This window comes from Pseudoalteromonas sp. SWYJ118 (genome assembly GCF_015864505.1).
GTDB lineage: Bacteria > Pseudomonadota > Gammaproteobacteria > Enterobacterales > Alteromonadaceae > Pseudoalteromonas > Pseudoalteromonas arctica.
Window position 1 is genome coordinate 1 of sequence record NZ_JADYXC010000025.1, and the last position, 57,022, is coordinate 57,022.

At 38.8% G+C, this 57,022-nt stretch carries 43 protein-coding genes and 5 tRNA genes; 31 read left to right on the forward strand and 17 right to left on the reverse strand.

The features are described 5' to 3' along the window. The first annotated feature begins 25 nt into the window (after nucleotides 1-25). The 3 genes from I6F48_RS18080 (at nucleotide 26) to I6F48_RS18090 (ending at nucleotide 3,767) form a co-directional block, all read left to right on the forward strand. Nucleotides 26-101 (forward strand) — tRNA-Glu (locus tag I6F48_RS18080). Nucleotides 102-383: 282 nt separating this feature from the next. Continuing rightward, nucleotides 384-3,251 carry a M16 family metallopeptidase gene (locus tag I6F48_RS18085; RefSeq protein ID WP_197119995.1) on the forward strand — a complete coding sequence of 956 codons (2,868 nt, stop codon included), beginning with the start codon at nucleotides 384-386 and terminating at the stop codon, nucleotides 3,249-3,251. A gap of 249 nt (nucleotides 3,252-3,500) precedes the next feature. Next, the gene (locus I6F48_RS18090; RefSeq protein ID WP_002962957.1) at nucleotides 3,501-3,767 is read left to right on the forward strand and encodes a DksA/TraR family C4-type zinc finger protein; all 267 of its coding nucleotides are present in this window, start codon (nucleotides 3,501-3,503) and stop codon (nucleotides 3,765-3,767) included. 55 nt (nucleotides 3,768-3,822) lie between these two features. Here the strand turns inward: I6F48_RS18090 and gloA are convergent, their stop codons facing one another. Continuing rightward, nucleotides 3,823-4,224 carry a lactoylglutathione lyase gene (gene gloA / locus I6F48_RS18095; RefSeq protein WP_197119996.1) on the reverse strand — a complete coding sequence of 134 codons (402 nt, stop codon included), beginning with the start codon at nucleotides 4,222-4,224 and terminating at the stop codon, nucleotides 3,823-3,825. A gap of 646 nt (nucleotides 4,225-4,870) precedes the next feature. Between gloA and I6F48_RS18100 the strand changes: the two genes are divergently transcribed. The 12 genes from I6F48_RS18100 (at nucleotide 4,871) to I6F48_RS18155 (ending at nucleotide 26,182) form a co-directional block, all read left to right on the forward strand. Then, nucleotides 4,871-5,749: an NAD(P)-dependent oxidoreductase gene (locus I6F48_RS18100; protein ID WP_008170302.1), complete on the forward strand. Its 879-nt coding sequence runs from the start codon at nucleotides 4,871-4,873 to the stop codon at nucleotides 5,747-5,749. 148 nt (nucleotides 5,750-5,897) lie between these two features. After that, on the forward strand, nucleotides 5,898-8,156 hold the full coding sequence (locus I6F48_RS18105; protein WP_197119997.1) for a polysaccharide lyase 6 family protein: 2,259 nt from the start codon (nucleotides 5,898-5,900) through the stop codon (nucleotides 8,154-8,156). Between the two features lie 5 nt (nucleotides 8,157-8,161). After that, on the forward strand, nucleotides 8,162-10,372 hold the full coding sequence (locus I6F48_RS18110; protein ID WP_024591531.1) for a heparinase II/III domain-containing protein: 2,211 nt from the start codon (nucleotides 8,162-8,164) through the stop codon (nucleotides 10,370-10,372). A gap of 5 nt (nucleotides 10,373-10,377) precedes the next feature. Beyond that, nucleotides 10,378-10,722, forward strand: coding sequence for a cupin domain-containing protein (locus I6F48_RS18115; RefSeq protein WP_002962963.1), 345 nt, complete (start codon nucleotides 10,378-10,380; stop codon nucleotides 10,720-10,722). Nucleotides 10,723-10,724: 2 nt separating this feature from the next. Then, a complete protein-coding gene (locus tag I6F48_RS18120) occupies nucleotides 10,725-12,032 on the forward strand; it encodes an MFS transporter (RefSeq protein ID WP_007585328.1) in 1,308 nt (435 codons plus the stop codon). Between the two features lie 74 nt (nucleotides 12,033-12,106). After that, complete coding sequence (locus tag I6F48_RS18125; RefSeq protein ID WP_197119998.1) at nucleotides 12,107-13,039, forward strand: sugar kinase; 933 nt, start codon at nucleotides 12,107-12,109, stop codon at nucleotides 13,037-13,039. A gap of 428 nt (nucleotides 13,040-13,467) precedes the next feature. Beyond that, on the forward strand, nucleotides 13,468-14,085 hold the full coding sequence (gene eda, locus I6F48_RS18130; RefSeq protein ID WP_007585331.1) for a bifunctional 4-hydroxy-2-oxoglutarate aldolase/2-dehydro-3-deoxy-phosphogluconate aldolase: 618 nt from the start codon (nucleotides 13,468-13,470) through the stop codon (nucleotides 14,083-14,085). A gap of 14 nt (nucleotides 14,086-14,099) precedes the next feature. After that, on the forward strand, nucleotides 14,100-15,182 hold the full coding sequence (gene fbaA, locus I6F48_RS18135; RefSeq protein ID WP_007585332.1) for a class II fructose-bisphosphate aldolase: 1,083 nt from the start codon (nucleotides 14,100-14,102) through the stop codon (nucleotides 15,180-15,182). Further along, nucleotides 15,179-16,141 (forward strand): class 1 fructose-bisphosphatase, encoded by a 963-nt coding sequence (locus I6F48_RS18140; protein ID WP_010555334.1) that lies wholly within the window; start codon nucleotides 15,179-15,181, stop codon nucleotides 16,139-16,141. Before fbaA ends, I6F48_RS18140 begins: the two co-directional genes overlap by 4 nt. A gap of 462 nt (nucleotides 16,142-16,603) precedes the next feature. Then, on the forward strand, nucleotides 16,604-19,336 hold the full coding sequence (locus tag I6F48_RS18145) for a poly(beta-D-mannuronate) lyase (RefSeq protein ID WP_197119999.1): 2,733 nt from the start codon (nucleotides 16,604-16,606) through the stop codon (nucleotides 19,334-19,336). A gap of 325 nt (nucleotides 19,337-19,661) precedes the next feature. Continuing rightward, the gene (locus I6F48_RS18150; RefSeq protein WP_197120000.1) at nucleotides 19,662-22,694 is read left to right on the forward strand and encodes a TonB-dependent receptor; all 3,033 of its coding nucleotides are present in this window, start codon (nucleotides 19,662-19,664) and stop codon (nucleotides 22,692-22,694) included. A gap of 524 nt (nucleotides 22,695-23,218) precedes the next feature. Next, nucleotides 23,219-26,182 carry a TonB-dependent receptor gene (locus I6F48_RS18155; protein ID WP_024591526.1) on the forward strand — a complete coding sequence of 988 codons (2,964 nt, stop codon included), beginning with the start codon at nucleotides 23,219-23,221 and terminating at the stop codon, nucleotides 26,180-26,182. 209 nt (nucleotides 26,183-26,391) lie between these two features. Here I6F48_RS18155 and I6F48_RS18160 read toward each other — a convergent pair whose 3' ends face one another. After that, nucleotides 26,392-28,302 carry an aminotransferase class V-fold PLP-dependent enzyme gene (locus I6F48_RS18160; RefSeq protein WP_197120001.1) on the reverse strand — a complete coding sequence of 637 codons (1,911 nt, stop codon included), beginning with the start codon at nucleotides 28,300-28,302 and terminating at the stop codon, nucleotides 26,392-26,394. A 391-nt stretch (nucleotides 28,303-28,693) separates the two neighbouring features. Here I6F48_RS18160 and I6F48_RS18165 point away from each other — a divergent pair, with 391 nt between their 5' ends. Genes I6F48_RS18165 through I6F48_RS18175 form a run of 3 tightly spaced genes read left to right on the forward strand, consistent with a single transcriptional unit; the run spans nucleotide 28,694 to nucleotide 31,604 of the window. Next, nucleotides 28,694-29,809 carry a DUF262 domain-containing protein gene (locus I6F48_RS18165; RefSeq protein WP_197120002.1) on the forward strand — a complete coding sequence of 372 codons (1,116 nt, stop codon included), beginning with the start codon at nucleotides 28,694-28,696 and terminating at the stop codon, nucleotides 29,807-29,809. Next, on the forward strand, nucleotides 29,802-30,851 hold the full coding sequence (locus I6F48_RS18170) for an AAA family ATPase (protein WP_197120003.1): 1,050 nt from the start codon (nucleotides 29,802-29,804) through the stop codon (nucleotides 30,849-30,851). Before I6F48_RS18165 ends, I6F48_RS18170 begins: the two co-directional genes overlap by 8 nt. A 3-nt stretch (nucleotides 30,852-30,854) precedes the next feature. Further along, the gene (locus I6F48_RS18175; protein WP_197120004.1) at nucleotides 30,855-31,604 is read left to right on the forward strand and encodes a hypothetical protein; all 750 of its coding nucleotides are present in this window, start codon (nucleotides 30,855-30,857) and stop codon (nucleotides 31,602-31,604) included. Between the two features lie 77 nt (nucleotides 31,605-31,681). On the opposite strand, the gene nth is transcribed toward I6F48_RS18175, so the two are convergent. From nth to I6F48_RS18240, 13 genes are all read right to left on the reverse strand, one after another. Beyond that, nucleotides 31,682-32,314, reverse strand: coding sequence for an endonuclease III (gene nth, locus I6F48_RS18180; RefSeq protein ID WP_007379030.1), 633 nt, complete (start codon nucleotides 32,312-32,314; stop codon nucleotides 31,682-31,684). Between the two features lie 49 nt (nucleotides 32,315-32,363). Further along, a complete protein-coding gene (locus I6F48_RS18185) occupies nucleotides 32,364-33,062 on the reverse strand; it encodes an electron transport complex subunit E (RefSeq protein WP_193226042.1) in 699 nt (232 codons plus the stop codon). Further along, nucleotides 33,059-33,700, reverse strand: coding sequence for an electron transport complex subunit RsxG (gene rsxG, locus I6F48_RS18190; protein ID WP_002962266.1), 642 nt, complete (start codon nucleotides 33,698-33,700; stop codon nucleotides 33,059-33,061). Before rsxG ends, I6F48_RS18185 begins: the two co-directional genes overlap by 4 nt. Next, a complete protein-coding gene (gene rsxD, locus I6F48_RS18195; protein ID WP_197120005.1) occupies nucleotides 33,697-34,755 on the reverse strand; it encodes an electron transport complex subunit RsxD in 1,059 nt (352 codons plus the stop codon). Before rsxD ends, rsxG begins: the two co-directional genes overlap by 4 nt. Then, on the reverse strand, nucleotides 34,752-37,454 hold the full coding sequence (gene rsxC, locus I6F48_RS18200) for an electron transport complex subunit RsxC (RefSeq protein WP_197120006.1): 2,703 nt from the start codon (nucleotides 37,452-37,454) through the stop codon (nucleotides 34,752-34,754). The genes rsxD and rsxC overlap by 4 nt, the downstream gene beginning before the upstream one ends. 8 nt (nucleotides 37,455-37,462) lie before the next feature. Continuing rightward, entirely contained in the window at nucleotides 37,463-38,017 is a 555-nt protein-coding gene (gene rsxB / locus I6F48_RS18205; RefSeq protein WP_007585357.1) for an electron transport complex subunit RsxB, read from the reverse strand. A 1-nt stretch (nucleotide 38,018) separates the two neighbouring features. Next, a complete protein-coding gene (gene rsxA, locus I6F48_RS18210; RefSeq protein WP_008172491.1) occupies nucleotides 38,019-38,600 on the reverse strand; it encodes an electron transport complex subunit RsxA in 582 nt (193 codons plus the stop codon). 81 nt (nucleotides 38,601-38,681) lie between these two features. Further along, nucleotides 38,682-39,500 carry a substrate-binding periplasmic protein gene (locus I6F48_RS18215; protein WP_197120007.1) on the reverse strand — a complete coding sequence of 273 codons (819 nt, stop codon included), beginning with the start codon at nucleotides 39,498-39,500 and terminating at the stop codon, nucleotides 38,682-38,684. A 15-nt stretch (nucleotides 39,501-39,515) separates the two neighbouring features. Continuing rightward, nucleotides 39,516-41,459, reverse strand: a complete 1,944-nt coding sequence (locus I6F48_RS18220) for an EAL domain-containing protein (protein WP_024592352.1) — start codon at nucleotides 41,457-41,459, stop codon at nucleotides 39,516-39,518. A 148-nt stretch (nucleotides 41,460-41,607) separates the two neighbouring features. Then, nucleotides 41,608-41,684, reverse strand: a tRNA-Asn gene (locus I6F48_RS18225). Nucleotides 41,685-41,713: 29 nt separating this feature from the next. Beyond that, nucleotides 41,714-41,790 (reverse strand) — tRNA-Asn (locus tag I6F48_RS18230). A gap of 21 nt (nucleotides 41,791-41,811) precedes the next feature. After that, a tRNA-Asn gene (locus I6F48_RS18235) sits at nucleotides 41,812-41,888 on the reverse strand. 21 nt (nucleotides 41,889-41,909) lie between these two features. After that, nucleotides 41,910-41,986 (reverse strand) — tRNA-Asn (locus I6F48_RS18240). Between the two features lie 1,052 nt (nucleotides 41,987-43,038). Between I6F48_RS18240 and I6F48_RS18245 the strand changes: the two genes are divergently transcribed. The 5 genes from I6F48_RS18245 to I6F48_RS18265 all read left to right on the forward strand — a co-directional run bounded on the left by I6F48_RS18245 (nucleotide 43,039) and on the right by I6F48_RS18265 (nucleotide 49,155). After that, entirely contained in the window at nucleotides 43,039-44,418 is a 1,380-nt protein-coding gene (locus tag I6F48_RS18245) for an MATE family efflux transporter (RefSeq protein WP_024591018.1), read from the forward strand. Beyond that, nucleotides 44,415-46,409 (forward strand): excinuclease ABC subunit UvrB, encoded by a 1,995-nt coding sequence (gene uvrB / locus I6F48_RS18250; RefSeq protein ID WP_165728184.1) that lies wholly within the window; start codon nucleotides 44,415-44,417, stop codon nucleotides 46,407-46,409. The genes I6F48_RS18245 and uvrB overlap by 4 nt, the downstream gene beginning before the upstream one ends. A 2-nt stretch (nucleotides 46,410-46,411) precedes the next feature. Beyond that, entirely contained in the window at nucleotides 46,412-47,350 is a 939-nt protein-coding gene (locus I6F48_RS18255; protein ID WP_197120008.1) for a class I SAM-dependent methyltransferase, read from the forward strand. Continuing rightward, a complete protein-coding gene (locus I6F48_RS18260; protein WP_165740059.1) occupies nucleotides 47,351-48,031 on the forward strand; it encodes a tRNA (adenine(22)-N(1))-methyltransferase in 681 nt (226 codons plus the stop codon). Between the two features lie 101 nt (nucleotides 48,032-48,132). Next, complete coding sequence (locus I6F48_RS18265; protein ID WP_165740061.1) at nucleotides 48,133-49,155, forward strand: hypothetical protein; 1,023 nt, start codon at nucleotides 48,133-48,135, stop codon at nucleotides 49,153-49,155. Between the two features lie 4 nt (nucleotides 49,156-49,159). On the opposite strand, the gene I6F48_RS18270 is transcribed toward I6F48_RS18265, so the two are convergent. Continuing rightward, nucleotides 49,160-49,402, reverse strand: coding sequence for a hypothetical protein (locus I6F48_RS18270; RefSeq protein ID WP_007583900.1), 243 nt, complete (start codon nucleotides 49,400-49,402; stop codon nucleotides 49,160-49,162). Between the two features lie 208 nt (nucleotides 49,403-49,610). Between I6F48_RS18270 and I6F48_RS18275 the strand changes: the two genes are divergently transcribed. Beyond that, nucleotides 49,611-50,060 carry a methyltransferase family protein gene (locus I6F48_RS18275; RefSeq protein ID WP_197120009.1) on the forward strand — a complete coding sequence of 150 codons (450 nt, stop codon included), beginning with the start codon at nucleotides 49,611-49,613 and terminating at the stop codon, nucleotides 50,058-50,060. 89 nt (nucleotides 50,061-50,149) lie between these two features. Here the strand turns inward: I6F48_RS18275 and queC are convergent, their stop codons facing one another. Beyond that, entirely contained in the window at nucleotides 50,150-50,806 is a 657-nt protein-coding gene (gene queC / locus I6F48_RS18280) for a 7-cyano-7-deazaguanine synthase QueC (protein WP_007583902.1), read from the reverse strand. A 145-nt stretch (nucleotides 50,807-50,951) separates the two neighbouring features. On the opposite strand from queC, the gene queE reads away from it, so the two are divergent. The 7 genes from queE (at nucleotide 50,952) to I6F48_RS18315 (ending at nucleotide 56,553) form a co-directional block, all read left to right on the forward strand. Continuing rightward, nucleotides 50,952-51,617: a 7-carboxy-7-deazaguanine synthase QueE gene (gene queE, locus I6F48_RS18285; RefSeq protein ID WP_197120016.1), complete on the forward strand. Its 666-nt coding sequence runs from the start codon at nucleotides 50,952-50,954 to the stop codon at nucleotides 51,615-51,617. Nucleotides 51,618-51,889: 272 nt separating this feature from the next. Then, nucleotides 51,890-52,633 carry a class I SAM-dependent DNA methyltransferase gene (locus I6F48_RS18290; protein WP_197120010.1) on the forward strand — a complete coding sequence of 248 codons (744 nt, stop codon included), beginning with the start codon at nucleotides 51,890-51,892 and terminating at the stop codon, nucleotides 52,631-52,633. 362 nt (nucleotides 52,634-52,995) lie between these two features. Next, a complete protein-coding gene (locus tag I6F48_RS18295; RefSeq protein ID WP_197120011.1) occupies nucleotides 52,996-53,922 on the forward strand; it encodes a hypothetical protein in 927 nt (308 codons plus the stop codon). A 306-nt stretch (nucleotides 53,923-54,228) separates the two neighbouring features. Next, nucleotides 54,229-54,978: a hypothetical protein gene (locus tag I6F48_RS18300; RefSeq protein WP_197120012.1), complete on the forward strand. Its 750-nt coding sequence runs from the start codon at nucleotides 54,229-54,231 to the stop codon at nucleotides 54,976-54,978. Next, entirely contained in the window at nucleotides 54,962-55,291 is a 330-nt protein-coding gene (locus tag I6F48_RS18305; RefSeq protein ID WP_197120013.1) for a hypothetical protein, read from the forward strand. Before I6F48_RS18300 ends, I6F48_RS18305 begins: the two co-directional genes overlap by 17 nt. A 9-nt stretch (nucleotides 55,292-55,300) precedes the next feature. Further along, entirely contained in the window at nucleotides 55,301-55,627 is a 327-nt protein-coding gene (locus I6F48_RS18310; protein WP_197120014.1) for a hypothetical protein, read from the forward strand. Between the two features lie 95 nt (nucleotides 55,628-55,722). After that, nucleotides 55,723-56,553 (forward strand): hypothetical protein, encoded by an 831-nt coding sequence (locus I6F48_RS18315; protein ID WP_197120015.1) that lies wholly within the window; start codon nucleotides 55,723-55,725, stop codon nucleotides 56,551-56,553. Nucleotides 56,554-57,022 lie beyond the last annotated feature (469 nt).

The window sequence follows — 57,022 nt, forward strand, 5'->3', positions numbered from 1 at the left end:
AGTTGTCCTAGTGACACATTTATGTGTCCCCATCGTCTAGAGGCCTAGGACACCGCCCTTTCACGGCGGTAACAGGGGTTCGAATCCCCTTGGGGACGCCACTTACTATTTTAAGTATTGTATAAAGCAGTGTTACATAACACTCTATATGCACGATGTTATTAAGAGTATCAATCTCTTAGCTATGTCATTTACTACTTAGATAGGGAAGTGCAGTGTTATTAGAATAAAACCACAAATTAACACCCTCATTTCACACTTCATTTTTATATCAATCTATTTACACTTTGTTACAAAACCAAACCCATAATCGCTCCATATTCCTTGTTGTACTTTTAATTAGTCTTTAAACTCATTGAGTTAATTTAAATATGGACTAAAAAATGAAACTCACAAAAATTGCACTTGCTGTTTTACTTGCATCAGGGTTGGCTGCATGTAATAGCTCAACTCAAGCTGTTGATAAAAATATTGTTACAGAAACATCAATTCCTGGCGTTACACTTATTGAATCAGTGAAATCTAATGCAAGTGAAATCAACATACCGTATAAAAAATATAAACTAGATAACGGTTTAACTGTAATTGTGCATGAAGATCATTCAGATCCCTTAGTACACGTTGATGTAACATACCACGTTGGTTCTGCTCGCGAAGAGTTGGGTAAGTCAGGCTTTGCTCACTTTTTTGAGCATATGATGTTTCAAGGTTCAGAGAATGTTGCTGATGAGGAACATTTTAAAATAATATCTGAAGCAGGCGGTACTTTAAATGGTACAACTAACTCAGATAGAACAAATTATTTTGAAACAGTACCTGTAAATCAATTAGAAAAAATGTTGTGGCTAGAAGCTGATCGAATGGGCTTTTTACTCGATGCTGTAACCCAAGAAAAATTTGAAGTACAACGCGAAACAGTAAAAAATGAGCGCGGCCAACGTGTTGATAATCGCCCTTATGGTCGTTTAGGTGAACGTGTTGCTCAAGCGATGTATCCAGATGGTCATCCATATTCATGGCCAGTAATTGGTTTTATGGACGATCTTAATCGCGTAAATGTAAATGATTTAAAAGCATTCTTTTTAAAGTGGTATGGTCCTAATAATGCAACGCTTACTATTGGTGGCGATATCAACGCTAATGAAATACTGCCATTAGTTACTAAATACTTTGCACCAATTCCAAAAGGCCCTGAAATCCCTACAGTAGAAAAAACAGCTGTAACACTCAATGCTGATAGATATATTTCAATGGAAGATAAGGTACATTTGCCTTTATTAAGTATGAGTTTCCCAACGACTTACGCTCGCTCTGAAGATGAAGCACCTCTTGATATACTTGCTGAAATATTGGGTGGTGGTAATAATTCACTACTATACAAAAACTTAGTTAAAACTCAACTTGCTGTTCAAGCAAGTGCAAATCATCCATGCCAAGAGTTAGCGTGTTCAATTAGTCTTTATGCTTTACCAAATCCTACAGCAGGGAAAACGTTAGCTGATATGGAAAAAATCATTCGTGATTCATTTGTTGAATTTGAAGAGCGTGGCGTTACACAAGATGATTTAGATAAAGTAAAAGCTAAAATAGAATCGGGTGCAATTTTTGGTCTGCAAAGCGTATCAGGAAAAGTCTCTCAACTAGCCGCGTCAGAAACGTTTACAGGTAACCCAAATTCAGCTAAAGATGAGATTGCACGTTATAACAAAGTTACAAAAGCTGATGTTATGCGTGTTTTTAATCAATATATCAAGGGTAAATCTGCCGTTATTATGAGTGTTGTACCAGAAGGGCAAACTCAACTTATAGCTGCTCCAGACAACTTTACGCCTAAATCGCATGATTTTGGAGGTCCATCTACAACTTCAGCTGATGATTTAGTGGCACGGAGAGCTGTTGATACATTTGATCGAAGTGCTCATCCAGAGGCCGGCGCAAATCCTGCTGTTGATGTTCCTACTCTTTGGCAAACTAAGACCGAAAACGGTATTAAAATATTAGGTACTCAAAGTACAGAAACGCCAACTACCGCTATTTTCATTAAAGTTCCGGGTGGATTATATAATGAGCAAGCTAGTAAAGTGGGTTTATCGTCAATGACCGCATCGCTTATGAGTGAGGCTACGCAAAACTACACGACAGAGAAAATGAGTAACGCGCTTGAAAAGTTGGGTAGCCAGGTAAGTATCTACTCAGATAAAACACATACAAATGTGTATGTTTCTAGCTTAACCAAAAATCTAGATGCAACATTAAAGCTTGTAGAAGAAAAGTTATTTAAACCGGCATTTAATGCAGATGACTTTGAGCGTAATAAAAAGCAAATCATTCAAAATATTCAACATTCAATGAAGGATGCTGGGTATTTAGCATCTAATACATATAGTAAATTACTATATGGCAACAATATAGCTGCACTTCCAAGTACTGGAACGCTTAATAGTATAGAGGCTATTACACTTGCTGACGTTAAAGCTTTTTATAACGCAAACTTTAAACCGCAGGGCGCTCAAGTAATTATTGTTTCTGATTTAAAAGAGTCAACAATTGAACCAAAAGTTAAAGCTACACTTACAAATTGGAAAGGTAAATCGAGCTTAGTAGCGGTTGATTTCAGTGAACCTAAAGTAGAAACTAATGTAATTTATTTGGTCGATAAACCAGACGCTCCTCAATCAGAAATTCGTATAGGTAAACGCGATATGGTTGAAGATATTACAGGTGAGTTTTTTAAAGCTAACTTGATGAACTTTGCACTTGGTGGCACGTTTAACAGCCGTATCAATCTAAATTTACGAGAAGATAAAGGCTACACTTACGGTGCTCGCTCTCGTTTTTGGGGTGATAAAACATCAGGTGGCTTTACCGCTTCTGCAGCGGTGAGAGCCGACTCTACTGCAGCGTCTATTACAGAGTTTACTAATGAGCTTAATAACTATGCTCAAAACGGTGTCACTGACGAAGAGCTTATGTTTATGCGTAAGGCTATCAATCAAAAAGATGCGCTTAAATACGAAACGCCTAATGCAAAACTTGGCTTTTTAGCACAAATATTAGAGTTCGATTTAAAACCTAGCTTTGTAAAAGAAAGAAATGAGATTGTTAGCAATATTAGCAAAGAAGAAGTTAACGCCTTAGCTAAAAAGCACTTAAATACTAAAGACATGATTTATTTAGTAGTGGGTGATGCTAAAACACTTCGTCCAGAGCTCGAAAAATTAGGTATGAAGGTTGTTGACTACAGCCTTTAATATTTAAATAAATCATTGGAATTATAAAGCAGCTTTTTTAGCTGCTTTTTTTTGCCTAATTGTAGAGTGTTGAACTTTTTGTGAAGTAGATTACAAGGAGCAACTACAGCATCTTTCCACCAGATATAAAATATAGTTTTATAGCTTAAACCTTCAAAGAACATCACATTCCTAGCTTTTTTATTCAGTACTTATAAAGATTCGATTTGGTAGCATAAATTTAAACATCCAACTTTATTAGGAGGATTTATGGCAAGTGGATGGGCACGAGACGGTGCAATTCAAGATCAAATTGATGCGAGTGTTAATGACGCCGTACAGTATGCAAGAAGCAATTTAATATCTGGCGCAAGTGCAGAGTTATGTGATGAGTGCGATGAGAAAATCCCACAAGCACGAAGGCTCGCGTTACCAGGAGTGCGCTATTGTGTTGCATGCCAAGCTGCAATAGAAGGTAATGGTGCTAGCGCTAAATCGTTTAATAGACGTGGCAGTAAAGACAGTCAGTTGCGTTAAAAGGTGCTAAAAAGCACCTTTTTTAATTTAAACTAGCACCCATAACTTACATAACTTAAAAGTTACTCATGTCATCTTTTTTCTGAATAAGTTCTATTGAATAACCATCAGGGTCTTTTACAAAAGCAATTTCAGTAGTACCGCCTTTTACAGGCCCAGGTTCACGGCTTACATTACCACCGGCTGCTTTAATATCAGCACATGTTTTGTAAATATCATCAAATTCAATGGCTATATGGCCATAAGCATTACCCAGGTCGTAGCTGTCCTCGTCCCAGTTATATGTCAATTCTAGGACTGTCGTGTCCTTCTCATCTCCATACCCAATAAAAGCCAATGTATATCGATACTCGTCATTGTCTGCGCGTCGTAACTCTTTCATACCTAATACTTCAGTATAAAAAGCAATTGATTTGTCTAAATCCGCTACACGCAGCATAGTATGTAATAAACGCATTATTCAGTTCCTTTAGTGATTTTTCAAAGTTCAGTATATTTTTAACTAAGCGCTATTATTAAGCGCATTTTGTGGTTTTTATATGTATTAGCCATATATGTAGGCGTTACGTACAAATCACAACCTCAATACCATTTAGAGTCGGAAGCTGTTCACGTATGGTCTTTATAATTTCACCAATAACATCAATTGTAAATTACCAATTAATGAACCATTTTATTGAATTTTGCATATTTAAATAAAGAACACTCAATTATTGGTCAACCTATTAGTATAAAAAAGTTACTGATTGTTCAACAAAATTTAACCTATGTCTGATTGGGTTTTTCATATCTAACTCTTTGTTTTTGATTGGTATTAAATTTATTTGTATGTAATTTGTAAAAATATGGGATTTACTTGGTTAACTTATTGGTTGACAAAAAAGCTGTATGGTAATACAGTTTTTGCATACCAATTGGTAAGTTGCTTGGTTTGAGTGAATACAATGTATTGGTAATTAATCAGAGTTACGTTTTGCACAGGTTAATTTATAAATAACTCAAGCTTAAAGTTACTCTACAAATTGAAACAAAGACACAGCGTATTTTAGAGTAGATTTTACTTGTTCTTATAAAAGTATGCGCCACATATTTAGGAGTTATTCATGTCAAAACCAGTCATCGGTTTCATCGGCTTAGGCTTAATGGGCGGCAACATGGCCGAAAATTTACAAAACAAAGGCTATGAGCTAATTGTTATGGACCTTAGCAAAGATGCGGTTGCAGCATGTGTCGCTAGAGGCGCAAAAACAGCAAGCACTGCAAAAGAGCTAGCTGAAGGTTCAGATATTGTTATGTTTTGTCTTACAACTTCTGCCGTTGTAGAAAAAATCATTTATGCAGAAGACGGTATCCTAGCGGGTATTAAAGAAGGTGCCGTGTTAGTTGATTTTGGTACTTCTATTCCATCATCTACTAAAAAAATTGGTGCTGATTTAGCAGCTAAAGGCGCAGGCATGATTGATGCTCCTCTTGGTCGTACACCAGCACATGCTAAAGACGGCCTATTAAACATTATGGCTGCAGGCGATATTGCTACATTCAATAAAGTTAAACCAGTACTAGAAGATCAAGGTGAAAACGTTTTCCATCTTGGCGAGCTAGGTGCAGGTCATACAACTAAGCTTATCAACAATTTCATGGGCATGACTACAGTATGTGCTATGTCACAAGCATTTGCAGTTGCAGAGCTTGCTGGTGTTGACCGTCAACAACTTTTCGACATCATGTCGACTGGTCCATCTAATTCACCGTTTATGCAATTTTGTAAAAACTATGCAGTTGATAATGTTAGCGACCTTGGTTTCTCGATTGCTAATGCAAACAAAGATTTAGGCTACTTCCTACAAATGGTAGAAGACCTAGGTACTGAATCAAAAATCGCTGAAGGTTCATCAGCTAACCTACAAGCAGCGTTTGACGCTGGTATGGGTCAAGGTAACGTTCCTGAAATTTTTGATTACTTCAAAAAGCTAGAAAAGTAATACTTCTCGACCTTATTGAGCGCTTTAAGCTTTTGGCTTAAGGCGCTTTAACACACATGACACCAATTGACTAAAGTCTTTGTGCAATGTCAGCTTTTTTAAATTCTGATGAAGCACTACTTTCAGTCACAACGAAAAAGAGTTAACTATGCGTTTGATTAACACAATAAAGCTTAGTCTAGTTCTCATCGGTTGCATATCCACACAAATAGCGGCCAAAGATTATTTTGTAGAAAGTAAACAAGCTTTTAATGATATCGCAGCTAATCTAGTTGCTGGCGACAAAGTAGTACTTAAAAATGGTACTTGGTCTGACTTCGAAATCCTACTTGAAGGTCAAGGTACAAAAAACTCTCCTATTTTATTGACCGCTGAAACTAACGGTAAAGTAATTTTATCGGGTCAATCGAACCTAAGACTTGCAGGTAAATACCTTGAAGCCTCAGGTTTAGTATTTAAAGACGGCTACACACCGAGCTCAGCTGTAATAGAGTTTCGTAAAAATAAAAATGAATTAGCCTACAATTCACGAGTTACTCAAACAGTAATCGATAATTACAGTAATCCAGACAAACGAGAGTCTGATTATTGGGTTGCATTATATGGACAACATAACCGCTTTGATCATAGTCATTTAGTTGGCAAACGAAATAAAGGTGTGACAGTTGCTGTTCGTTTAAACACTCAAGCAAGCCAAGAAAACTATCACCGTATAGACAATAACTATTTTGGCTACCGTCCTACTTTTGGTTCGAACGGTGGTGAAACCCTACGTATTGGCACCAGCCATTACTCATTAACTGATTCGCATACATTGGTAGAAAATAACTATTTTGAACGCACCAATGGTGAAGTAGAAATTGTTTCGGTTAAGTCAGGTAAAAACATCCTTCGTAATAACGTATTTTATGAAGCGCGCGGTACATTAACGTTGCGCCATGGTAACGGTAACCTTATAGAAGAAAATATTTTCATTGGTAATGGTGTTGACCACACAGGTGGTATTCGCGTTATCAATAAAGACCAAATTGTAAGAAATAACTACCTGCAAGGTCTAACAGGGTACCGTTTTGGCAGTGGTTTTACTGTGATGAACGGCGTACCAAATTCATCTATAAATCGTTATCACCAAGTTGAAAATGCGACAATTGAAAACAACACATTTATAAATGTGCGTCATATTCAACTTGCTGCAGGTAGCGATGCTGAGCGTAGCGCTGCACCTAAAGATAGCGTAATGAAAAATAACTTAATCATAAATCAAGATGGTGAACAGCCATTTACAACATTTGATGATGTAAGCGGGCTGGTACTAAGTAACAACATTGCTGATACAAAAGTACTTTCTGAGCTAACGTACGGTGTAAAAAAAGAAAAAATCACGCTTAAAAAAGCAAGTAATGGTCTACTTTACCCAACATCTAAAAGTTTAAATGTAGGTGCAAAGCGCGATTTAAAAGTACTTAAAAAAGAAGATACCGGTGTTAGCTGGTATGCAAAAGTACCTGCTTTAGTTGATTTTGATTCTGGTAAGACACATTCTGTTAAAGCTGATGTAAGTGCATTACTAGACGCTATAGATAATGCAGAGTCGGGTGATATTCTAGAACTAGCGCCTGGCCAGTATGATGTTTCTAAACTGGTTAAAATTGATAAAACGTTGACAATTAAAGCAAAGCAGAACACAAAGTCTAAACTTACTTTTCAACGCTCTACCTTGTTTGAAATACATGATGGCGGCAGCTTAAAACTAGATGGTTTATCTATTTCAGGTGAAAACGCGCCAGATGCAATAGGTAACAGCATTGTTCGTACGCAAAAATGGGGTATGGTTGATAATTACCGCTTTGTAATGACCAACTCAGAGTTAAATGCTTTAGATATTAATCATTCATTCCATTTCTTTATCACTGGTAAAGGTGCAATGGCTGACGAAATTATTGTTACAGGTAATACCTTTAATACAGTAACAGGTGACATTTTACGTTTAAATACTGAAATTGAAGACTTAGGTGTTTATAACGCGGAATACGTTATTGTAAATAATAATACATTTAATGATGTAGAAGGCGGTGTACTTAAGCTTTACCGTGGTGGTACTGATGAAAGTACATTTGGCCCTCATTTTGAAATGACAAATAACACGCTTAATAACGTTGGCCTTGGTAAGCGTAACAAAGAGCAAGCGAGCATTTATGTTCACGGTGTTCAGGTTACTAATATCAAAGATAATAAATTTGTTAAATCTGCTCCTATTGTTGTAGAGCACACAGTAGGCGAGCCTAAAACTGAAATCTCAGGTAATACATTTGATGCAACTAAAGCACCAAGTGTTAAAGAGTTAAGAGTTAAAGGCCCACATACAGCAGTATTAAAAAATAACAACATTTTAAATAAGGCAGGGTAAATACTATGTACTTATTAAAATGCCAAACAGGTTTTAAAATAGCGGCTGTAGCAGCACTTACATTACTTACATCATTGGGTGCGCATGCAGCGCACCCAAACTTAGTAATTACTACTGATGACGTAAGTCATATGCGCCAAGCAATAGGCAGCGAAGGTAAATTTTCTACTGCGTTTGAGCTATTAAAAGCGCAAGTAGACGAACAAATAGCTCAACCAATTGCGGTACCTGTACCAAAAGATGGTGGTGGTGGTTATACACATGAACGCCACAAAAAAAATTATCAGCTTATGTATAACGCAGGCATCATTTATCAATTAAGCCAAGATGATAAATACGCAAACTATGTACGTGATATGTTGCTTGAGTACGCAAAATTATACCCAACGCTTGGTCTGCATCCAAAACGTAAAATGGACTCGCAAAATCCAGGTAAATTTTTTTGGCAAAGCCTAAATGAAGCAATGTGGCTTGTGTACACAATACAAGCTTATGATCTAATTCATGACTCGTTAAATGCCGATAACATTAAAACAATCGAGGATGACTTACTACGTCCTGTTTCGTTGTTCACATCAGTAGGCCAACCCTCTACATTTAATAAAGTACATAACCATGGAACATGGGCAACAGCGGGTGTTGGCATGGCAGGGTATGTATTAGGTGAACCTGAGTGGGTAGAAAAATCATTATACGATTTAGAAAAGTCGGGTAAAGGTGGCTTTATTAAGCAGCTAGAAATGCTGTTTTCACCACAAGGTTACTATAACGAAGGTCCTTACTATCAACGCTTTGCACTATTACCCTTTGTAACGTTTGCTAAAGCGATTGAAAACAACGAACCACAACGAAAAATCTTTGAATATCGCGATGGCATATTATTAAAAGCGATTGATACGACGATTCAACTTAGCTACAACGGTTTGTTTTTCCCAATTAACGATGCAATAAAAAGTAAAGGTATCGATACTATTGAGTTAGTTAATGGTGTAACGGCAGCATATGGCTTAACCAACGATGCGGGTTATTTAGATATTGCTAAGCAACAAGACCAAATAATTCTCTCTGGTGATGGACTAAAAGTAGCTCAAGCACTTGATAACAACATGGCAAAACCTTATTCGTTTAAATCTGTTGCCTTCGGCGATGGTAATGACGGTAAACAAGGTGCTCTAGTTGTAATGAGAACGCAGGTAGGTGGCGATCAAGCTCTACTATTTAAACCTGCTGCACAAGGCTTAGGTCACGGTCATTTTGATAAACTAACATGGCAATTTTACGACCACGGTAATGAAATTGTATCTGATTATGGCGCAGCACGTTTTTTAAATGTAGAAGCTAAATACGGCGGTCGTTATTTACCTGAAAACGAAACTTACGCTAAACACACTGTTGCGCACAATACGGTAGTGGTTGACGAAACAACGCATTTTAATGCAAATGTTGAAGTAGGAAATAGTAATTACCCTACACTTAACTTTTTCGAAACGAATGAATACGGCACGGTTTCAAGCGGCGAAATAAGCACAGCTTATAAAGGCGTTGATCTTGAGCGTACGCTTGCACTTATTAACTTACCTGAACTACAAAGCACAGTTGCACTTGATATATTTGATGTTGCAGCAAATAAAGCGCATCAGCTTGATTTGCCTTTGCATTATAAAGGTCAGCTTATAGATACCAGCTTTGAGCTAAAAGCGAATGCAACACAACTGTCTGCATTAGGTACTAAAAATGGCTACCAGCATCTATGGCTTAAAGCTCAAGCGCAACCTCAAAGTGGTTTAGCTAAAGTAACGTGGTTAAACGAAAATGGTCGCTTTTATACGCAAACGAGTTTGGTTAAAGGTGATGAGTCTTTCTTGTTTACTCAAATAGGCGCAAACGACCCTGATTTTAACTTACGCAACGAAAACGGTTTTATTCGTCGTGTTGAGGGGCAAAAGCATCATAAATTTATATCTGTATTAGAGCCTCACGGTGAATACAATCCAAGTAAAGAATATACGTTAGAAGCTGTTAGTAGAGTTACAAAGCTTGAATATAGTCAGCAGGGCGATTTAACACTTGTTGAACTTGATATTAAAGGCAAGTCATATTTAGTGGCTATTAATAAAGCACCAACCTCAGCTAAAAATACATTCAATTATCAAAATAAAGAGTTCACTTTAAATGGCCGATTAGGCGTTTATATGATGAACAATAATCAGGAGTAAATAGGATGCAAAAGCAAAGCGCAAACTTTTCATTTGGCAACGAGACCGAAATTGAAGATTTAGGAAATGGTCTAAAACGTCAAATGCTAGGTTATAACGAAGAGCTAATGGCTGTTAAAATTTGGTTTGAGAAAGGGGCTATTGGTTATAACCATGCTCACAGACATTCTCAAGTAACGTATGTTGTTGAAGGTGAGTTCCACTTTAACATTGATGGCGTAACTAAAATCTTAAAACCGGGTGATAGCTGCTTAATCCCACCATTTGCTGATCATGGAGCTACCTGCCCAACAGGCGGAATCCTGATTGATACTTTTAGCCCAGCGCGTGAAGACTTTCTTGAGGATTAATTATGCAACTTAAAGGCTTACGTTGGTGGGTTATAGCGCTAATTGCGCTAGCTACCATTATTAACTATATCGACCGTCAAGCACTTAGTGTGCTTTGGCCGGACATCGTTGAAGATTTATTTCCTGATGAATCAGCGCTAGAACGCAAACAAATATACGCTAATATTTCAATTGTGTTTGTATTTGCTTATGCATTTGGTCAAGCCATATTTGGTAAAATATTTGACTGGGTAGGCACACGCTTCGGTTTTGTTTTATCGATAGGTGTTTGGTCTATTGCAACCGTTGCACATGCATTTGCACAAGGTGTGCTTAGCCTTAGTATTTTTCGCGCAATCTTAGGTGTAGCAGAAGCTGGTAACTGGCCGGGCGCAGCTAAAGGTAATGCTGAATGGTTTCCTACTAAAGAGCGTGCCTTAGCACAGGGTATTTTTAACTCTGGCGCTGCTATTGGCGGTATTATTGCTATTCCTTTAATTGCTTATTTAACTATCTACTTTAGCTGGCAAATGGTGTTTGTTTTTGTGGGCGTATTAGGTTTTCTTTGGTTAGTGCCTTGGTTAATTTTGGTTAAAGCGCCGCCTAGCTCTCATCCTTGGCTTACTGCCGAAGAGCGTGAATATATCTTAACAGGTCAAAGACGTGTTGATGATAATGGCGATGTAACAGGCGAAGACGAAGAAGAATATAACCCTTCAACTGCTGAGTTACTTTCTCGTAAGCAAAGCTGGGGTGTAATTATTGCCTCTGCTGCGATTGACCCTATTTGGTGGTTATTTGTTTTTTGGATACCTATTTACCTAAACGAAGTATACGGCATGGATGTTAAGTCTATTGGTATATACGGTTGGGTTCCTTATGTTGGCGCAATGTTTGGCGCATGGTTTGGTGGCTTATTGGCTCAAAACCGACTTAAAGCAGGCTGGAATACAGATAAAACACGTAAGCTAACTATTACGCTGGGTTGTTTAATTATGCTACCTGCGTTACTTGCAATGGCAAATCCAGGTGGACCAACAACTGCGGTACTAATTATGGCTGTTATATTATTTGGTTTTCAAACTGCAATTGGTAACGTGCAAACGCTACCAAGTGATTTACTAGGTAAAAAAGCAGTGGGTACACTGTCAGGTTTCTCTGGTATGGCGGCAAAACTTGGCGCTGTAGGCCTTACATCGCTTGTGCCTATTCTTACTGCTGATGGTAACTATACGCCAGCATTTGTTATTGGTGCTTCTTTAGCCATTATAGCAATGGCAGCTGTTTGGATTTTAATTCCAAAAATAGAACCTCTTAAAAAGCCTCAATAATCTAGATAATAACTGCTATGCCAACATGTTTTGTATAAGCGCATAGCAGTTAACTACATAGGGTAACTTCCAAGATGAAAAATATTTACTTTATCGGTGAATGCATGGTCGAGCTTAGAGCTATGAGCGCAGCCACACTTCACCAATCATTTGCAGGCGATGTTTATAATTCTGCAGTGTATTTAAAACGTTGCTTCCCGCAGGTTACTACCTCGGTTGTTACGGCTTTAGGTCAAGATAATTTAAGTAAAAAAATGCTTGAGCGCTTTGAAAGTGAACAAATAAGTACACAACTCGTATTTGCTCACGATACCAAAGTACCCGGCATGTATTACATAGAAACAGATGAGCATGGTGAGCGTAGCTTTATTTATTGGCGTAATGATTCTGCAGCTAAAAAGGTTGTTGATTTTTTAGATGCTGATGCACTCGAGCAGCTTAGCCAAGGTGATATGTTTTTCTTTTCAGGAATTTCATTAGCAATAATTGAAGAAAGTGCACGCGAGCAATTTTGGAAAGTGGTAAAGCAGCTTAAAGATGCAGGGGTTAAAATAGTTTTTGATCCTAACTACAGAGCGCGTTTGTGGAATAGTGTAGAGGAAACTAAAGAGCAATATCATTTAGCCTTTACGCTTGCAGATATTACCCTTCCAGGCGTTGAAGATTTAACAACACTTTATGACGTACATAGCGTAGAAGCGGTTGTTGAATATTTAAAACCTTACCAAATTGAAGAAATTATTGTTAAAAATGGCCCTGAATCGGTAGTGACCAAAGAGGGCGATACGCTTCAAAGCCACACTATAATACCGGTAACAAACGTTGTAGATACTACCTCTGCAGGCGATGCCTTTAACGGTGTTTACTTAGGTGCTCGTTTATCTGATAAATCAATTTCAAATGCTGTACAACTTGCTGCAAAAGCGGCAGGTGCTGTTATACAACAGCCAGGCGCCATTGCTCCAAAAGATATATTTCAGCTAGCAATGATTGAAGCTGGTATTTGATACCAATTTTATTAAAAACATGATCACCTTAGCGTATTAAATAACTCACTAACTACGTTAAAAATTATTTATATAGAACAACTATGTATCATAATTTTAGCCTTGTTATTGAGCTGTTTTCTTGTCGCTATAATAGATCATTAATTTAATGCAATTGGTATAACAAAATAATTAACCTGAACTCTGGTTAAGAGATTTACTAACATATTGAATCATGGTGATATTTAAAATTATTTTCTCTAGCTAGAGATTTTCAGTGAAAACAAGGCGAATTTACGCGTCAATAGCGGGCCTATTGCAAGTAAATTCAACGCAGTTAGCGCTGAAAATAGCTGCTTGAGATAGATTTATTATCTAGAGTTCAGGTTAATCAAACATTAAAGGCCGCCATACCTCGGCCGCATTACTTTTTATAAAGGAACAACGTTATGACTCGCTTTTCTGAACTTATGTCAGGACAAACACTGCTACCTATAATTCAAGCTGATACGCCAGAGCAAGGTGTTCAAATAGCGAAAGCTATGGCTAACGCTGGCCTTACTTTAGTTGAAGTAGTACTAAGAACAGAGGCTTCTTTAGAAGCATTAAAAGCTATTAAGGCACAAGTGCCAGAGCTAAAAGTCGGTGCGGGTACAGTCATAAATACTGACATTTTAGAGCAAGCACTTGAAGCGGGTTCTGACTTTATTGTAACGCCAGCGGTTTCTCCTGCATTACTTACAGCACTTGCTAAATGTAATGTGCCGGTACTTCCTGGTGTATCAAACACCGGTGATATTTTAATGGCACTTGAATATGGCTTTGAAGAGCAAAAATTATTCCCGGCTTCGCTTGCCGGAGGAGCACCTTTTGTATCAGCTGTGTCGTCAGTATTTAGAGCAGTCAGCTTTTGCCCTACAGGCGGCGTTAGCGAAAGTAACAAAATGGACTATCTTTCTTTAAATAATGTATTCGCCGTTGGCGGTACTTGGATAGCGAAAAAAGAGTGGGTTGAACAAGAAAATTGGCAAGCAATTACTGATTCTTGTATCCAGGCTTTAAAATAGAAAGGATTTCATAAATGAATTATTTAGCCCCAACAATACTGCCAGGCGTAATCGTTGGCGATGAAGTAAGTGCTGTGTATGAACATGCGCGTACTAATCAATATGCGTTGCCAGCGGTAAATGTTGTTAGTACAACATCTATAAATGCAACGCTAGAAGCTGCTAAAAAGAAAAACTCGCCCGTTATTATTCAGCTTTCTAATGGTGGAGCTCAATTTTTTTGTGGTAAAAGCTTATCTTTACCAGAGCAACAATCAGCAGTGCTTGGGGCGGTAAGTGCTGCAAGATATGTACATTCAGTGGCAGCACATTATGAAGTAGCAGTGATGCTTCATACTGATCACGCAGCTAAAAAGCTACTACCTTGGATTGATGGTTTGCTTGATGAAGGTGAAAGACACTTTGAACTGACTGGCAAACCACTGTTTAGCTCGCATATGATTGATTTGTCAGAAGAGCCTTTAGAAGAAAATATCGAAATTTGTGAACGTTACTTAACGCGTATGGCAAAAATAGGGATGACGCTTGAAATTGAGCTTGGCTGCACGGGCGGCGAAGAAGACGGTGTTGATAACTCACACCTAGACAGCTCTTCTTTATACACTCAGCCTGAAGATGTTGCATTTGCTTACGAACGTTTAAGTCGTATTAGCCCTAATTTTATAATTGCAGCGTCTTTTGGCAATGTTCACGGTGTATATAAGCCGGGTAACGTTGTTCTTACACCAACTATTTTAAAAGATTCACAAGCTTACGTATCAGAAAAATTTAATCTACCAAGCAACTCAATTAACTTTGTATTTCATGGTGGTAGTGGTTCTGAGTACGATAAAATTGCAGAGTCTTTAACCTATGGTGTAGTTAAAATGAATATTGATACCGATACGCAATGGGCGTGTTGGACAGGTATTTTAGACTACTACAAAGATAACCAAGCATACCTACAAGAGCAAATTGGTAACCCTGATGGGGATGATAAGCCAAACAAAAAATACTATGACCCTCGCGTATGGTTGCGTCATTCAGAGCAAAGTATGGTTGCAAGACTAGAGCAATGCTTTGACGATCTAAATTGTGTAAATAGGTATAGCGCATGAAAAGACTAAATACAGTATTAAAAGAAGACGGTGTAGATACCGATCTTATTTTACTTATTCGCACAATTTTAGCGACCAGTAAAGAAATTGCTTTTCGAGTAAGCCAAGGTGAATTAGCCGGTGTTTTAGGTTCAACATTGAATGAAAACATCCAAGGTGAAGTTCAAAAAAAGCTAGATGTAATTGCAAACCAACTACTTAAAGACATACTACTTGACGACAGCAGCGTTCGATCAGTTGCATCAGAGGAAGAAGATCATGCGGTAGGTGGCCATCCTGAAGGTAAGTTTATTGTTGCTTTTGACCCACTAGATGGCTCTTCTAATATTGATGTTAATGGGCAAATAGGCACTATATTTACTATTTACTTAGCCCGTGATGATGTTGCCTTCGACAGCGACGAGCAATTTAGTCAGCCTGGTGTAAATCAAGTATGTGCAGGCTATGTGTTATACGGCCCTTCATCATTACTTGTAATGAGCACTGGCGGTCCAACGCGTTGTTATACATTAGATTCAACGCATGGCGGTTATCTACTGACAAATAAGCAGTTAAGTGTGCCAGAGCAGAGTCGTGAATTTGCTGTTAATATGGCTAACTACCGTTATTGGGACGAACCGACACAAGTGTATTTTGATAAATTGCTTTACACCTGTGAAAGCTTTGAAAAAAGCTCAATGCGTTGGAATGCAGCGATGGTAGGCGACGTTCATCGTATTTTATGCCGAGGCGGGTTATTTTTGTATCCGCAAGATAAACGCAGTGGTAACGATAACGGAAAAATAAGACTGCTTTATGAAGCAAACCCGTTAGCGCTTTTAGTTGAAAACGCAGGTGGTAAAGCAACCTCTAGAGGAACGCGTATTTTAGATATTGCGCCAACTAGCTTGCATCAACGTGTGCCTGTTGCTTTGGGCTCAAATGAGCCTGTAGAGTTTTATAATAACGCTATTTTATAAACCAGTACTTAATAAAAAAGGGGCAAGAAAATAGCCCCTTTTTTACCCTTATTTTTCATTCTCTCTGTAAATAATCCTTTTTATACAAACTCACTTCATTTCTTAATTTTCTTATAGTCTTCAAATAAGAATACTTCATATATATTAAATAAATCTGATTTACTTAACCCCATGTAAAACCAATTTTTTACTCTAAGGTTATGTATTTTCGCAGTAATTGTGCATGATTGAATTCAATTTTTGACCTGCGATAACAGTGCAGGGTTAACTTTATGTTTATTTGTTGTTATTTAATTGGGTGGATGTAGTGGAAAAAGTTATTTTATTATGGTTATATTACCAAGTTGGTTAACAATTTATTTGCAATTTAAATGAATTTGGTAATAAACGCATGATTTATTTGGTAACACACACAATAGATAACCAAATATTAAAACCATAAATTTGGAGAATAGAGCCACCATGAAATTAAAACATTTTGCGCTATGCGCTATTGCAGCTGCAATAGTTGGTTGTGACACAAACTCAAACAACAATGACAACAACTTGGGCTCTATTGCTCTTAGTGGAACGGTTACAAGCGGACAAACATTAACAGCTGAAGTTAGTGACCCTGATGGTATCTCAGGTGACGTGACTTACTATTGGTATGCAGATGGTGAGGCAATTACAGGTGCAAATAGCGCTTCGTTTACACTGACTGACGATCAGATAGGGTTACCAATTACAGTTCAAGGGCTTTATACCGATGATGGCGGTATTAATGAATCGCATATTACAGATCCAACCGCAGATGTTGCCGCAATCGCATTCCCTGCAAGTTTAACTATTACGGGCGACGCTCTAGTTGGTTCGCAACTAACAGCCAATGTAGCTGACGAAAATGGCTTTGATGGCGATACAGTAACTTATAAATGGTTTGCTGATGACATAGAGATTGCAGATGAAGCACTTTCAACGCTCACGTTAACAGACGCACAGTTTGGTACAGTTATAACAGTTAGTGCATCTTTTGAAGATAGCCGTGGGTTTAACGAGTCTGTGACTTCAACGGGTACAGAGGTTGTAGCACGAACAAACTCAGAAGGCGAAGTTACAATTAGTGGCACGCCAACCGTTGGTAATATATTAACAGCAGAAGTTGCTGATACCGACGGGGCAACAGGAGATATTACTTACCAATGGCTTGCTGACGCACAAGAGATAGATGGCGCAACACAAAGCACCTTTACAGTTGATGCATCACTTTTAGGTCAAAAGATAAGTGTTCAAGTTGCTTACACAGATGATAATGGATTTATCGAGGATAATACATCAGAGGAAACAATTGCTGTTTCTGCTGTTGCGGTTGACGAAGCCGGTAGCGTCGCCATTATGGGCGTAGCGCCTTATTTGACAAGTGGCGAGTTAACCGCTGAGATAACTGATAACAACGGTGTTGAAGAGGCAAACGTTACTTATACTTGGTCTGCTGATGGCGTTGAAGTAGCCGACAGTAATAGTAAAACATTTACACCTTCTGCTTACGCTGGCTCAATAATGTCGGTAAAAGCTACGTATACAGATAACGATGGTTTTGCGAGTGAGGTTACAAACTCACTTGATACATTAGTTTACACACAATTAGTTAGTAACCCTGAAGCACTCCTTGGTGCTATAAGTGGTGGTTTAGCTGATGGTGATGTTATTGGCTTAAACACCGGTGTTTATGCTGATATGGACGCAATTTTATTAACCAGTGCAGTAACGCTTCGCGCTGTAGAAGGTCAAACTCCTGTACTTAGCGGTGAAGTATGTGTGCATGTAGCTGCTGGAGTAGATGGCGCTGGATTAACAGGGCTTACCTTTAAGAATATAGATACTAAAGCGGGTGCATTTTGTGAAACCGAAGAAGGTGCTGTTATTTACTCAGAAGGGGATAACTTTACTTTTTCGCAAAACACGATGGATGGAGAAGAAGCTACACTCAATAACTCTGAATACCATTGGCTGATGATAAAAGGTCAAAGCGCATTAGTTGAGCGAAATACATTTTCTAATCGAAATGTGGCTGAAAAAGGGTCCGTGATTAAAATATCGTCATCAAGCTCTGATCACGTTATTCAATATAATTTATTTAGCGACAGTAATAACCCAAACTTTGGGCAATCAAGTTTATATTTAATTAATGCAGGTAGTACAACGGGTAGCGGTGCAGCTGATGATGCAAACTTTACTATTCAGTATAACCGCGTAGAAAACTTTGTAACGGGTCGTCGTTTAATTCGAGTACAAACTTCTGGTGCAACCATCAAAGGCAATACAATTGTAAATCCTAATGGGGGTATCTCTTTGGAAGATGGTGGATTTAACAGTGTTACAGACAACATTATTATTCGTACTACAGATATAGCGAGCTCTGATGATCGCCCAGCGGGTATATTAATTACACCACTTGGTCACACCGTAAGTAACAACTACATTGCAGGTATTCGTTCTGGTAATAAAGAAGCGGGCGGTATTGTATTTACAGCTAACCCATTTTCGCAAGATGATGGTGGTGTACCAAATTCAGGTAATCAGGCAGTGCTTGATAGTGCCGGAGACTTTACACTAAATGTAACAAACAATACGGTTTTGAACTCGCAGCAACCTATTGTATTTAGTACAGAAATAGGCTCTAAAGCACCAACAAGTGATTGTGATGAGTTAACCGCAGCGAATGCGCCGGTGCTATACGGCCTAACCAAAAATGCGTTTGTTATCAACTTTAATGGAAATTTAATTGCAAACGGTTTAGGCGATCAAACAGACGAAGATACAATAAACAGCAGTGCTACAACTCAAGGCCTATTTTACCCAAATACACTTGATAGTGACCATGCTTTTGAATATGACTGTGACTTAATTAATCATGATAGTTCGGTGCTAAGTAATAACTTTGGTTATATGGATAGTCGAGTATCAGGCGATGCAAGCGGTGACTGGGTTGAAATTAGAAAACTAAATGGTAATGGCGCATTCGATACTGATGGTGCAATTGACCAAGACCCAGCAACTAATGGCAAAGAAGTACTTGAGTACGTTACAGCAACAAGTACGTTATTAGAAACTGACCCTGCAGGCCTTCAGGCAGAGGCGGGTGCTAAAGGTCTTCATTATATTCAATCATCTGAAGTCGGTGTTGGATCTACATGGAAAATACAAAACGATTAAATAACCAATTAATCAGTTAACTTTTAAAAGCCCCAAATTTGGGGCTTTTTTATTATTTATTAATAATCACCACACTTTTCTCAACCTACATTACCCATTTATAAACTAGTTTAGAGCGGTTTATATTCTAGTAAAAAACCTGCCTGACCTACTGGTAATGCCACTAAGTTAAAATTGGTATACCTTATGGTAATATTAAAACGTCAAATTGGTTGATCATCGTGCTGCGTTTAAGTATATTAACGTCAAAGGTCACATAAAATATACATAAGCATAACAAGCTAACACACTAAAATCACACAACAACAACCAGCGGAGAATTCAAATGTCGTTGAAGTCACGAGATAACAATAATTCTACAACAGGGCAGTTTGCAATGCGCCCAGTTGCAAAATGGGTAAGAACAGCGGTCATCGCAGGTATGGCAAGTTCTTGCGTATTTACAGCAAGCGCACAGGAAGATCAGGGAAAAGCGACAGAAGTTGAAGAAGACGTTGAAATAATTAGTGTTACAGGTACACGTAGAACGATTCAAGACCAAATAGCAATTAAACGTGAAGCAACAACGGTAGTTGATGGCCTGTCATCTGAAGATATTGGTGATTTACCAGCACTGTCTATCGGTGAAGCACTGGAATCAATTACAGGTGCTGCATCTCACCGTGAAAACGGTGGTGCAACAGAAATCACTATTCGTGGTCTTGGTCCATTTTTAAGTGCAACGCATATCAATGGTCGTGAAGCGACTAATGGTAGTGGTGACCGCTCAGTTAACTTTTCGCAGTTTCCGTCTGAACTTGTAAAAAAAGTAGCAATTTATAAAACGCAAGATGCGTCAATGATTGAAGGTGGTGTTGCAGGTGTTATTGCACTTGAAACTATAACTCCACTTGATTTTGGCAAGCAACGTGTATCAGCTGAAGTTAAATTAAACTACAACCCTGATGAAGGTAATGTAGATAACTCACTTCAAAGTGACGCGGGTTACCGTGGCACGTTTAGTTATGTAGACCAGTTTGAATTTGATAACGGCCAAGCCGTTGGTGTGTCTTTTGGTGTACAGCGCCAAGATATTAGCCAACCAGAAGCTGAATACAGAAGCTCTAGCCCATCAGGTTCTTCATTGTGGGCGTGTTTAAACGATCCTAATAATACCAACGAAGGTTTTTATCGCAGCAGCGCAGGTGACTGTGAAGATCAAGTAAGCGGCAGTAAAAATCAAGGTTACGATACAAAAATTGATCCTGATACAGGTAAAGCAGTAAGTGATGGGACTCCTTATGCTTGGACTGGCAGTAGCCGAAGCTACCGTCAAAACGAGACATCAGATGAACGTGATGCAATGTTTTTTGCACTGCAATATCAACCTTCAGCTGATTGGGATGTTAACTTTGATGCACAAATTTCAGATAGAACACAAAAAGAAGCACGCCACGATTTAATCTTTTTACAAAAACGTGCAACACCAGGCGTAACCGGTCCAACACTTGTTACTAATGATGTTGGCGGTATCCTTCATTGGGAAGGCGAAGAGCGAATTGAATCTGCAGGTGAGCAATTTTCTCGTGAAGAAAACTACCAAGGTTACGGCATAAATATAGAACATACAGTTACCGATAGATTAACTGTTGACTTAGATTTAGCGTATTCAAAAACAGAACGCGAAGAACTTCAAATATCTAACCGTGGTAGAACATCAGGTCGTAATTTCTTTTCTTGGGATATGGGCGATGAGATCCCTCATTTCACACTGACAGACTTTGACGTAACAGATATTTCAAACTTTACAGATAGCCTAAGAACACGACTTGACCGTGAAAATGTTCGTGAAAACGAAGTTATCTCAGCGCGACTAGATTTTGACTATACCTTAGATGGCAATGTTTTCACCAGTATTCAAGGTGGTATTAGAACATCTGAAATGACCTTCCTACAGTATGGTGGTAGCCAAGGTAACGGTTCACGAAATGAATACACACTAGACTCTGGTACTGAAGCGCTTGACGTATTACAAGGTTGTCAAATCGATTTCCCTGAATCAGGCTTTTTATCAAGTGTATCTGATGGCGATATCGTAACAAATGTTGATAGTGACGGTAACGTTGTAGATAGCGGTACAGGTTCATCATGGGCTACATACGACAACGTATGTTTCTCACAAGCTGTAGCTGGTTCTAACGCTGATGGTGTGTTTGCTTACCCAGAAGTTGAATATGAAAATGCAGGTACAATCGATGTAACAGAAAAAACAACATCAGTGTACTTAATGGCTAACTACGATACTGAAATGTTTGGTAAATTCATTCGCGGTAACTTTGGTCTTCGTATTGTAGACACAGAAGTAACTTCGATTGGCTTTAGAAATAGCTTTGACGTAGTAACAAGCGACACCGGTGTACTTTCTCTGGTTGAATCTGATAATGGTTCATTGGATAAAATAAAAAGCGGTGGTGACTACACGAAGTATTTACCAAGTTTTAACCTAGTTATTGACTACAGTGAAGATATTTTATTCCGTGCAGGTATATACCGTGGTATGTCACGCGCAGATCCATCTGATTTAGGTTACAGCCGTACATTCCAAGAAGATACAGAAGGTACAGCAACATCAATCAGCGATTTATTAGTGGGTGTAAATGGTTCTGGTAACCCGGACACTCAACCGCTTATGTCGTGGAACTACGATGCTGCGTTTGAATGGTACCCTAACGAAGATTCAATCTTAGCGTTAAGCTTATACTACAAACAGTTCAACGGTGGTTTTCAACAACAAACAGTAATTGAAGATTTTACTGTTGCCGGTGAAACTGTTTCATTACCAATTACTAACTCTGTTACATCAGATGAAGACAGTGAAATATTAGGTCTTGAAGCTTCATTTTCTTACCGCTGGGATAATGGCATCGGTATGAAATTTGGTTACAACTATGCAGACACTGATTTTGAGTTCCAAGATAGCTTATACGGCGATACGTTTGAGACTGACGTAGATGGTAATACTACACAGTTAACTGACGGTATTATTGAGTCGGCTTCAGTACCTGGTTTCTCAAAGCATGTATTTAGCAGTCAGCTATACTACCAAATTGGTGGATTTGATACTGCTGTTATTTACAAATATCGTAGTGAGTATTTCCAACCATATACTACAAATGGTACTCGACTTCGTTATGTTGATGGCGTAGGCGTATGGGAAATGCGCGCATCATACAAAATTGATGAGCACTTTAGAGTTAAAGCAGAAGCAATTAACTTGTTCAGTGCACCTAAATCACAAGACTTCTTTGTTGAAGGTAACCTAGGTGAAGTGAATGACTACGGCCCACGTTTATTCTTAGGCTTAAGCTACAAGCTGTAATAATAGTTAAACATTAGATCACATCAAAAAGGCGGTTTTACCGCCTTTTTTGATCCTCAAATTCTTCAATTTTATATTTTCGATAACATCAACAAACAGTACTTAAAAAACTCACTCCTAAATTACGCTACTTGACTAAAAACAATTAAATTGGTTAACCAATAATGCTGTTTATTCAGCACGCCCAACATCATCGGTTTCTCCTGCCTAAATTATTTCATTTTTAAAACGATAACTATTCTAACCTTTGTTATTGACAGCCCTATTTCTAATAGAATTTAAAAACTATAAATAACATCAACTTAAAATGTAAGTTTTGCTTTTAACTTGAAATTTAGTTAGGTTTTTCTATTTTGGTAATAACATATTGCATAATATTTGATCTAAATTCATTACCAAAAGGTTGACCTTTGTAGGTGTGGGTGTAAATATAAAGTTAAGACTTTGTAATAAGAAAGGGCTTTTAATAAAAACAATAAAGTAGCTGGTTAAACATAGCATTTCACACACACAGGAAAAAAACTATGAGTCACAAGTTATCTAAAATTACACTGGCAGTTATATCGGCAACCGCACTTGGTATGTCTTTGTCTACACAGGCGCAAGAAGCTCCAAAAAAAGCTGCGGACGATCTTGAGGTTATCGAGGTTTCAGGTATTAGACAATCGCTTACAAATGCGCTTGCACAAAAGCGTTCAGCAGATAGCCTTGTTGAAATTATCGAGGCTGTAGATATTGGTAAGCTACCAGATCAAAACCTCGCAGAAGTACTTGAAAACGTAACAGGGATTCAAATTACCCGTGAAGCAGGGGTAGGTACGGGCGTTCAAATTCGTGGTACCAATGCCAATCGTACAGAAGTGAACGGCGTATCAACAGTTGGCTCAGGGTCTGGGCGAAGTGGCATTAGTTTTGAAGATGTATCAGCTGCAATTATCTCTGGTGTAGAAGTAATTAAGTCACCAGAAGCAAAAACAATCGAAGGCTCTGTGGGCGCAACAATAAACCTTAAAACAATTCGCCCGTTACAGTTAAATGAAACTCTAGGCTCAATTAGAGTCCAAGGTGAAGATAGTAGCTTATCAACAGATGGCGTGACCCCTAGGGTATCAGGTGCTTGGGGTGATAACTGGGAGCTTGATTCGGGCGGTAAGTTTGGTGTTGTATTTAGTGGTAGTTACAGTGAGCAAGACGTAACCGCATTTCGTCCTCGCGCAGATAGAGATAATTCGGTAGCCGCTGATAGTGGTGCTGCAAGTGCACAATCGTTTGATTTTCTACCAGTACAATTTTTAATTCAAGATTACGATAATTACGAATACGAGACAAAAAACTTCGCAGGTACATTTGAATATGCACCAAACGATAATATGAAATTCTTTTTTGATGCAGTTGTTAATGATCAAGAGCGCCGCCAAGAAAGCTCAAGAGTACAAGCATCTGGTCTAAGTGATCTTAGAAATGTATCAATACCGAGTGAATTTGAAACAGTTAATTTTGGTTCACTGGACGGACAAAACCTAGGCAGTATACAAGCGGCCGTAAGAGGCGTAATTCCGGTTGAAGACGGTGGTGGCGATCCTAACTTGCGTTTTTCTAGCGATACTAATTCACGCATCACAAAGAGCAAAATATTTAGAATAGGGGGCGAATGGCAAGGCGATAGATTATTTGCAAGTGTTGAAGCCTCAACCTCTCGTTCTGATTCAACTACACCAAGCTTTAATACAACGCTTAATTTTATAAATCCAAATGTTGCTACTAATTCTTCAAATGAAAACGGGACTCCTTTTGAGTATGATCTTACAGGTGATGCACTTACGTTTGGGATTGCAACGGGAGAGGCAAACGCGCCAACAATGGCTCAATTGCTCGACCCTGCAAATGTTGTTCTACGTGACGTAAACCAAGGGCAAGATGAGTCAGAAAATACAGAAGATGCGTTTCGTACAGATTTTACATATTACTTAGATGATGTAATAACGTCAGTCGATTTTGGTTACCGCTACAGTAAAACGAGTAGTGTGTCGGATCAAGTTCGCTCTAACGTTGGTTTAAGAAATATGGCTGATAGCCCAACGGGTGATTTATTTGCACAATTATTAACAGCGGGCCCAGATAACTTTAACGATGGTGATGGGCGAGCACTTTATATTCGTGATTTCTTACTTATTAACCCAGAGCTTGCATCCTCTGATCCACAAGCCGTATTAGCAGCGCTAAACCAAGCGATTGAAGCTAATAATGCAATAACGGGTTCTGATCGTGGTCCAATAAGTTCACCAACGTCTCAAGTAAATGCGTTTTTTGATATTGAAGAAGAAACACATGCCTTATATGCACAAGCAAATTTTGAGTACGGCATGTTTCGCGGTAACTTTGGCCTACGTTATTTAGAGACTGAAGTTACATCGCTAGGTAACTCTGTTACTCAAGATGGAAGTGGCAACGAACTGGTTACTCAGCTAACGTCTAAAGGTGATTACGATTTCTTTTTACCTCGATTCAATTTAGCCGCGAATGTAAGTGAAGATGTGATTGTTCGTTTAGGTTGGTCAAAAGATATTAGACGCCCAGATTTTGATGACCTATCTACATCTGTTACGTTTGGCACCAGCCCTAATAGTGCCGTTTCAATTGGTAATTCAGGCTTAGCACCAGAAGAAGTAACCTCTTTCGATATATCCACAGATTGGTATTTTGCACCCGCTGCTTTGTTAAGTGTGGGGTACTTTCATAAAACACGTAGCGATTTGCACGTTACACAGCAAGTTGACCCATTTGAAGACCCAAGCACAGGCTTTCGCGATACAAATGGTCCAGAGTGTGAAGGAGGCGGCATATTTAATCCAATTGCAGACATAAACGTGTTTGGCCCAGATGCTGGCGTAGGGTTATGTGTACCAACACAAACTACTATTAATGATTCTGGTGAAACAACACAGCAAGGTATTGAGCTTGCAGCTCAATACGACTTATCAAGTTTTGAAAAAGAGCTAGGTTGGGCATCAGGTTTTGGTGTGGTTGCTAACTATACCTATCAAGAATTTTCTGGTGGTGAATCATTTGACACTGCAACGAGTCGTGCAAATGCTGTTTTTGCATTAACAACCGGTAACCCGGATGCAGACATAAGTGCTAAGCAATCACTCATTGATCTGTCAGAAAACGCATATAATATTACATTTTACTATGAGAAATACGGTCTATCTGCTCGAGCGCGTTACACGTGGCGCGAAGGGTACCGTTCAACTGACTTTGGTAGCACCTCAAGCTTCCCATGGGGTTTCCCTGTTGTTCAAGAAGACAGAGGGCAGCTTAATGCCAGCATAAGTTATGATGTGAACGATCAGCTAAATATCGGTATTGAAGCTGTAAACTTAACTGAATCAGAAGTTAGCCAGTCTTGTGTTAACGAAGGTGCTTTACTTTGTTTCCAAGGTATTACAGACCGCCGTATTACATTTGGCGCAAGCTATAGATTTTAAACGTTATAGTTAAATCGAGTCTATAAGTGTGTGTATTTAAAGACGCTAAAAGCAAGCCACCTGGCTTGCTTTTTTTTAACTAAAATTAGTTAATATTTATAAGGATGATTTATCCCACTTTGTATTTACTTTTAAATACTGTTACTGCGGCAATGTCTTGCGGCACTGCCACCAGTAATTATTATTGAGATAGTATTAAACCAATACCTTTATTTTTTAACCTTACCCTTAAGAACATAAATTTCACCATCGAAACTGCCTTGTATCGTCAGTCCTTGGCTTGCCAACTCTTGTAAATATTCGATATGGTCATCAGTGATATGCTGGCCCGGTACTAAAAGTGGTATACCTGGTGGATATGGAGTAACTAAACCTGCACAAATGCGGTTGTTGCTTTTACTGATAGGTACAGATTCGCGGTCGCCATAAAAAGCATCGCTTGGAATACACGCCAAGTCTATGGCAGGTAAATTTTCAGGTAAGCGAGCTCTACGCGTCGATTTCGATAGCTTTACCTTACCGCTGTCTAGCTTTTTCAACGCATTGTACAAACGAATTATTTTTGAGCGCGTGCCGCCAAGCGTAAGTAAAACCAAAATGGTGCTGTGTGTGTATTTTTCTATCTCTAGCCCAATTTCATCCAGTAGATATTTATGAATATCTTTTAATGAGTAAGGTAGCTCACTAATATCAATAAGGATTTTTAATGGGTCGTGACCCATGTTATCACCACTAAAATGCGGGAATATTTCCATAAAGTCTTGCTTAGCTAATACTTTAATTTGCTTAAGCGAGGCCATCTGTTGTTTAAACTCTTCAACATGATTTAGCAGCGCGTTGAGCAGCTTATAGCCTTCCATCTCTAATTGCTTTTGGCATACGTCGAGAGACGCAATAAGCTGATATTTAGGCGATGTGCTCGCGTAGATACTGTAAATATCGCGGAAGAAATCTGCATCAAAATCGGGGTCGTTAATATGAATATAAGACGCCTGAGAAAATGCCGATACTACTTTATGCGCCGAATGCGTAATGTAGTCAGCCCCAGCATGTATGGCTGAATAATGACGAAAGCTAGGATGAAACAAAGAATATGCAAACCAGGCTTCATCTATAAACACTTTAATACCATGTTGATGAGCGTAATCTACCACTTGTTTCAGATCGCTAAGTAGACCATCGTAAGTACAACCAGTAAGCACCAATAATTTAGCATCTGTATTGTTTTCAATTGCCAACTTAATATCGGCCAACGACGGTGGCGCGAAAATACCGTATTTTGGATTTAGTATACTCGCCAAATAAATGGGGTAACTAGCTGATTGCAAGATGCCATAGTGTACGGACTTATGGCAATTACGGTCGACAATTACTTTATCTCCCTTGCGCAGCAGTGTCTGCAAGATGATTTTATTTGAGGTAGATGAACCATTTGTAACAAAGTAGGTGTGTTTAACCTCAAACGTCGCCGCGGCTGATTCTTGAGCGCGACCAATGGTATTGGTGCTGTCTGATAATGAACCTAGCGAGTCTACCGAAACCGACAGGTCGCCAACAAATACATTGCGGCCGTAAAACTGATAAAAATCTTTGATGTAAGGTGAGTTTCTAAAGCTAGAACCTCCACTATGACCCGGTGTGTGCCAAGAGTCGTTTGCTTCACCAACGTAACGACGATATGCCGTCCAAAATGGCGTTTCAGAGCGGTCGTCAAAATCGTTAATCATATAACCTAAAATAGCTTCTGGGTCAGAAATTACTTCATCTTTAAAAAAGAAGGATTCGATTTCTTCTGATTCGTTTACGATCTCCAGCCCTTTAGTGTCGTCGCCAATAACATAAACCGGCAGCTCAAGACGAATTGCCTTTAACTCTTCAATAAAGCGGCTATACATCCGCTCACCCACCTTGTTGTGCATATCCCAGCTTAGAACTACGGCTTGAATATCACCATCTTCCTCTACATGTTCCAACGCGCGTTTAAGCTCGAGGCATTCAATAATATCGATATGAATATCATCTCGCTCAAAGTTAGGAATGGTCTTTGACAGATTAGTTGAAAGCCCTTGTAAGGTGGCTGGGTCTTGTTCAATTATCAAGATACGAAGTAGAGGTAGCATAGGGGGTTTCGCAATATAATTTATAATACTCAGTAGCATAACCAAAGGAGTGTAACTTGTGAAATTAATACTTTGATAATGTTCTATTAATTGTACAATTTTACTAACACGGCCTTACGTATAAAAATGTTTTATCTAGATTTATTTACAAGATATCGATAGGTGAAAGAGACTAAAATCTGGTACTTGAGCTTTAACGAACTGAAGCATGGATTAGGATCAATTAGTTAGCCTATTTTGTACGTCTAATAATTGAATCTTGCACTAATTTCAGTAGTAGTGACTGGCAAGGTTGATATGCAGGATTGGCAAACATAAAAAAAATATAGTTATTATGCTTATAGTAAGGCGCTATCAAATGATATTATATAGAAAAAGTCAGGGCTAACAAATGATTGATGCAGATGATGTAATTGAAATTGAAAATCAAGGCGAACTTGAGTTAACTGCGCACCCACATCAAATGGGTACAGATACTCAAATACGGATCGCTAAAGAGCAATCTAGCATATTTGAACTACTTCGTAAGGAGGGTCGAGGTGATTTAGTTCTTGCTCCTGATTTCCAGCGAAAAAATGTCTGGGACAGAAAGCATCAATCTGAGTTGATCGAGTCAATACTAATGGGCATTCCTATACCTTTGATATACCTATTCGAAGATGAAGAAGGTGTGAGACAAATTATCGATGGTAAACAAAGGATTACAGCTTTAAAACAATTCAAAAACAACAAGTTTACGCTAACAAATCTTTCTATGCTTCCTGATCTCAAAGGAAAGAAATTCGATGACATACCTCCTTTACTACAAGCGAAGTTGGAAGACTATCAACTACATTCTTATGTGATACAACCACCAACACCAGAATACGTAAAGTTCAATATTTTTGAGCGAGTCAACCGAGGTGGAATTAACTTAAACAAACAGGAAATGCGTCATGCTCTATATCAAGGAAAGGCTACAATCCTTATTAAAGAGCTAGCAGAAAGCCAGCAATTTAATAACGCAACAGGTAATGGTGTAAAACCAAACCGTATGCGTGATAGATACTTAGTACTGAGGTTTGTCGCGTTCTATCTATTGATCACAGATCAGCTAAAAGACTCCTCTATTCAATATAAATCAGATGTTGATGCATTCTTAGCTTCAGTCATGAAATATATAAATACTAAAGCCTCAGCAAGCCTGATAGCTCACGTTAAAAATGTATGTTTATACGGAATGGAAAGTGTATACAACGTCTTAGGGGACGAAGCATTTCGGTTTAAGCCGAATGGAGGCGGAAATAGGCGACCTGTAAACATGGGGCTGTTTGAAATGTTAGTATTTGCATTTTGCTATGTAGACTATAAGCAATTAGATCATCAAAAAGCTAAAGAACTTATCGATGATCATAAAGTAAACGTAGATGATGAAGGCCTTTTTTCAGGTTCAATTGATACCGCAGAATTTGTAAGAGTTAGGTTTGATAAAGCTCAAAAAATAACACAAGGACTTAACAATGCTTAAGCAACTTGATATTAAAAATTTAAAGAGTATTGATAGTGCATCTCTAAGACTTGCTCCATTGACACTTTTGACTGGGGCAAATTCTTCTGGGAAATCAACCGCTATTCAAGCCTTGATGCTGCTTATCAGAAACAGCGATGCTAGTAATCGCTATAGTATGGAAGAACTTATTCGATACTTAAGTGACTTTGCGACAATACGTAATAAAAAGAACAACGCGAAGTCCATTAACATAACCGCAATTGACACTGAGAATAATAACTACTCCTTAGACATCACTTCAGATTCTCTGCATATGTCGAGCAATCTACCTTACCTTTATGAGCTAAAGGAGGAATGTAGTGGTATAGAGCTTTTATATCTAAATGCAAACCGAATAGGTGCACAAGATCTAGTGCAAATATCGGAGCGTAAAGTCGGTAATTTAGGTGAATATCTATTTTCAACTTTTGATAAAGTAAAGGGTAAAAAATTACCAGACTCATTACTTAAATTTGAAGGATCTAAAACTATTTCATATCAAGTCAGTAAGTGGTTGAGCTTTATAACTGGCTCTAATACTGAACTTGTTACGGAAAATATTAGTGACAAAGTAAAGGTTTCTTTTAACGTAAAGGATATCGATAGCAATGTATCCCCATTCAACCTTGGGGCTGGAATAAGCTATATCTCTAAGGTCATCATAATATGTTTAATGGGAAAAAAAGGGGATCTGGTACTCTTGGAGAATCCAGAAATTCAATTGCATCCAAAAGCCCAAGCCCAACTAGGGGTGTTTTTGTCATTTATTGCAAACAGTGGAATACAGTTAGTAGTTGAAACTCACTGCGAGCACTTGATAAACAAAATTGCTTACGAAGTTTATGAAGATCATATATCGAGCGATGACATTGTCATCCATTATAAAAGCAGTGTTGAAAGTGACTTTGAAACTATTTTAATAGATGATAATGGCGAGTTTAACGATATTGATGGCAATATTATTAGCTTTCCTAGTGGCTTTTTTGATGCAACACTCTCTGACTTGATGAGCATGAGGTAACTGATGGCTGAAAAAATGGTTCTCAACACCTCCTTGTTAATTGCTTATGAAAATATGGCTTTTGAACCTCGCAAATACCAAAAGAAATATAAGCGCTTGATGAAGTTGATATCACTGCCATATAAAACAAATAAAAAGCAACTAATAAGAGCTAAAGCTGATGGATTAAATCAAACTGTATACGATAGACTAATGCCCCAGCTTCAGAACGAGCCTGACAGAGATGATTCTCTGGAAGTATTAGCATCCAAAACAAGCTTGAAAGTAATTTTAACTGAAGATGAAGAGGCAATTTTACCCTATGTATATTATCGCTCTTCATTTATTTCAAATCAGATAACTATTAGCCTAAAAGCTTCAGAGAATAGAGGTGATCTCGTTCGATACCTTCAAATGCTTTGTTTTTCTGCTACCCGAGTAACTATCTGTGACAATTATTTAGCGCAAGGTTGGGATAATACTCAAAGTTTATTTAGAGCTGTATTTCCTAGAAATAAATTAGACATTCAGTTTGTTGAAACACCAAATACTTTAGCAGTCATTAAAAATAGCACTAAGGTGACGGATGGCTTTGCTAAATCAATTTGTATTGACTGGGTAGTTTCAGAAAGCACACTATATCAAAGCTCTCATGATAGATACTTATTAATTGAGGCACCCCAAGGAAATATTGAAGTAATGATTTCTAGCGGTTTCGATCATATTTGGAAAACTAACCCTAAAGAAATTACCTGTGTTATTAGAGAAAAATAAAAAACTAAAGGGCCAAATCTTGACTCCAGGCATCATAATTATTAACAGTCCACAATTTGCTCTAAAGAGAGCTAAGGCTATTCAGTCTTATCTTTAAATTCACACAAGTCTTCAATAATACAGCTGCCGCATTTTGGCTTACGCGCTACGCAGGTGTAACGTCCGTGAAGAATCAACCAATGATGCACGTCTACTTTAAATTCAGCAGGTACTACTTTTTCAAGCTTTTGTTCTACAGCTACAACATCTTTACCCATGGCAAGTTTAGTACGATTAGATACACGAAATATATGTGTATCCACGGCTATTACAGGCCAGCCAAAGGCGGTATTGAGTACAACATTAGCTGTTTTTCTGCCAACGCCCGGTAGAGCCTCTAACGCTTCACGATTTTCTGGCACGATGCTGTTGTGCTCATCCACCAATATTTGGCACATTTTGTATACGTTAGCAGCTTTGGAATTAAATAAGCCGATAGTTTTTATATAATCACGCAGTGTATCGTGACCTATATCTAAAATTGCTTGTGGCGTATTGGCAACTGGAAAAAGTTTACGAGTGGCTTTATTAACGCCTACATCGGTTGCTTGTGCTGAAAGAGTTACTGCTACTAGCAACTCAAATGGGCTTGAATATTCAAGCTCTGTAACTGGATGCGGGTTATCGTCGCGCAGGCGCGACAGTATTTGGTGACGTTTTTCTTTATTCATGCAACTTAAAACGTATTAGTGCTAATTGTTGCTCTAATACGTTTTCCCCTTAAGTTAAGCTAGTAACACGTGCTCGAGGGCCTTTTTCAGCCTCTGGCGGTGCAACTTGTTTTGATTTTATTTGTGCGTCAATTACGTTTTTTGCAGCAATAAGTAGCCCAAGTCCTAAAAAGGCACCCGGTGGTAAAATTGCGAGTAAAAATTGGTTATCAAAGTTAAATACTTCTATGCGCAAGCTCTGTGCCCATTGGCCAAGTAATAAGTCGGCACCGTCAAACAGCGTACCTTGGCCGATTAGTTCGCGCATAGTACCTAATACTAACAGTACAGCCATAAAGCCTAAGCCCATCATTAAGCCGTCAAATGCTGATAAATGAACAGGGTTTTTAGAGGCATATGCTTCGGCGCGGCCAATAATGGCGCAGTTAGTTACAATCAACGGAATAAAAATTCCCAATGATTGATATAAACCAAAGGTATAAGCGTTCATAAGTAATTGAACTATTGTTACAAAGCCCGCGATGATCATTACAAATACAGGTATACGAATATCTTTTGGCACCCAGTTACGCACAATTGATACGGTAACATTAGAGCCTATTAGTACGAGTAAAGTTGCTAAGCCTAAACCTAAGGCATTTGTTACCGTTGAGGTAACGGCAAGCAGTGGACATAAACCTAAAAGCTGCACAAGGGCAGGGTTATTTACCCATACACCTTCTTTGTATAATGTTTTTAACTCACTCATTTAGCTACCTCCATACATTCGGCATTAGGTGCTGCAAAAATATCATCAAAATTAGTTTGTGCGAACAATACGGCATTTTTAACAGAGCCCACAACAGCACGTGGCGTTATGGTCGCGCCTGTAAATTGATCAAACTGGCCGCCATCTTTTTTTACAGCCCAGCGAGCGTCTTCTTCGCCTTCAACCGTTAAGCTTTTAAATGTTGTGATCCAAAGTGATTTTTTAACTTCTACTTTGTCGCCTAAACCAGGGGTTTCTTCGTGTTTAGTCGTACGCACGCCAGCAATAGTGCCATCGCTCAATACAGCTGTTAATAAGTTAATATCGCCACTGTAGCCGTTTGGCGTAACATGCCTAATAACAACAGCGACTGGTTTATTGTTTTTACGAGCACGGTAAATTACTTGGTTTGCGTGTGGGCCTAGTTTTTCGTCAGTAATAATTACGCAATCTTGTGATAATTGATTGTCGTACGATTTTGGGTCGAGCACTTCTTGTAGCTGCGCAGTAAGTTGCAGTTGTTCTTGCTCTGCAATTTTATCGGCAGTAAGCGCGTTGATAGAGGCAACTAAGCCCGTTGTTGCTAACGCAAACGCAGTTAAAATAGCACCATTTTTAGCCATTGACGAAATGATCATTTTACTGCTCCATGGCCATAAGTACGTGGCTGTGTGTAGTAGTCTATTAGCGGCACTGCAATATTAATCAATAATACGCTAAATGCGATGGCATCAGGAAAACCACCAAAGGTACGAATTAAATAAATTAGTAAGCCAATTAGCGCGCCATAAATTAAGCGCCCTTTGTTAGTTGTTGCTGCAGATACCGGATCGGTTGCTATAAAAAAGGCCCCCATCATAGTGGCACCACTTAATAAGTGAAATAGGGTGCCCGGCTCTGTACCTGGTGATGCGATATAACCAATAGCACTACATACAGCTAAACTTGCGATAAAACTTACAGGAATATGCCAGTTAATTATTTTTGCTTTTAATAAGTATAAACCACCCACTAAAAAGCCTAAGTTAACCCACACCCAACCAAGGCCAGCCCATTCGTTAAATAATGGCTTTTGCATGCTTTCGGTAACGGTTAAACCGTGTGCTATGTCTGTTTTAACAGTATCCAGCGGTGTTGCCATTGTTAGGCCATCAATCCCTGCACGTACTTGATCTAGGCTAAACCCAGAGGCCGTAAAATCGGTGAATATTAGCCTTAGCTGATCAGCAAAGGCTATTGGCGTATTTATTAAATCGGTAACAGGCAACCATGCGGTCATTTGTACCGGAAACGAAACTAAAAGCAGTACATAAGCCGCCATTGCTGGATTGAATAAGTTAAACCCAAGGCCGCCATAAAGCTGTTTTACTATAACAATAGAAAATAAACAGCCAATAACGATTATCCACCAAGGGGCAAGTGGTGGGATACTCAGTGCCAATAACACGGCAGTAAGCCACGCACTGCCATCACTTAATGCAGGCCAAACAGGGCGCTTTCGTATTAGCATTATTGCAGCTTCAAATACGCTTACAGCAACAAGCGCTAGTACCAGTTGAATAAGCACACCTGTACCAAAAAAGAAAACTTGAGCAATTAGCCCAGGAATACACGCAGCAATAACGCTAAGCATTAATCGCGTTAACGATTTATGGCTGTGATTATGCGGCGAACTGGCCATGGTTAATTTCATGACTGATTATTTCCTTCTTTTTGTAACTTTTTAGCTTTTGCTCTCGCAATTGCAGCAGCCACGGCGGCTTTTTTCTTATCGTCGGCTGATTTAGGTTTATCTGCGTTAATAAGAACTGATGAGTCATCGGTGTTACTTTCTGCACTCTTAGGTGCTGCGCTATCAACTTGTGGCTCTTGGGGCTGAGTTTGTTCGGTATCTTCTAGTGCTTTAGCCGCTTTTTTAGCTTTAGCACGAGCTATGGCCGCCGCTACCGCTGCTTTTTTATCATCAACGGGTGCCGCGCTTTGTGGCTCTTCACTCACGGTTTGCTCGGTTTCTTCTAATGCTTTAGCTGCTTTTTTAGCTTTAGCGCGGGCAATAGCCGCCGCTACCGCTGCCTTTTTGTCATCAACAGGGGCATCGCTTTGTGGCTCTTCACTCACTTTTTGCTCAGCGTCTTCTAATGCTTTAGCCGCTTTTTTAGCTTTAGCACGAGCAATGGCCGCCGCTACCGCTGCTTTTTTGTCATCAACAGGGGCATCAGTTTGTGGCTCTTCACTTACTGTTTGTTCAGCGTTATCTAATGCTTGTGCTGCCTTTTTGGCTTTAGCGCGAGCAATGGCCGCAGCTACGGCTGCTTTTTTATCATCAGCAGGCATATCGCTTTGTGGCTCTTCACTCACGGTTTGCTCAGCGCCATCTAATGCTTTAGCCGCTTTTTTAGCTTTTGCACGAGCAATGGCCGCCGCTACCGCTGCTTTTTTGTCATCAACAGGGGCATCGTTTTGTGGCTCTTCACTTGCTGCTTGTTCAGCGTTATCTAATGCTTGTGCTGCTTTTTTAGCTTTAGCTCGAGCAATGGCCGCAGCTACCGCTGACTTTTTATCATCAACAGGGGCCACGTTTTGTGGCTCTTCACTTGCTGCTTGTTCAGCGTTATCTAATGCTTGTGCTGCTTTTTTAGCTTTAGCGCGAGCAATGGCTGCAGCGACTGCTGATTTTTTATCATCAACGGGCGCAGTATCGGCCGATTCATCTGTTTGAGATTTTTGCTCTTTATATTTACGCGCTTGTTCTTTACGTAGTGCGCGCTCTTTTGCTACTTCGCTGTTGTCAGGTTCTAATTCAGCAGATTGATCGCCTAGCTTTTTAGCTTTAGCGCGTGCAATAGCAGCTGCAACAGCTGATTTTTCATCGCCGTTATCTGATTTATTTTTAACGCGGGCTAGTGCCTCTGCTACTTTTTGCTTTTCGTCAGCAGATTTAGCTGCAGGTTTACGTTTGTGGCGGTTTTGACGTTCTTCTTGCTCGCGATCTAAACGCTCTTTTCGTGCATCAAAACGCTCTTTTGCTCTGTCGGCTTTAATTTTATCCGCTTGTTGTTCTTTAATTTCAACTTTGGCTATACGGTAGTACTGTACAAGAGGGATTTCGCTTGGGCACACATATGCACAAGCACCACACTCAATACAGTCAAATAAATTATGCTCTTGTAGTTTGTCGTACTCTTTTGATTTAGCAAACCACTGCAATTGCTGTGGTAATAAAGAAGCAGGGCAGGCATCAGCACAAGCGCTACAACGTATACAGGCTTTTTCAGGGCCGGGCTCCGCTAGCTCTTTATGATCAGGCGCTAAAATACAGTTAGTTGTTTTAACTATGCCAATACGCACTGTGGGTAGCGTAAAGCCCATCATTGGGCCGCCCATTACAACACTTTGCTGCGGTACAGGTGAGAAACCTTGGCAATCAAGTAAATGCTTTATTTCAGTGCCAAGTAGTGCCCATACATTCCCAGGCTTATGAATAGTGTTACCTGTTACCGTAACTATACGTTCAATGAGTGGTTTACCTTCATAAACGGCTTGTTGTACGGCAAACAAAGTCCCGGTGTTATGCACTAAAATACCAATATCGGCAGGAATACCAATGCTAGGAACTTCACGGTTAGTAAGTAATTTAATTAATTGCTTTTCACCGCCAGATGGATAAATAGTTGGCACCGTTTGAATAATAATTTTTGAGTTATGCTCAGCTGCTTGCTTCATCGCGGCAATCGCTTCAGGCTTGTTATCTTCTACACCCACAATGCACAGTGTTGGGTTTAAAAGTTGCTGCATTATTTCAATGCCTTGGATAACTTCTTTAGCGTGTTCGCGCATTAAAACGTCATCGGCAGTAATATAAGGTTCGCACTCAACAGCATTTACAATCAAAAATTCGATAGGTTGCTTGGTATCTGCTTTTACATAAGTAGGAAAACCAGCACCACCCATACCGCTAATACCGGCTTGGTGAATAATATTTATCAGCTCATCATGACTAAGCTCAGCAGGATTTTTATTTTTATTTAGAGCTACCCATTCGTCTTTGCCGTCTGGTTCAATAATAACACTTAGTTCAGGTAGGGCCGATGGATGTGCTGATGGCATAGGTGCAATATCAGTAACCACACCAGAGCTTGGAGCATGCACAGGTACCGACCAGTTAGCAGCAGGCGCTGTAAGTGGTTGGCCTTTTAAGACGTGTTGGCCTTTTTCTACAAGTAACTTACCGTTTGCGCCTATGTGTTGCTTAAGCGCAACAATGAGTTTGTCGGGCAACGGTAGGCGAGTGATACTCGCACTATTAGAGAGTGATTTTTGTTGTGGTGGGTGTATGCCGCCAGGAAATGCCCACACGGTGCCTTTTTTTATTTGTTCAAGTAACTTGTCCACTCAAACCTCTAATCTATTTGTGTAACAGGAATAGCATCTAGCTGCCATTTCCAGTTTTGTTTAGTTTCGGCTACAGGTAGCATATCAATGCAATCTACAGGGCAAGGCTCAACACATAAATCACAGCCAGTACATTCATCAATTAATACAGTGTGCATTTGACGAGTTGCGCCCAAAATGGCGTCAACCGGGCAGGCTTGAATACATTTGGTACAGCCAATACATTCATCTTCGCGAATATAAGCCACTGTTTTTATAGGTTCTGCTTGCTCGCCACCGGCAAGTGGTTTTTCATCAACACCCATTAAGCCGGCAAGCTTTTTCATGGTTGATTCGCCGCCCGGTGGGCATTTATTTATTTCATCGCCATTGGCTATGGCTTCGGCGTAAGGGCGACAACCCGGGTAGCCACATTGTCCGCATTGAGTTTGCGGCAAAATAGTATCAATTTGCTCAACAATAGGGTTACCTTCAACGCGAAAGCGAATTGCTGCAAACCCTAAAATAAGTCCAAAAATGAGTGCTAGCGAACCAATCGCTATCAAGGCATAAAACAAGGTCATATTAAAACTTCACTAATCCAGTAAAACCCATAAACGCCATCGACATTAAGCCTGCAGTGATCATTGCAATAGAGGCGCCTTTAAAAGGCGTAGGAACGTCAGCAGCTGCTAAACGTTCTCGTAGTGCTGCAAATAATACAAGCACTAAAGAAAAACCAACCGCAGCACCAAAACCATACACTGCAGATTGTAAAAACGAATGATCTTCTTTGATATTTAATAAAGCCACACCTAATACCGCACAGTTAGTGGTGATCAGCGGTAAAAATATGCCTAATAAACGATATAGAGTAGGGCTTGTTTTACGCACAACCATTTCGGTAAATTGCACTACAACGGCAATCACTAAAATAAAGCTCATGGTGCGTAAAAAGGCGATATCCAGAGGGATTAAAATATATTGATTAACTAAATAGCTAGTTACAGAGGCAAGGGTAAGCACAAACGTGGTTGCCAAAGACATACCAATCGCCGTATCAAGCTTACCTGATACGCCCATAAACGGACATAAGCCTAAAAATTGTACTAATACAAAGTTATTAACCAGAACGGTTCCAATCAATAACAAGACATATTCTGTCATGTGTGCCTCACGCTATAATAAACGTGGGTATTATCCTTTTTTCTTTATCGATTAACAACACATGAGAAGCAAATAAACGACTCAATCAGTAATGATATTAAAGCGACTTAAGATTTCAGGTGTAATTAGAATAGGATCGATATTATATGGCTTTAAAATATCTTTAAATTGATCGTGTTCTTGGTATAAATCTAATAGGGCTTTATTAAATAGGGCAATTTGTTCAGGAGATAATTGAATTTTATTAAAACCAATAAAATAGGGGGATTCGCTTTGTAAAAAGGCCAAATTAACATGATGTAAGTTAAATTGTTTTAGCCTAGCGCGTGCTTGTAAAGTATTGGCAAAGTACCCATCTATACGATTGTTTTCTATCATTTTTACACCCGTGCCATTGGCATCGGTGAGTAAAACAATATCAAATTCCCTCAATCCATCTTTAATCATTTGTTGCTGTATTTTGATTAGTTGAAAAGACGCATTTGAAGGGCCAAAAACAGCAATTTGCATTTTTTGTAGATCATTGAGGCTTTTGATGGTTTTTTTTGCACCCTCAGGTTGAAAAAAGGCATATTGCATTTTCATAAGCGGGATCGAAAAATAAAGCCATTCGTCACGGTCAAGATTCCAGCCCATAGGAAAGTTTCCTTGAGCTTGCAGGTTTTTTAACATGAGCTTAGAGCGACGATTTGGTACGCTGACAAACTCACATTTATAATTGAGGCGTTTACACGCTAAGGTAAGTATATCAACAAAGGGGCCAGCGGCATTATCGTGTTCATCAACAAATGAAAATGGAGGATAGTTATGAGTGCTAAAAACTAATTCTTTTTGCGGGGCGTTTGCGTACAAACTCAAAGGCATAATAAAAAGTATAATAAAGGTAATTACTCTTTTCATGATGCCTCCAATAGACTATATGTCTTTAGGTTTTTCTATGTAATAACCTTGAACGCCATCTAAACACAACGTTTCTATAATGTGCTTTTCTTCTTGGCTCTCAACGCCCTCAGCAAATACACTAACACCAATGCGGTGGGCTAAATCGACCATTAAGCGCATAAAGTACTGATTGTTTTTATCGTCTTCGAGGCCGCGAGTATAACTTGCGTCCATTTTAATAAAGTCAGGTTTTAAATCGCGGAAAAACTTAAACGAAGTTAAGCCAACACCAAAACGTTCAACTGTAACGCGTGCGCCAACACGGTGAACCATGTCGATAAAGCGCTTACTAGCCTTGATGTTTTGCTGTAAACCAAACTCGCTTACTTCAAATACTAGTTTAGATGCAATATGCGTATCTTTCAATAATCGGCGCTCTAGCCAAATTACAAACTGATCGTTGTGTGCACTAGAGGCTGTTACGTTTAAACCAAAAAACTTTTCAGATAAATTACGGCTTTTAACCTTTTCAAGAGAAGAGTCAATTATCAGGCGATCAATTTCTATTGCCATATCAAGCTTTTCGGCCATCGCTAAAAAAGAAGCGGTAGGCAGTACTTGATTGTCTTCTGTTTTAAATCGAACTTGTACTTCAGCGTAGGCTTTTATGCTTTTACCAAGCGGCATAATGTTTTGCATCACTAAATGCACACGCTTAGATTCAATAACTTCTTTAATAACCTTACGCCAGTTTTGATTACCAAAACCCGCACTTACGTTATTAACTAAATCGGTTTCGCGTTGTACGTGCCATGCGTTTACTTGTTTTGATTGCGCCATACTCATCGCGTTATCAACAACAGAAAGCAATTCGCCTAACGGCTTACCTTTTTCGTAACCTACAATACCTGTATTTGCTACCGAGCTTAACTCTTGGTTTTGTTGGTACTGCGTGAAGCGCGATTGCAGGTTTTCACCAAAGCGCTCAGCTTCTTTTAAAGGAATGTGGGGTAGTACGACAGCAAAGTCAGAGCTGTTTAATCTAAATATTTGGCTGCCAGTGTAAGTGCCGCTTATGTGCTTAATAATATCGGCAACGCCTTTTACGTACTCATCACCTTTTTGATAACCACGGCTTTGGTTTATAGCTTGTAGTTCGCTACAACGAACCATAGCTAAAGAGCCAAATGTACTTTGCTCAGTGTTTTCAATATTTTTTTCGTAGTACTCAACAAACATATTACGATTACCAAGCGAGGTAATTACATCTTTGTACGCTTCATGCTTAATAGTCATAGCAGCGCTTTGTATGTCTTCGTTTTTGTTTTTTAAGAAATGTGATAATCGATTAAAGCTAGGTACTAAATCTTTTCCCATTTTTTTCAATCGAGTGCCATCTAGTGCTGTTTCTAAATCATTATCAACTTGGTTTTGATTGATATAAATATCGATAATGTCAGCAACTGTTGTACTTATGTTTTTATTTAAATGGTAAAAAATAGATTTCATTAGAATTATTGGAATAATAACTAAAATGGCAGAAATCAAAATAACAATAAAAAGGGAGGTTTGTAGCTGCGACGCTAAATGCTCAATGTTAAGTACAAATTCAACTTTTATATCTGAGGCGTCATTTACAGCAAATTGAGGGCGCACTGAGTTAAAGTTAGAGAGTACAAAATCAGCAAACATTGGTAATTGAGTAGGGGGGTTAATACTAAATATTTCAGCCCCTTGGTAATCTCTTAGAGTGAAGCTTGAAAACGTTTTACCATCTGCAATTGATTGTTTTAAATTTTGAGCAGAAATATCGTCTAAAGAAAGGTCATTAATATACTTAGTAACAGTAGTTTGCGCACTTTTTTGTGCATCACTTACCGCAGTATCAAAGCTTATAGATATGAAGTAGCTTCCTGCTGCAACACACAATAACCAAGAGATAATTTGTATAAAAATAAGTTTTTTAAATCCAGCCATGTTTTCAGTCTTTTAATAATTCAAAAGGGAAGGAATCAAGTCCTTGATTAATAAACTAAGTACAGCGCATTAAGGAATAAACTAATGCTTTAGTTATATAAGGAAGAGTAGTGGAATTAGCTTGAGATGTCTATGAAATTCTTAGAATTGGCTCCCCCTCCCCGACTCGAACGGGGGACCTGCGGATTAACAGTCCGTCGCTCTAACCAACTGAGCTAAGGGGGAACTAAAGTAGTGATATTATTATGATGATTTGGCTCCCCCTCCCCGACTCGAACGGGGGACCTGCGGATTAACAGTCCGTCGCTCTAACCAACTGAGCTAAGGGGGAACTACATCATAAACATAAACTTGGCTCCCCCTCCCCGACTCGAACGGGGGACCTGCGGATTAACAGTCCGTCGCTCTAACCAACTGAGCTAAGGGGGAATCGTTTATGGTTGAAAAACTTGGCTCCCCCTCCCCGACTCGAACGGGGGACCTGCGGATTAACAGTCCGTCGCTCTAACCAACTGAGCTAAGGGGGAAGCGTCTTGCCTTTCAACGGGGCGAAATATTAATGACCGCGCCGCAAAGTGTCAACATATAAAAGTCATAAATTGAAAAAAGAGGTTTATTCGTTGTTTTTGTGTTCGATCTGCGTGTTTTATAGCTCTATTAAAGTTACTTTTTTAAAAATTTAAGAATAACAATGTGACTTTTATTATTGCTGAGCCTTCAAATTGGTTAAATTAAACACGGTATTAAAGTGGCTTGTTATTAAAAAACAACTCAAAAACATAAAAACTCATTTTTTACTTAGCGATATTTTTCGTATTTAATTCGTTTTTTGTTTTAATTTTCTAAAAATATATCTATGCGTATATTCACAGAAATATTTTTTGATCTAAATTGTGATCTAATCACTATGTATAAAATGAGTATTTGTTTTATCCGTTCAAAAATAGAGCAATCAATAACTTAACTTTGTATTAAACGTTTTTTTATACCTAACGTACAACTATGTTAAGAAGAAAAATTGGTGAGCTACAGTTTTTAGCGTGAGTTTATAAAAATGCCACAATTAACAAATGGTCAATTGGTTGGATATCACCGAAAATGGAGGCTCTCTCAAAGCCTTTATAAATGCGGGTTTGAATGAGTTATCCACGGTTTCTGTGGATAACTCTGTTTATGAAACTTTAAGAACATCATCGGCACCAATGGTTTAGGGTGCTACAACGATTTCAAGCTTTTAAATCACTATTTTTAATTCAATATAAAACAATGGGTTATGATTTGATGCTGAATGTATGCAACTCGATGAGGGAATTTTTTCGTAACGATAAACCAAGCAGTACCTTTGTGTAAAAAAGCATCATATATCACTGGGTGTTTGTAATAAAAGTTATAAAAATGTGTTTTAATTGGTTTTTGGTGTGTTTAGGCTCTATTTTAACAAAAAGATGCAAAAACTAAGTTTTACTATTTTTTCGAATCTTTACTTCTTTAATTACTTCAATTGTAGTGATAAATCCGTGGCTTGAACTGCCTTGATGCTTTAAAATGATTCGTTCAGTAAAAGAGGCCTATTTATTTCATGCGCGCAATTTCAAAATCCCAGACTCGCCCAGATTTACTAAACGATCCCATCTTGCCCACATTAAAGACGATGACCATCCCGATGATATTCGGCATGATCACGCTAATGATGTTCAATATTGTCGATACATTCTTTATAAGCTTACTAGGCACTGAGCCGCTTGCAGCGGTGAGCTTTACATTTCCGGTTACCTTTACCGTTATTAGCTTAGCAATAGGGCTGGGGATCGGTACATCGGCGGTAATAGCAAAAGCGCTCGGTAGTAATAAAATAGATGAAGCGCGTTTTGACGCCAGTATTTCTTTAATGGTTGGTGTGGTTCTGGTTATTGTGTTGTCATCTGTTGGGTATTTACTGATTGACCCCATATTTACTTTGCTAGGAGCGGGCGCACAAGTATTGCCGTTAATACACGAATACATGAATATATGGTTTATCGGTAGTGTATTTTTAATAACTCCAATGATTGGTAACTCGGTACTGCGGGCCAGTGGCGATACAAAAACGCCAAGTATAGTAATGGGTGGAGCAGGGCTCATAAACGCCGTACTCGACCCTATATTGATATTTGGTTTTGGGCCAGTACCAGCGTTAGGTATTCAAGGCGCGGCCATAGCAAGCGTTATTGCATGGTCGGTTGCTGTGGTTATTATTTTATATATATTAGCGGTTAAAAAACGCTTGTTGAGCCTAAAAGCAGGCAAGCAAACAGTGACGGGCGCTATTCGTAAAATATTAAAAATTGGTTTGCCTGCTGCCGGCGCAAACATGCTTACACCGGTTGCAATGGCCGTAATGACCGCTATGGTTGCGCATCACGGGCCAGAGGCCGTAGCTGCATTTGGAGTGGGAAGTCGAATAGAATCTATTGCAAGTATATTAGTGCTTGCACTATCGATGACATTACCGCCATTTGTTAGCCAAAACTTTGGCGCTGGCAAATTATGCCGCGTTAAAGAAGCGTATACCGGCACACTAAAATTTGTAATGGTATGGCAATTTGCCATTTACGTATTACTCATTGCATTTTCAGGTGTTATAAGCCAATTATTTGGTAAAGAACAAGCCGTAATAGATGTAATTAAACTCTTTATTTATACCATCCCGCTAAGTTATGGCTTACAAGGGGTGATCATATTATCAAATTCATCGTTTAATGCTTTACACAAACCAATGTACGCATTGGTATTAAGTGTCATTCGGTTATTCATATTTTATGTACCATTTGCTTATGTAGGCAACGAAATAGCCGGATTATTAGGGCTATTTATTGGCGCTGCTTTAGGTAACTTATTTACAGCAATAGTGGCATACAAATGGTTTATGAAAAAACTAGAAGCGCTGAGCGGCGAATCGTTACAGGAGTGCAATAATTGAGCGACCATTTTCAGTTAAAATCACATTTTAAACCAGCAGGCGATCAGCCCACAGCGATTAAGCAGCTATGCGAAGGATTAGAAGCAGGCCTTGCACACCAAACTTTATTAGGTGCCACCGGTACAGGTAAAACCTTTACCATGGCTAATATTATTAACGATTTAAACCGTCCAACAATAATAATGGCGCACAATAAAACGCTTGCCGCGCAGCTATATGGGGAAATGAAAGAGTTTTTCCCTAAAAATGCGGTTGAGTATTTTGTATCGTATTACGATTACTACCAGCCAGAAGCCTATGTTGTATCTAGCGACACATTTATTGAAAAAGATGCCTCGATAAACGAGCATATAGAACAAATGCGTTTAAGTGCGACCAAAGCACTGCTTGAGCGTCGCGACACTATTATTGTGGCGTCGGTATCGGCTATTTATGGTTTGGGCGACCCTAAATCATACATGAAAATGATGCTACTTTTAAAAGTGGGCGAAAAAGTAGACCAACGCGACATGCTACGTCGCCTAGCTGAAATACAATACACCCGCAACGATATAGATTTTAGCCGTGGTACATATCGTGTTCGTGGTGAAGTGGTTGATATATTTCCTGCAGAATCTAGCACCTTCGCAATTCGCGTAGAAATGTTTGATGACGAAATAGAGCGCTTAAGTATTTTTGACCCGCTTACCGGCGCCGTCGAAAAGCATATAATACGTACCACTATCTATCCAAAAACACACTATGTTACCCCGCGTGAAAAAATACTCGGTGCTATCGATAAAATACAAGAAGAACTAAAAGATCGAAGAGCCCAGTTACTCAGTGCTAATAAATTAGTAGAAGAGCAACGCGTAACACAGCGTACGCAATACGATATAGAAATGATGCGGGAGCTAGGTTATTGCTCTGGTATAGAAAACTACAGCCGCTATTTATCGGGCCGTACGCCGGGCGATCCGCCGCCTACGTTACTTGATTATCTCCCAGACGACGCATTGATGATTATTGATGAATCGCACGTAACCGTATCGCAAATTGGCGCAATGTATAAAGGCGACAGAAGCCGTAAAGAAAACTTAGTTGAGTATGGCTTCAGAATGCCCTCAGCAATGGACAACAGGCCGCTGCGCTTTGAAGAATTTGAAGCTATTTCACCACAAACAATTTATGTATCGGCTACACCTGGTGATTTTGAATTAGAGCGTTGTGTGGGCGCAATTGCAGAGCAAGTAATTCGCCCAACAGGACTGCTTGACCCACTTATTGAAGTTCGCCCAGTAGGCGATCAGGTTGATGACTTACTTTCAGAAATTTATAAAAGTGTAGAGAAGGGCGAGCGTGTACTTGTAACCACTTTGACCAAACGTATGTCTGAGGATTTAACCGATTACTTAAGTGAGCACGACGTAAAAGTGCGTTACTTACATTCAGACATAGACACGGTTGAACGCGTTGAAATTATTCGTGATTTACGTGCGGGTGTGTTTGATGTGTTAGTGGGTATTAACTTACTTCGAGAAGGCCTAGATATGCCAGAGGTGGCGCTAGTAGCCATACTTGATGCCGATAAAGAAGGCTTTTTACGTTCAGCGCGTTCAATTATTCAAACCATTGGTCGTGCTGCACGTCACTTAGATGGTCGCGCTATTTTATATGGCGACAGAATCACAAAATCGATGGCTAAGGCCATGGACGAAACAGCACGCAGACGCGAAATTCAGCATGCTTATAATATTGAACACGGTATAGAGCCGCATTCACTAGCCAAAAAGATTCTTGATGCGATGGATGTAGGCGAAGAAGCCGGCCCTAAAGATAACCTTAGACTTGTTCGTAAAGACTCTAAAAAGGTACTTAGCGCGAAAGAAATTACCGTGCAAATTAAGCAGCTTGAAACCAAAATGCATGCATACGCAAGCGATCTAGAATTTGAAAAAGCGGGCTCTGTTCGCGATGAAATACATGAACTACAACAACAGTTGATTAATTAAAAATGACAGCAAACTTTACTCCTCTTATTACTGCGCTTGAAGATGCGCCAATTTTAAAAAATGAACTGTGCCGTGTTTTTCATGGTCGAGGCCACAGTGTTGAGGCGTTGAGCCATATAAATTTAGACTTTTATCCGCCAAGTTTGTTTTTGGTTTCGTACGACGAAATTGACGAGCAAACACTAAGCGAGCTTACCGATGTTGTGTGGCAGTGGGCGCAAGCAAACCAGCCAGAACTTATTACGTCACTTGTGTATCAGCAACGCGCTGGTGTACAAAGCCAAAACACCGTGGTTTATGGGCAATTACCTAACCCGCATGTTGTAACCGAAAACGGCATTCGTTTTTTGGTTGATTTACAGAGCCGTCAAAATACCGGAATATTTCCCGATATGCGCAGCGGCCGTGAGTTTGTAATGGCTAATAGTAAGCATGGCAAAGTGCTTAATTTGTTTTCATATACGTGTGGGTTTTCGCTTGCAGCAATGCAAGGCGGGGCAGATCATGTAATGAACATGGATATGAGCAAAGGCGTACTTAAAGTAGGTAAGCAAAACCATCAACTAAACGGTTTTGAGCGCGGCGTGAGTTTTTTACCTCATGATATTTTAAAGTCGTTTGGAAAACTAAAAAAAGCAGCCCCGTTTGACTTAATAATAGTTGATCCGCCAAGCTTTCAAAAAGGCAGCTTTATATTAACTAAAGACTATCAAAAAGTGCTGCGCAGATTACCAGAGCTACTTTGCGACACAACACAATTGTTATTGTGTGCTAATAGCCCAGAGCTTAGTGAAGATGCGTTTAAAGTTTTAATAAATGAGCACACCGAAGGCGCAATTGAATTTGTTGAGCGCCTAGCCCCTACCGCACGCTTTATTGAAGTAGACAGCGACAGAAGCTTAAAAGCACTTATCTACAAAACGTCACAATCTGCTGATTAAATGAAGCTCAGCAAACGCCTAACTGCCATTGATACACTAATTTCGCAGCATCACGATATTATTTGGGATTGCTGCTGCGACCATGGTTATTTAGGCATGGCGCTACTAAAACGCGCAGCTGCAAACCAAGTCATTTTTGTTGATATAGTCGCCACTTTAATGGACGATTTAAGCGCGCAATTATCATCGATTAATAAATTACAAAAAAACTGTAATAAAAAACCGCAGTGGCAGGTCTTATGTCAGGACGTAGGCAAAATTGAAATTGCTCAAAGTAAAAGCCAAGTAGTTGTAATAGCAGGTGTTGGCGGTGAGCTGTTGTTAAGTTTAATACAACACATTATTGCTAATAATACCGTTGATAATTTGCAGAGTGTTCGTTTTATTTTATGCCCGGTGCACCACACTTATAAGTTACGAGCTGGTTTAAAGCAATTAGGTTTAGGGCTTGTAAGTGAGCAAATAGTTTACGACAACAAACGTTTTTATGAAGTGATTGAAGTGAGCTTTAGTAGCAATAATGAGATTAGTCATACCGGCAATAATATGTGGGATGTTAGTAGTGCAGAACACGCTATGTACCAACGGCAACTCATAAATCATTATAATAAAATGCTTAATAAAGATAAGCCATACTATCAAAAAGTTATAACAGACTATCAAGAACTCACCGATAGTTAAAAAAGCCCGAAAGTAGGGCGTACATGTGATCTAATTACGACATTGACGACGTAATGTGTTCATAGTTTATATCGCACAACGCGAGTTTATTTGGTTTATTTATGTCAGATAACAAGAGTCACATTAATCATTTGCTTAGCAATGAGCAAAAATGGCAACACAGTTACGAGCAACCTATTTATTATGCACCCCTCGTGCAATTGGCTAATAGTAGCTGGGTAGTGCCACAACATTTTTTACGTTACAAGCACACGCTTCAAAGCGTAAATGAAGTGCTTGAGAGTATTGAGTTTTCGGCTCACTTTAGAGTGCTTGCTGCACAAAAAGGTGAAGAAATTTACCTGCAAGTAGCAGTGCTGAGCCCAGATAACTATCAAAAAAGTGCATCTACAAATGAAGGTAAAGCCAAAAAGCTATTATTTGGCAGGCGCTGGATAGTAGAGGAAAACTTACCTACTTCAGAACTTATTCAAACTGCATTTTTAGCGTTAAAAGTAGCGCGTGAACATGAAGTAAGAGAGCTTTTTCAGTTAATGCAAAGCGGCGCAACAAGCACGCCATTTAATAACCATCACGACTTACCTGTAATGGCGCAAAACCCTGAGCTTGTTAAAAGCGCAAGTGCAAAAAGTCGTGTTGATGAAGTGCTTAAACGTATTGTATTTGCAGGAAAAAGTATTGAGCTTAAAAGCCAGCAGCAAGTAGCTGAGCAACATTTATATACCGTTGAGCTTTTATGTGAGGGTTGCCAACTTAGCGAGTTTAATAACAAAACTATTTCGTTTTTAACAGCAGACTCATCTGCTAATAGTTTTTTACATGGCTTAATTACGGCATTAGTAGCTACAAGTAATGACTACGTGAACGAGCAATTTAAGTACAAAGGTTTTGCACGCTTTAGTAAGCACGTTGTGGTTGAACAAATAGGTAACTTAAGTATCGCTATGCGCTCGCCAAGTACCTTAGGGCTGTGCTCTATGGGTAAGCAACATGCTAACCAGTTAAACTTTGAGATAGACAGCGGGCGAGCACCACAGGGATGCGGGCAAGCTATTGGTGGCTTTTTAGCTGCACATGGTATTGAGCAGCCAGAAAACGCGCATTTATATCCAAATTATTTATAACAATTTAAAGCTTATTAATTTCATCTTTAACGCTAAAGCTTGAATCAGTAACAATAGCCTCAAGTGTTTGTACACGCTCTTTTAGTGCAAGCACTTGTGCGTTTGTTTCAGCTAGTTGTTTATGGGCATCGCTGTTGTTGTTTTGCATTTTATGCTTAAACTCAAGATGCTTTTTATACATATCGTAAACCACTCCTGAGCCAACCGAAATTAGCACAATAAGTACAATCATCGTAGTTCCAGACATAATCTCATTCCTTATCATTTTATTATTCGTTTATGGTTAAAGTATAACCTTTAAGCGCTTTTGATAAAGCTGACAATTGTAACTTAATTTGTATAGTTCACTTAAGCTCAGCTTTGAGTGTGTTCATCATTTATACACTTTAGATATTGTTTAATGGCAGCATAGCCACCATATAATAAACATACTTTAGTCAATACAGTGAGTTGCCATGTTAAATAATAAAATCCCACCGGTTATTGTTGTGCTGTTTTTTGCAGGCATAATGGCGCTTATTGCGCATTACAGTGTTATTGATTTCACCGCATTTATTACCTACTTAGCAGCAAGTTTGCTCATTATAGGGTGTGTTTTTTGTATTGCAGGTGTGGCGAGCTTTAAACTAGCAAACACCACTGTAAACCCTAATAAACCTGAACAAGCGTCAAAACTTATTACTAGCGGCATTTATAAAATCTCACGTAATCCTATGTATGTGGGTTTTGCATTTATTTTAGCAGGGTGGGGTATTTGGTTAAGCTCATTGTGGGCACTTTTATGTATTATAGGGTTTATTGCGTATTTAACGTTTTTCCAAATAATACCTGAGGAGCGTGCGCTCACTAAATTATTTGGCGAAGAGTTTACCGCTTACAAAGCGCGCGTAAAACGCTGGTTGTAATTTATACCTACTCGTTAAAATTAAACAAAAAAGGCTATCGATGATAGCCTTTTTTGTTTGTAGCAACTGTATTACTAATTAATTGCTGCTTATTCGTATTCTAACGGGTCTGTAATGTTATTTAGGGCAAATGCTTCAAGGCGCTCTTGGCACGCGCCACATTTACCACAGGCCTTTTCACGGCCGTTATAACAAGTCCACGTTTGGCTGTAATCTAAACCCATTTCAATACCGTCGGTTAAAATACCAATTTTAGTATTGTTTAAGTATGGGCTAAAAATTTCTACAGCGTCGTAGTTAGCAATACGACACACATCATCCATTTTTTGCACAAATTCAGGACGGCAGTCAGGGTAAATAGCATGATCCCCAGAGTGAGCGCCGTAATAAACTTGGCCAGCTTTAAGCGATACCGCGTAACCAACAGCAAGTGAGAGCAAAATCATATTACGATTAGGTACAATCGTACTTTTCATGCTTTCTTCTTCGTAATGGCCTTCAGGTACATCAATATCATCAGTAAGTGATGAGCCACCAATAAGTTGGTTAATCGCCGAAATATCAACAATTTTGTGCGGAACGTTTAATTTTTCGCACACACTTGCCGCTACTTTAAGCTCTTTTACATGACGCTGACCATAGTCAAATGATAGGGCATATACATCATGGCCTTGTTGCAGGGCTTTATTTAATACGGTAAATGAGTCCATACCGCCGGAATAAATAACAACTACTTTTTGCGTCATATCTGTTTTGCTCTTAGTTTTAATAGAGGTTTATATCAGGGCGCGATATACTACACGGCCGCAGCTTAAATAACAATTTTTGCACAGCGCTTTTTGGTTTTTTAATAGTAGCAATTTGGCTGCTAGGTAGTAAGTGAGATCTCTTTTGTACAAAATTAATGAAGTGTTTGAAACCATTCAAGGTGAAGCTAGTTTTACTGGCACACCCTCAATATTCTTACGTCTGCAAGGTTGCCCTGTAGGCTGCTCTTGGTGCGACACTAAGCAAACCTGGGATGTTGATAACGTATATAAAGTATCGCTGGACGAAACCGTAGAAAAAAAAGCCGACTCTGATCATTGGGCTAACGCCAGTGCAGAGCAAATTTTAGCGTTGTTTCAATCGCGTGGTTATACCGCAAAGCACGTAGTAATTACCGGCGGCGAGCCATGCATGTTTGATTTAAACCCAGTATGTAACTTATTACACGAACACGGCTTTAGTACACAAATAGAAACCAGCGGTACGTTTGAAATACTCGCCCCAGAGCAAACATGGGTAACGGTATCGCCAAAAATTAATATGCGCGGTGGTTATGAAGTACTTACCAGCACAATGAAGCGTGCCAACGAAATTAAACACCCCGTTGCTATGCAAAAGCACGTAGAAGAGTTAGAAGAACTATTTGTTAAAACAGGTGTTAACCCAAAGCTTGTTTACTTGCAGCCAATTAGCCAAAAAGTATCGGCAACCAAATTAGCAATCGACACCTGTATTGCCAAAAACTGGCGCCTATCAATACAAGTACATAAGTATTTAGGAATTAGTTAAAGAGTAGCTTAAAGTTATAGTACGTAGGTTGGGTAGAGCGTAGCGAAACCCAACGAATCTCCAATTTCACACCGTTTTATAACAACGCTCTATAATATTTAAATACACAGGCCGTATAAGCAAAGCGCTATCCGACAACCCTGTACTTTATAGCCTGAACTTTATAACCTAAGATTACATCTACCCTAAAGCTCATATCTTCTTCGTTAATTGTGCTAATTAGTTTACTATGCGCGACTTAAAAATATTCTACTACTTACCACTAGGCTTATATGTCCGCAAATGCACTTTACACCGACCTTTCTGATTACTACGACTTAATGTGCGCAGATATAGATTATCAAGCCCAAAGCAATTCTATTCACAGGCTGCACCAAATTTTTGGTAATGGCGCAAATACCCACCTCGATTTAGCATGTGGCACCGGCCCGCATGTACGCCACTTTATTGATTACGGCTATAAAAGTAGTGGGCTTGATTTAAACCAGCCAATGCTCGATAAAGCAAAAGTTCGTTGTCCAGAAGCGCAATTTTCGTTGCAAAACATGAGTGAATTTAAAGTAACCGAGCAATTGGATTTAATTACCTGCTTTTTGTATTCAATCCATTACTGCGACGGCATTAATAAGCTAAAAGAATGCCTTGCTAGCGTACACAGCGCATTAAACGTAGGTGGAATATTTTGCTTTAACACGGTTGATAAAAACAAAATCGACAGCGATTCATTTGTAGAGCACACAGCAACAAGCGAAAATAGCTTATTCACATTTCGCTCTGGTTGGCACTACAGTGGCAGCGGCAGTAAACAGTTATTAAAACTCAGCATAGAAAAAACCACCGCAGACAAAACACTCGTATGGCACGACGAGCACTCAATGGTTGCTTTTAGTTATACCGAGCTTAAAGAAGCCCTAAAGCCGTACTTCGAAATCCACATATTTGAACATGACTACGACAAAATAACCCCATGGGCAGAGCGCTCAGGCAACGCCATTTTTGTCTGCGTAAAAATTTAAGACAAACACTCATCAAGAAGAGATACAAGTTTGGGTAGAGCGCAGCGAAACCCAACGAGCTCAAACGAACCTCCAATACCCACGGCCCAATAACCTCGCATTATATATTTGAAAATGTAGGTCGGATAAGCGAAGCGCTATCCGACACAATAACGTATTTGAGTTTCGGCGAATATAAACAGCTAATTAATTATGATGTATGAAGTCAATATTTGACCCTTTTGGCTCTAAAAATATCCATCAGAAGATGGGAGAGGTCGCTTAACCTTAAGTAAGGCTATGTGACGATGTGTTTATTATTTTCTAGTAATTTAAGATCGCTTTTGATATCTATAGTGAGTGGTTATTAATTAGGTACTAGGATGATGGAAAAGAAAGAACATCGAATCTTATATGCATATTTCTCTGATGTATGGAAATATGGTGAATACAGTAAAGAACAACTTAAGCCACTCTCTGAGGAAGTAGCGCCTGAGGAGTTTTCACAGCTAATGAAGGGAAAAGTGTTTTGTCCAGTTTGTGCTACTCCTTTATCAAGGACACCTAATATAGATAGTATTTCCAAAAACAATATAACAGCTCATTTTAAACATGGTTCAAAAAAAAAGTATCCTGAAAGTCGTAGTTGTGGCTGGAGAGTTAATGCTAAACCGGGCTTGAATTACACGAATGAAGAATCTGCAGTCAAAGCAATTGAGAATAAAGAGTTAGCGATTATAAATGCATGGAAAGCTTCTCCACCTTCAGATAGTGGTACTGATATTGATGATAATGGTGAATATAATAAAACGGCGATTGAAGATAATATCGGGCCACAAACAGAAGTACCAATTGCTAGACATAATGGACCTTCATTTAGCCTTCCTTCTAACATTTCGACAGTAATGGCCTTATGTACTAATTTTCCTGAAAATTTAAAGCGAGGTTTTTTCTTTCCAAATTCCCAATACCCAATGCTGTTAAGCGATCAGCTGTATTCTACAAAAAAATTAACGAAAGACTTACCTAATAAAGAAGCTTTGTTTTTTGGGAAAATAATTAAGTTTAGTCATCTTAGCTATAGGAATGTCATAGAAGTTGAATCTAGCAATGGAACTCTTAAAATCTATTCAGATAAATCATTTGATTTGCGAAAACATATCTCTTTCAGCTCCAAAGGTAGTTATTTATTATTTTCAGCTAAGATTTATTTAGAAGGCGGTACTGTCTTTGCTTGCAAGTTGGATTTTTGGGGAGCGTATGCGCTGTTACCTAAAAAATATGAAAAGTATATAGAGGTTCTTGTTTAAATGCGCACCTTGCGCGTATTTAACTATGAATGTTATTCATTTATTGCTTTAAAAATAAAGAATTTCACTTAATTATATGATTGAATGCGCAAAAACTGCGCAGTAATAATGAAATAAGGAGATAACTATTCTATATAAACTTAGCAACTTAACAGTAATACCGGTTGGATATAGCGAAGACTGTAACTTCACATTGCGAATAGATACTGAATCAGAATACCTAGAAGCGTATTTTAATAAGAACGACACTAAAGCAACACTTGCTTATAAGTTAAGAGCTTTGGCTGATAAGGTGGATGCCAATAAATGAAATGGTTCAAGAGAGGTGCAGTAATCATAACAGTTATTTATTTTTTTATTTTGTATGGTTGCTATTGGTGGAATGATCATAATGTTGCTACCTCTAATTGGGGATCAAGTAGTGACATCGTAACTGCGGTTTTTACACTATTGATTTCTTGGGCAACAACGTTGTTGCTTTTAGCCGCATGGTTAACAGCTGGTAATTGGCTTGAGCAAAATAAATATAAAAATGCTGAAAAGTTATTAACCTCAATAAACGAGTTATATTTTTGCTTACATGAGTATAAAACATTGGAGATGACTAATGACTATCAGGTACAAATTTTGAAAAACAATGAACCTGATGTGAGTAAGTACTCGGACAATGGTATAGATGCATTCGGCAGGTTTGGTATTAGTAAAAAAGACATGTATACACCTGAGGAATTAGAATTTATGAGGAAAGTAGTTATAGATGGCATCAAAATAACAAATGAGAAGCTTGTAAATATTAAAGATAAGCTTGAACATTTAAAGTTTAAAACAATGTCTGCAGCAGGACTCTTTGCTGACCAGATTATTGAAAATAAATTCGAGCTTTTATGGGAGATAAATCGTCTTATAATGGCAGAGAAAGATTTTCACAAAACGGCAAATCCAATGTATTTTCGTCTAAAACAAGCTACTGGCTACGATGGCTTTAACCTTATAGAGATAACCGATCCTCTGAAGTATTCAATTTACAAAGAGGGAGTCGATGGAAAGCAACTTTAATAAACTAAATGACTGCACCAATTTACCTAGTGGCGTATCAGGCTTAATCGAAAAGAATAAAGATGTTACTTTTTACGGTATAGCTAGCGGTCGCTCAATGGAAGGCGTTGGTATATTTGATGGTGATTTAATAGTTGCTGTACTAAACGGTCAGTATGTTTACAAAATAACAGACTTAAAAAATAATCAATTACTGTCTGCAAGTGGTGAATACGAACTTTACAAACTCAAAGGTTGTGAGGAGTTCACTTTAGAAGGTGTTGTGGCCAGCTCTGTGCGCATGCATCGAGGAAGTATAAAAAATACTATTTAAGGTAAAGCTATGTTGTTTAAAGTAGAAATTTGGAATGAAAATAAAGACAGTATGCAAACCGTGGAATTAGGGTTTGTGCTTTGTGGTTGGGGAATTGGTGGAACTGGATCTATATGGGACAACAAAGACGCTAGCCCTAATGGTAAATTGTTGTTTGATATGTTGCGTAGTAACTTTTATACATACCTTCCAGAGCAAGCTCCCGATGTTTTATTAAGTATATGGGAGTCTATTAATTCAGATTTAATTGATTATGAAGAAGCAGCAGCTCGCTTAACTCAGTTGTTTAATTGGATTAACGATTGTCATATATCAAGACCGAGGTGGGATGATTAACTTGCACCCCCCCCAAGACTGATATAGTATTTTCCATATTGAAGAAATCCGTTTAGTTTATTACTGAGCGGATTTTTGTTTTATAAGGATGTTTTGTGGCCCCTCAAGCAGATAGTAGTACTTTAGATCTTTTCCGAGAACGACTAGCTAGCCCATTTATATTTACTTTTTTTTGGGTATCTTGTTCGTATAATTGGAAACTTATTTATTGGTTTTTATATGAACCTTTAAAGCCAAGTATAAAGCTTACAAAGCTGCCTTTTGACTGGTTTTATTTAGAACCGCTTGGTTTAACTTTTTTAATTATTGCATTTGTACCTTGGATTAATAACCTTGCTGAGTTCTTAAAGCGTTTTGCTGGAAATTGGTTTAATAAAATTCTTCACAGGTTAAATTTTAAAGAAGTTGTTTCTAATGATGAGCATACTGCAGTTTTAGATAATTTGTCTTTGGCTAAAATAAGAGCGCACGAATTAACTGATAAACTTGAAAAAGCCCAAGCGAAAGAAATAGAGCAAGGGAAAGAATTGATAAGGGCGAGAGAAGAAATTTCGCTTGAGATAAACAAAACAATAGGTGCCCAAGAGAAATCAAATTACTTTGAAAAAGCCTATCATGAATCGAAAGAAAAAATTTCAAAGGCTGATGCTCTACATTTAGAATCTCACAATTCATTAATTCAAGCTAAAGCTGAAAATGATGCGATTACTAAGCAGTTGACGGCAATTGACTCCGAGCTTGTCACTAATAAAAATGTTAGCGCTATCTACAGACAAAGGTTAATAGAAATCTCCGAAGGGTTAAAGGAATTAAATAAAATTTTCATTGATGATAGATTAGTCAATCTTGGCACCCTAAGCCCAACAGAGCTTATAAAAGCTAAAGAAATTATTAAGAAGTTAAATCGCAAAAATACAAAAGAATAGACTAATTAATACTAAATATTCACAACCCGCTTAGAAGGTTTTTTTATGCGCGAAACAAAAAGGCCAACCATGAAACTTACACTTAAACGCTTCCTATCTTTGGCACGTTTTGGGAGATCCCCAGGGTCAAATCTTGACTTCATATGGGAGATCCCCAGGGTCAAATCTTGACTTCATACATCAAAATTATTATTTATCCATTTATCCCTCGATCATACTTTTATTTAACCAAAACATTTAATAACTAGTATAAAAAAGCGTTGCCCTAGAGTAGTACCTTTCTGTATCTTTTTAATAGCTCAAAGGCTATTCAGCCGTTAAATAAGTTTGGGGCTACTTAATAGTGATCTTGTAGTGGTCAATAAAATTTGGCCACAGTTTTAGAATCTTGATATCTAACCTCAGATTCATTTGGCGCTAAACCGGCATTATAATGATGCGGCCTAACGTTGTTGTAATATCCGTTGAT

What these genes read in the sequence shown, in the direction of transcription:
- I6F48_RS18085 (WP_197119995.1), top strand. Translation starts at nt 384, where the DNA reads ATGAAACTCACAAAAATTGCACTTGCTGTTTTACTTGCATCAGGGTTG.
- I6F48_RS18090 (WP_002962957.1), top strand. Translation starts at nt 3,501, where the DNA reads ATGGCAAGTGGATGGGCACGAGACGGTGCAATTCAAGATCAAATTGAT.
- gloA (WP_197119996.1), bottom strand. Translation starts at nt 4,224, where the DNA reads ATGCGTTTATTACATACTATGCTGCGTGTAGCGGATTTAGACAAATCA.
- I6F48_RS18100 (WP_008170302.1), top strand. Translation starts at nt 4,871, where the DNA reads ATGTCAAAACCAGTCATCGGTTTCATCGGCTTAGGCTTAATGGGCGGC.
- I6F48_RS18105 (WP_197119997.1), top strand. Translation starts at nt 5,898, where the DNA reads ATGCGTTTGATTAACACAATAAAGCTTAGTCTAGTTCTCATCGGTTGC.
- I6F48_RS18110 (WP_024591531.1), top strand. Translation starts at nt 8,162, where the DNA reads ATGTACTTATTAAAATGCCAAACAGGTTTTAAAATAGCGGCTGTAGCA.
- I6F48_RS18115 (WP_002962963.1), top strand. Translation starts at nt 10,378, where the DNA reads ATGCAAAAGCAAAGCGCAAACTTTTCATTTGGCAACGAGACCGAAATT.
- I6F48_RS18120 (WP_007585328.1), top strand. Translation starts at nt 10,725, where the DNA reads ATGCAACTTAAAGGCTTACGTTGGTGGGTTATAGCGCTAATTGCGCTA.
- I6F48_RS18125 (WP_197119998.1), top strand. Translation starts at nt 12,107, where the DNA reads ATGAAAAATATTTACTTTATCGGTGAATGCATGGTCGAGCTTAGAGCT.
- eda (WP_007585331.1), top strand. Translation starts at nt 13,468, where the DNA reads ATGACTCGCTTTTCTGAACTTATGTCAGGACAAACACTGCTACCTATA.
- fbaA (WP_007585332.1), top strand. Translation starts at nt 14,100, where the DNA reads ATGAATTATTTAGCCCCAACAATACTGCCAGGCGTAATCGTTGGCGAT.
- I6F48_RS18140 (WP_010555334.1), top strand. Translation starts at nt 15,179, where the DNA reads ATGAAAAGACTAAATACAGTATTAAAAGAAGACGGTGTAGATACCGAT.
- I6F48_RS18145 (WP_197119999.1), top strand. Translation starts at nt 16,604, where the DNA reads ATGAAATTAAAACATTTTGCGCTATGCGCTATTGCAGCTGCAATAGTT.
- I6F48_RS18150 (WP_197120000.1), top strand. Translation starts at nt 19,662, where the DNA reads ATGTCGTTGAAGTCACGAGATAACAATAATTCTACAACAGGGCAGTTT.
- I6F48_RS18155 (WP_024591526.1), top strand. Translation starts at nt 23,219, where the DNA reads ATGAGTCACAAGTTATCTAAAATTACACTGGCAGTTATATCGGCAACC.
- I6F48_RS18160 (WP_197120001.1), bottom strand. Translation starts at nt 28,302, where the DNA reads ATGCTACCTCTACTTCGTATCTTGATAATTGAACAAGACCCAGCCACC.
- I6F48_RS18165 (WP_197120002.1), top strand. Translation starts at nt 28,694, where the DNA reads ATGATTGATGCAGATGATGTAATTGAAATTGAAAATCAAGGCGAACTT.
- I6F48_RS18170 (WP_197120003.1), top strand. Translation starts at nt 29,802, where the DNA reads ATGCTTAAGCAACTTGATATTAAAAATTTAAAGAGTATTGATAGTGCA.
- I6F48_RS18175 (WP_197120004.1), top strand. Translation starts at nt 30,855, where the DNA reads ATGGCTGAAAAAATGGTTCTCAACACCTCCTTGTTAATTGCTTATGAA.
- nth (WP_007379030.1), bottom strand. Translation starts at nt 32,314, where the DNA reads ATGAATAAAGAAAAACGTCACCAAATACTGTCGCGCCTGCGCGACGAT.
- I6F48_RS18185 (WP_193226042.1), bottom strand. Translation starts at nt 33,062, where the DNA reads ATGAGTGAGTTAAAAACATTATACAAAGAAGGTGTATGGGTAAATAAC.
- rsxG (WP_002962266.1), bottom strand. Translation starts at nt 33,700, where the DNA reads ATGATCATTTCGTCAATGGCTAAAAATGGTGCTATTTTAACTGCGTTT.
- rsxD (WP_197120005.1), bottom strand. Translation starts at nt 34,755, where the DNA reads ATGAAATTAACCATGGCCAGTTCGCCGCATAATCACAGCCATAAATCG.
- rsxB (WP_007585357.1), bottom strand. Translation starts at nt 38,017, where the DNA reads ATGACCTTGTTTTATGCCTTGATAGCGATTGGTTCGCTAGCACTCATT.
- rsxA (WP_008172491.1), bottom strand. Translation starts at nt 38,600, where the DNA reads ATGACAGAATATGTCTTGTTATTGATTGGAACCGTTCTGGTTAATAAC.
- I6F48_RS18215 (WP_197120007.1), bottom strand. Translation starts at nt 39,500, where the DNA reads ATGAAAAGAGTAATTACCTTTATTATACTTTTTATTATGCCTTTGAGT.
- I6F48_RS18220 (WP_024592352.1), bottom strand. Translation starts at nt 41,459, where the DNA reads ATGGCTGGATTTAAAAAACTTATTTTTATACAAATTATCTCTTGGTTA.
- I6F48_RS18245 (WP_024591018.1), top strand. Translation starts at nt 43,039, where the DNA reads ATGCGCGCAATTTCAAAATCCCAGACTCGCCCAGATTTACTAAACGAT.
- I6F48_RS18255 (WP_197120008.1), top strand. Translation starts at nt 46,412, where the DNA reads ATGACAGCAAACTTTACTCCTCTTATTACTGCGCTTGAAGATGCGCCA.
- I6F48_RS18260 (WP_165740059.1), top strand. Translation starts at nt 47,351, where the DNA reads ATGAAGCTCAGCAAACGCCTAACTGCCATTGATACACTAATTTCGCAG.
- I6F48_RS18265 (WP_165740061.1), top strand. Translation starts at nt 48,133, where the DNA reads ATGTCAGATAACAAGAGTCACATTAATCATTTGCTTAGCAATGAGCAA.
- I6F48_RS18270 (WP_007583900.1), bottom strand. Translation starts at nt 49,402, where the DNA reads ATGTCTGGAACTACGATGATTGTACTTATTGTGCTAATTTCGGTTGGC.
- I6F48_RS18275 (WP_197120009.1), top strand. Translation starts at nt 49,611, where the DNA reads ATGTTAAATAATAAAATCCCACCGGTTATTGTTGTGCTGTTTTTTGCA.
- queC (WP_007583902.1), bottom strand. Translation starts at nt 50,806, where the DNA reads ATGACGCAAAAAGTAGTTGTTATTTATTCCGGCGGTATGGACTCATTT.
- I6F48_RS18290 (WP_197120010.1), top strand. Translation starts at nt 51,890, where the DNA reads ATGTCCGCAAATGCACTTTACACCGACCTTTCTGATTACTACGACTTA.
- I6F48_RS18295 (WP_197120011.1), top strand. Translation starts at nt 52,996, where the DNA reads ATGATGGAAAAGAAAGAACATCGAATCTTATATGCATATTTCTCTGAT.
- I6F48_RS18300 (WP_197120012.1), top strand. Translation starts at nt 54,229, where the DNA reads ATGAAATGGTTCAAGAGAGGTGCAGTAATCATAACAGTTATTTATTTT.
- I6F48_RS18305 (WP_197120013.1), top strand. Translation starts at nt 54,962, where the DNA reads ATGGAAAGCAACTTTAATAAACTAAATGACTGCACCAATTTACCTAGT.
- I6F48_RS18310 (WP_197120014.1), top strand. Translation starts at nt 55,301, where the DNA reads ATGTTGTTTAAAGTAGAAATTTGGAATGAAAATAAAGACAGTATGCAA.